Source organism: Aquimarina sp. EL_43, assembly GCF_943422735.1.
Taxonomy (GTDB): Bacteria; Bacteroidota; Bacteroidia; order Flavobacteriales; family Flavobacteriaceae; genus Aquimarina; species Aquimarina megaterium.
The window spans coordinates 5709476-5767146 of sequence record NZ_CALSBR010000001.1; the positions used below are offsets into that span (position 1 = coordinate 5709476).

The following is a 57671-nucleotide window of genomic DNA, read 5'->3' on the forward strand; positions in this document are numbered from 1 at the left end:
ACAACATATAAAAAAGACAGTACCGCAAATGCTTTTTTCATATACGAAAAAGGGTTTAGCAGAGTAGAAAATGGTGGTGGTTATAATCTGTTAACAGATTATGAAGCAAAGGTCAAAATATTAAATGAGCAAGGGTTTGATCATGCTACGGTAAAAGTTCTTTTATACAGAAATAAAAACAATAAAGAATCTCTTAATAACCTAGTAGCATATACTTATAACCTAGAACAAGGTAAGGTTATTAAAACTAAAGTAGAAAAAGACCAAATTTATTATGAAAAACATGATCAAAACTTCACTTCTGTAAAATTTACATTTTCTAATATAAAACCAGGATCTGTACTTACTTATAAATACCAGTTAGAATCCCCTTTTATGTATAATTTTAATGGATGGGAATTTCAAGATGACATCCCAAAAATGTATAGTGAGTTTATAGCTGATCTACCTGGCAATTATGTCTACAATATAAAACTCGTAGGAACTCTAAAACTAAACACCAGTGAATCTACTATTAAAAAAAACTGTCTTCAGGCATCAGGTTTAGGATCTGCCGATTGTTCTCATAACACATATATCATGAAAGATATTCCTGCTTTCAAAGAAGAAAAATATATGACGGCAAAGAGTAATTATTTTTCTCGTATTGAGTATGAATTAAAAGAATTTAAAGGATTTGATGGAGTCAATAATAAATATACCGAAACATGGAAAAATGTTGATATCAAATTAAAAAAAGAAGCAGCTATTGGAGTACAACTTAAAAAAACGGGAATCACTAAAGATATTCTTCCCGACACAATACAATCAATGCCTAATGACGTGATCAAAGCAAAAGCAATATATCGTTATATCGCTAATCATTATAAATGGAACAAAAAGAACGACATTTTTAAAGGTAATTCTATTTCTGAAGTAATTAACTCTAAATCAGGTAATGTCTCTGGTATAAATATTTTATTACATAACACACTGAAACAACAACAATTTAAAGTTTATCCTGTATTACTATCGACAAGGAGTAATGGCTACGCTACAACTATACATCCTGTAATTTCTGATTTTAATTACTTAATTACACAATTAACTATCGAAGATGAGACATTTCTTCTAGATGCTACAGAAAATAATTTAGCGTTCGGAGAAGTACCTTTTAGATGCTTAAATGTACATGGTAGGTTATTAGATTTTAAAAATGGTAGTTCCTGGATAGATATAAAACCCGCAAAGCGTTCCTTAATTTTTTATAAAGAAGAATTAAAACTAAATGAAAAATTAGAATTAGACGGTAAAGCAAAACATGTTTTCGCTGGTTACCATGGATACTATAAGCGAAAAGAACTGGATCAGGTAAACAAACAAAGTTATTTAGACTTAAGGAAAAAGAAAAACTCTGAAGTAAAAATAACCAACATTAATATTAAAGATGAGAAGGATTATGAAAAACCATTTGAAGAAGAATTTCAATTCACAAGGAATACCGAAACAATAGATAACACGATTTACATAAAACCATTTACCCTACCTTTTTTCAAAGAAACTCCTTTCAAACTTAATCAAAGAACATATCCTGTTGATTTTGGCTATCCAGATTCATACACATACTTAGTTTCTATCGAGTTGCCCGAAAATTATGAATTTGTCGATATCCCAAATAATTCTTTGTATACTATTCCTAATCATCTAGGTCAGGTAGGTGTCAATTTTCAGAAAAATGAAAAAAAATTAATTATTACTCATAGAATAACATTTAATTCTTCATATTATCCTGTAGAATACTATAAAACACTTAAAGAATTTTTTAATCTTATTATTGAAATAGAAAATGATACTCTTATAGCCGTTAGAAGGGTACATTAGTTTTTTTAGTATTTTTATTCAAAATCAAGAAATTTGGACAATAATTCATCTCATAAGAACTGGAAAAACCAATTACACGACATCATTTATGAAGCCGATACTCCTATAGGAAAAATATTTGATGTAACTCTACTTATTTTAATAGTATTGAGCATCATTTTCGTAATGCTCGAAAGTGTAAAAGGACTATCTGCTGAAACCTATACGTTTTTATATTATGCAGAATGGATCATCACTATATTCTTTACTTTTGAATATATAGCCCGTATTATTTCTATAAAAAAACCAGCTTCCTATATTTTTAGTTTTTATGGGATCATCGATCTTTTATCTACTTTACCATTATACCTATCATTTTTTATAACAGGCACCAGTGCATTGTTGGCTGTTAGAGCGTTAAGATTACTTCGGGTTTTTAGAATTTTAAAAATCTCGAGATATATTGGTGAATCCAACAGACTAGCCAAAGCTATAAAAGATAGTAGAGCCAAAATACTGGTATTTCTATTTGCTGTATTAGTGTTATGCATAATTATGGGTACGGTAATGTATATCGTAGAAGGAGAAGAAAGTGGTTTTAAAAGCATCCCCATAAGCGTATATTGGTGTATTGTTACACTAACAACAGTTGGTTATGGTGATATTGCTCCTGTTACTCCGCTAGGACAATTTATTGCAGCCATTATTATGATCATGGGTTATGGTATTATTGCTGTTCCTACGGGTATTGTTAGTGCCGAATACACACATCATCAAGCTAGTAAAGTACATCTAAATACTCAATCCTGTAGTCATTGTAGTGAGAATGAGCATCGCGATAACGCTAAATTCTGCCATAAATGCGGAGAAGACTTACATCATGACCAAGAATAAAAATCTAATTGTGGTTGTTGGCCCAACTGCTATAGGCAAAACCAGCTTAAGTATTGCACTTGCAAAACATTTTAATTGTGAAATTGTTTCTGCAGACAGCAGGCAGTTTTATAAAGAAATGAGCATTGGTACTGCAGCTCCTTCTCTTGATGAATTAAAACAAGCTAAACATCATTTCATTCAACACATAAGTATTAAGAATGAATACAGTGTAGGTGATTTTGAAAAAGATGCTTTAGATAAACTTAATGAATTATTCAAAAGCAATGACTATGCTATTCTAGTTGGAGGTTCTGGGCTCTATATCGATGCGGTAACCAAGGGGTTGGATCGTTTTCCTGAAATAGATATAAAGATTAGACAAGAACTTCAAAAAGAATATAACGACAAAGGAATCGAAAATTTGCAGCAACAATTAAAAATTTTGGATCCATTGTATTATGAAAAGGTAGATCTAAACAATACACATAGAGTTATGAGGGCTCTAGAAGTATGTATTGGCAGTGGAGAACCTTATTCATCATTTCTTACTAAACCACGAAAGAAACGACCTTTTAACACTATTAAAATTGGGGTTACTGCAGAAAGACAAACTATTTATGACAGAATAAACCAACGCGTAGAATTAATGGTTGAAGCGGGTTTACTAGATGAAGTAAAAAGCCTTTACTCTTATAAATCTTTAAATGCATTGAACACTGTTGGGTATAAAGAAATATTTAAATACCTGGATGAAGAATGGGATTTGAATTTTGCTCTTTCTGAAATCAAAAAAAACACCAGACGTTTTGCCAAAAGACAGCTTACCTGGTTTAAAAAAGATTTAGAAATTAGTTGGTATGACTACAAAGAAGATATTAAATCTATTATAATGCATATAAAAAAAAGCTCACTATGATAATTGCACATAGTGAACTTTTTTTAGAAGTTAGTTACCGTTACTATTCCTACGATTCTTCGTTTCTTACAACTAGTCTAAATCCTTCTCCATGAATATTAAGAATTTCGACATTTTCGTCTTTCTTCAAATATTTTCTAAGTTTGGCTATATATACATCCATACTACGAGAGGTAAAATAATTATCATCCCTCCATATTTTTGTCAATGCTAATTCTCTAGGCATTAAATCATTAAGATGTAACGCTAGTAAGCGAAGTAATTCATTCTCTTTTGGAGAAAGTTTAATTGGATCTTCTTCTTTAAACGTTAAAAAGCGAAGTTTCGAATTAAGATGAAAGCCTCCAACGTTAAACTCAAACTGTTTACTATCGGCAACAGATTCTGTGCTTTTACGCTGCATAATAGCTTGTATTTTCATTAACAACACTTCGCTATCAAAAGGCTTATTAAGGTAATCATCTGCCCCTACTTTGTATCCTTTCAATACATCTTCTTTCATTGCTTTTGCAGTTAAAAAGATGATTGGTATTTCTTCATTTTTTTCTCTAATCTCCTTTGCTAATGTAAATCCATCTTTATAAGGCATCATGACATCAAGAATACACATATCATAATCATCCTTTTTGAATTTTTCGAAGCCTTCCATACCATTTTTAGCATGCACAACATCATAATCGTTCATTACAAGATAATCCTTTAATACTGTTCCGAAGTTTGGATCATCTTCTACAAGCAAAATCTTTTTGTTTTCTGTTTCCATATTTTAAGATATTAACGGTAATTTAATTATAAATGTGGAGCCTTTTCCCCTTTCACTCTCCACCCATATCTGACCATGATGATCATCTATAATTCTCTTTACGTATGTTAGCCCTAATCCGTGTCCTTTTACATTATGAAGATCTCCGGTATGTTCTCTAAAGAACTTTTCAAAAATCTTTTTCTGTGCAACTTTACTCATTCCAATTCCTTGATCACGAACTTTAAGAACAATACTATTTTTTACATTTTCTGTATACACATCTATTTTGGGCTCATTTTCTGAATATTTTATTGCATTATCCAGAATATTCACAATTACATTAGTCAAATGACTATCATTAGCTAATACTGTTGTTTTAAGCGCTCCTAAATGCATTTTCACATACCCTTCTCTATTTTCTACAAGTAGAGACACATGAGTAATTGCATCTTCAATAATATCGTGCAACTCTTGTCTTTCTTTTTTAATGTTAAGTTCATTTTTCTCTAACTGAGATATTCTTAACACATTTTCTACTTGGGCATGCATTCTTTTATTCTCTTCACGTATCATACTCATATAACGCTGTACTTTCTCTGGATCTCCTCCTATTTTAGGGTTCTTTATAGAATCTAATGCCAAATTAATAGTAGCAATAGGAGTCTTAAGCTCATGCGTCATATTATTAATAAAATCTGTTTTAATTTGTGATATCTGCCGTTGCTGCATCAATTGTGATAAAGCACTGGAATATGCAACTACAATAATTAACGTAAATATTATAGATAATATGGCCATTCCCTTGATAGAAGAAAGTACATATTGTTTTTTTCCAGTAAAGTTAACATATAACTGATACTCACTTACGCCTTCATCATTTACAAAAAGTGGTATTGCATATGTTGTTGGATAATCCAAACTAAAATCATCAGAACGTACTTTGGTTGCTAAAGCATTACTATAAATAGCATATTCAAAGTCTACTTTTATATCTCTCTCTTCCAGTTCTTTCTTTAATAGATAATCTATTTCTCTTTTTTGAACTCTTCTATGTATTGGTATAAAACTGGCAATTTCGCTTATTACTATTTCATAATCCATTCTTTGGAGATCTGTTAACCCACGTATTCTCTCTAGTTTGGATTTAGAATTTTGCTTTACAAAATCACTTTTATCATTTTGCGTAGCAACATCGGCATTACGATTTAAAATATTTTTTAACCGAACCGTATCAATATTTAAATTTATAAAAGACGAAAACAACTTATAGTCTTCTTCTAAAATACCATCTGTATGTGTAAACGACTTTGTCGTATTATCAATACTAATATTTAGAAGTTGACGTATAGTTTTGTTATCAGGCTCTTCTATGCTATCCAGAATCTCTTGTAATGGAAAAAACATCTCTTCAAACTCTCTGTATTGAATTCTATTAGATACAGATATCAATATTTGTTTCGCATTAAAAGAAAACTGCTCTTCATTATTCTCTACAGTGTTGTTAATCCAATATCCCTGAACAAAAATAATCCCAATTAACGATAAACTCATCAGGATTATCAGCAACACGAATAACCTTTTATTCATAACTCAAAAGTAAGACTTTAACATTTAGCTACTTTAGGGTTTAACCAAATGTTAACAAAATGAAAGATTCGGATTACAAACATTTTATAAAGATATTTCCCTATGAACCTTATGTACTTGATTTTCAGTATCTTCTATATTTTTATTATATATTACAAAATCGGCTAATGGGATTTTTCGAGCATCTTCCCACTGATTATTCATCCTAGAAAGGATATCTTCTCTTGTAGTTTTATCTCTTTTTAGGACTCGTTCAATTCTTGTTTCTATTGGTGCCGATACCAGAATAGTATAATCACATTGTTTATGACCTTCATTTTCAAAAAGTATAGCCGCTTCTTTTACTACATAATTCCCTTTTTGTTTACTTTTCCAACAATCAAAATGGTTTGCCACAGCAGGGTGAACAATTGCATTTAACTGAAGTAGTTTTGAAGAATCGTTAAACACTACATTTGCTATATATGATCTGTTTAACTCTTCGTTTATATACGAATCATTTCCTAATAAATCGATAATTTGCTTTTTTACTAATGCATCCTCATTCATAAGCCTTTTAGCCTCGATATCGGCTATATAAACTGCAACCCCTAGTTGTTCAAACATTTTGGCCACTGTAGATTTTCCACTACCTATACCACCTGTTAGACCTACTACTTTCATACTCTAACTTATTTCAAAACTACAAATTGAACTTGTTTTACCTGTAACCGTACATCATGAATGTAATCTGGTTTATTCACCAACTCTAAAGTTAAAAACGAACTTTCTTCAGATGCTTTGGCATAATCAGCTACTACCATAAAATCTCTGGGGCTTATTTCATTATATTTATCTAATCCTACCCTGTATACTACAGAAATTTCTTTAGGAAAAATCTTAATTTCTGTACCTTCTGGTATATTATTTAATGTTATAGGAATTTTTTGATCTCCCTCTGTAAATTTACTCACCAAAACGTTAGCCTGTACTTGAGCAGGAGTAACAGTAATGGTAGTTGGTAATTCTTCAATATTAATATCTAATTCTGAAGTATAGTTAACGTTTAACCCTTCTAAATTTAGATTTTCTGTTGTTATATATTGTATGGTATCTATTATTTGTGAAGGACCACTAATTGTTATAGAATCAGGAGAAACTACTAACCCCTTATCACTACCATATCCAATAGCATACTGAATCTTCTCGGCGATTTTAACCGGGATCTTTTTTTTCAGATTATGATCTAATTTTAATCGTATGGTATCTTTTTGCACAGATAAAACTCTTCCTTTAAAGTCCAATTTATTTTTTAAAACCGAAGATTCTTTATCAACACGAAAATAATATCGATCTCCACTATTAATAACTGCATCCTCTACATTAAATTGTAATGTTGGTCTGCTCCAATTATGATTCATCAATCTAAAACCATTCCCATTAAGAACCATTCTTAATGTTTGGTCACTCTGCTCATTAAAAATTTTGTCTTGTGGTATATTAGTATATTGTATAGCTACTTCTACTTCTTGGGTATAATTTTTAGAGAATTGTATAAATAACCACAAGATCGAAGTGAATATTAGAAAAAACAAAAAGGTTTTTACATTATTCCTTTTTAAGGAAAATCTATTCTTTTTTCTAGCTGACATACAAATTACTTTGAAAAAAACAATTTCTTAAATTGTTTTTCGGGTACTTTTTTCAATAGATGAATATAATAATAAGATTTCAGGAATCCTTTTCCGTATCCATAAAATTGTATCAAAACTGCTAAAATAGATTGTACGCCTATAGACAGATTTTTATATTCTAGCGTAGCGCCTAGAAAAATAACCCCTAAATACACACCTAAAATAGCAACAAAGTACCACCATCCCAAAAGTGCAGTCACTATAGAAAATACAATATATAGCAAGAATAAGGTAGGGAACCAATATGTAATTTTGGCTGTATCTGGATGCCATCGATTTAAAATAGGTCGTACCAATCCAAACTTATTTACCTGTATATAGAATTTTTTCCAGGAAATTCTTCTTTTATGAAACACTTTGGCATCAGGGATTAATGTAGTGTCATATCCTAATTTCCATAATCTTATGGTAAGATCCGGGTCTTCTCCGGGGTGTATATTTCCGAAACCACCCGAAGCCTCAAAAGCTTCTTTTGACAATCCCATATTAAAACTACGGGGCTGAAATTTTCCTAATGTATTTTTACGTCCTCTAATTCCGCCAGTAGTTAAATACGAAGTCATACTATAACTTATTGCTTTCTGAAGGTTAGAAAAGCTTTGATGAGCGTCATCGGGACCTCCGTAACAATGCACAAAAGTATTGGATAAAAAACGTTCTGCTTTAGACAAATACTCTCTTGGTAATAGCACATCACTATCTAGAATAACAAAGTAGTTACCTTTTGCCTTACGCATACCATAGTTACGAGAATCTCCCGGGCCAGTATTTGGCTTTTGGTAATAACTTATAGATAACCTATCTTCAAAAGTCGCTATAACCTCCTTTGATGTTTCAGACGATCCATCTTCGACAATTACAATCTCATATGGCTTGGTATAATCCATATCCACCATGCTATCCAGTAGCTCTTTAATCTCATTTGGCCTGTTATAAACTGGCACAATAAAGGAGAAATATATTTCCATATTGCAAAGGTAAGTGGTCTAAATAAAAAATCCCATACCAATTAAGAATGGGATTTTTTATTAATCTTATAGTAGTTTTTTTTTAGAAAATCTTTATTCTTCTCCTACAAATTTATCCATCACTAACTGGCTTACTCCCATATTAGAAAAACCTCCATCGTGGTATAAATTCTGAAGAGTTACTTTTTTGGTTAAATCAGAGAATAGTGTAATGGTATAATCGGCACATTCTGCTGCCGTGGCATTACCTAAAGGAGACATTTTATTTGCATATTCTATAAATCCATCAAACCCTTTCACTCCTTTTCCTGCAGTTGTTGGGGTTGGAGATTGAGAAATTGTATTCACTCGCACATTACTATCTCTACCAAAGAAATATCCAAAACTACGAGCAATAGATTCTAAATATGCTTTATTATCTGCCATATCATTATAATCAGGAAACACGCGCTGTGCAGCCATATATGTCAATCCAACTATACTTCCCCAGTCATTCATTGCCTTTTTCTTATATAAGGTTTGCATTGTTTTATGAAAAGAAAGAGCAGATACATCTAATCCTTTTTGTGTCCAGTCATAGTTCTGATCTGTATAATGACGTCCTTTACGCACATTTATTGACATCCCTATAGAATGTAAAACAAAATCAAGTTTACCGCCCAAAATTTCTACTGCTTTATCTACAAGATTTTCTAAATCTTCTAACGAAGTAGCGTCTGCAGGTATAACTTGAGTATTGGTTTTTTCTGCAAGAGTATTTATAGCACCCATTCGCATTGCGACAGGAGCATTAGTAAGAACAAAACTTCCTCCTTCTTCATAAACACGTTCTGCAGTTTTCCAAGCGATTGAATTTTCGTCAAGTGCCCCAAAAATAATTCCTCTTTTACCTTTTAATAAATTGTATGACATTTAATTATAAATTAAAGTATGGTTATACGAGTGGTAAAGATAATAAAACGACCCAAACCACAACCAATCGAAATAGAATTTAGTTAAGTATGTAAAAAAAATAATTAGCCACACATGGTGATAAAATATTAATCAAACCTCTATATGATAAACTAATAATGTTTCTATCTCTATAAGAAATAGAAACCTATGATTGCGATAACTTATAAATAACGTTGAGAGTTTTAAAAAAACTGACTTTTAAAATCTAATTAAAAATTAATCTATGATCAGTTGATTTTTATCAACATATACCTTATATTTGACATATAATTTTGATTGAGTATTGTTTTCAAAATATCATTGATTTGATATATAAGATTATGATACGAAATACCCCCCATAATGTATATTATTTCTCCCCTTAGAAAAAATATACTATTTCATCCCCCCCTTAGTATTGAAATAATTATAGAGTTATTTCTATAACAGAATTTTTAGTTACATAAAGATGATGTACCTATTTCTGAAAAAGTTTGTTTTCATTAATACAAGTAGGTAACTAATTCTTAGTACTATAAAATACAGTCGATTTATCTGTTGAAATAATTCTTTATATAAAAAATTAACCATTATTAAGAATATACGTTATGGAAAAAAATTACCAAGTTACCAATTATCATTGTCAGATGTTTTCATTTTTTGATTTTTAAAACACTAAAAAAACAGGGGCTTTTTTCTTAGAATAAATTAATAAAACGGGGCATATGAAAATTATTACGTTAACTCTCTTACATAAGAGAATCACCACTCTTATTTGTCTTTTTGCACTAGTATTCTCTTCGACTTGTGCTTATGCACATTATCCTCATGAATACAAGTACACTTCTTTGACCTTAAAGGATACTACTACAATTAATACCAAATATACCAATCCATTAAATCTTACTATACTTAAAATACAGGATGCCACAACTACAGGAATATGTTGTGATGGCAAAGCCAAAGCAATCGCTTCTGGTGGAAAACCTGGCTACACATATCAATGGAGCGCTTCTGCCAACAATCAAACTACAGCAACGGCAAGTCTTCTTACCAATCGTACCCACAGTGTTACAGTAACCGATGCCGATGGAACTCAAGTAACAAAAAGTATTGTCATTAAATGTCTAAATACTTGCGATATTAAAGCTACAAATACTATAACTCATGTATCTTGTAATGGCGATGCTACAGGATCTGTTAATCTAACAGTCGAAAACGGTACTCCTCCATTTACTTTTGCATGGAGCAATGGTTCTTCTAATGAAGATTTAACTAATGTAGTTGCCGGAACATATTCGGTAACGATCACCGATGCTTTAAATTGCACTACCACAAGCTCAGCCACCATAACCGAACCCAGCAAAGCAGTATCTGCTTCCGTAAAGGAATTAACTCATATTAGCTGTAACGGTTCGGGCCAAATTACTGTAGAAGGAATCGGCGGAGTACCACCTTATACATATTCTATCGATAATGGAGCCAATTATCAAACCAGCGAAACATTTCTAGATCTCGCACCAGGACGTTATACTATAAAGATACGTGATGCTAATTGTTGTACTTCTATAGTTTGCACAACAATTTTATTTAATTGCACAGACGCTGTGACAGACATTAACAACACTTTTATTAATACACCCGTTTCTGGTAATGTATTAACCAACGATGAAGATCTCGAAGGAGATACACAAACAGTAACTACTACTACTGTAACTACCATAGAAGGGGTTAATGTTAATATAGAGCCTAATACAGGTGTTTATACTTATACTCCTCCTACCGGCTTTACAGGAGAGGATTCTTTTGAATATACCATATGTGATGATGGCAATCCAATTGCTTGTGACACGGCTACTGTATATATCGAAGTACTCCCTATTAGCGATCCAAAAAATGAAGCACCCATTGCAAATCCAGATACTGCAATTACCGAAATAAATACTCCTGTAAACGGTAATGTATTAGTTAATGATTTTGATCCCGATGGAGACCCTATTATAGTAACAACCCCTACTGTAACCACCACAGAAGGAATTACCGTAGCTATAGATCCCAATACGGGCATATATAGCTATACACCTCCTCTTGATTTTACTGGTGATGATACTTTTGAGTATACTATATGTGACAATGGTAATCCTGCTCTATGCGATACCACTATTGTAGTAATTACCGTTATAAAAAACCAGAACAACAGCACTTTTGCTAATGATGATGCATATTTTACTGCCTGTAAAAATATTCAAGGAAATGTACTGGATAATGACTTTGATCCAGAAGGAGACACACAAACCATAAACATAGCCCCTGTAGATGATGTAGATAACGGAACCCTTACTCTTAACACCAATGGTTCTTTTACTTATATCCCTAATTCTGGGTATACAGGCACAGATAGTTTTATTTACACAGTATGTGATAATGGCTCTCCGATCGTTGCTTGTGATCGAGCCACTGTATACATTACCATCTCTGCTATAGTGCCACCCAATATCACTAATTGTAATGTAACAGACGAAACTATAGAATGTAATGGAACAACTAATGAAACCATAGCCAACACCTGGAACGCCAATAATATTGCAGAATTAGAATCCTGCGCTTCTGACACTTGTAATACAGATTTTACTGGTCAAATAACTTCAAATTATGATTTTAATAATTTAGTAAGTTCTTGCGGATTAGGCGGAGCTATAGAAGTTACATACACTATTACAAGTGATAATGGAGATACAACAACTCTTACTGCTACTCTTACCTTACATGATTCTACACCTCCAGACCTAACAAGCTGTACAATTACTGATTTAACCTTAGAGTGCTCTACAACTAATATTGAAGAAATTGCTAACCAATGGAATAGTGATAATATTGCACTACTGGAAACTTGTGCTACAGATAATTGCAACGTGAGTACAACTGCATTGGTAACTTCGGATTATGACTTTAACAATATAACAGATGGAATCCTGATAGTAGAATACACTATCACAGATGATTGTAACAACGCAACTACAGTGCAAGCTACAATAACATTCGAAAACAATTCTGTAACCGCAAATGATACTACATTATGTGCTCTGGATGAAATAGAATCGCAAATTTTTGATTTGTTTGATCTATTAGAAGGCGAGTATCGTACTGGCGGAACATGGGAAGTTATATCAGGAAATGCATCTATAGTTGATGATCATTTTTTTGATCCACTAAGCATAGAATTATTTGGCGAAGACGCTTCTGAAGAGATCGCATTTAGTTACACAGAAAACAACCTGGCTTGCCCAATATATCTCGAAACAACAATAGAAGTGCATAATAGATGTGCAGTATTCTCTTGTGGAGAAGACACTATCAAAATTTCAAAGGTAATTACACCAAATGGAGATCCGTACAATGAATATTTTGCAGTGAATGGTGTAGAAAATTGTGGTTACGTTGTAGATGTTAAAATTATTAATCGTTGGGGGGCGATTATATACAAATCAAGTGATTATCAAAATGATTGGAATGGCACAGCACATCAATCATCTTTAGGGTCAGCAAACCAAGTACCTAGTGGCACATATTATTGTATTGTAACGATCAACAATAGTGGTTTAAAACCCATTAGTACCCCATTATATATTGGAACAAAATAAAAAAACAACTAATGGGCATCACAAAAAATAAAATAACAGTACTACTAATACTTTACATTAACACCATCGGGTATGCACAACAATTGCCGCAGTTTACGCAATATATGTTTAATACCATCTCTATAAATCCAGCCTATGCAGGTAGCAGAGAAGCATTAAGTATTGTAGGTTTACATAGAAGTCAATGGACAGGAATACAAGGCGGTCCTCAAACTCAGACATTATCTGCTCATTCTCCATTGCGAAACGAAAAAGTAGGACTTGGATTATCTGTAATACGAGACACCCCTGGTTTTGAAAACTACTTATATATTTATGGTGATTTCTCATATTCTATTAATATTACGGATAATTCGAAATTAGCTTTTGGGGTTAAAGCTGGGGCTACTAATTATCATCTAGATCGGGAATTTTTGAATGACCCTGAAGTAACGCAAGATCCTTTCTTTGGAAATTACTCAAACCGTTGGAATCCCAATATTGGCGCCGGACTATATCTGCACTCAGACAGGTGGTATCTTGGGCTATCATCACCAAGAATATTAAATACCGATAATAATCGTACCGCCGAAACATCTACCGTAGAATATGTAGCCCTAGAACGTGTTAGTTATTACCTTACAGGAGGGTATGTGTTTGATCTCAGCACAAACACAAAATTAAAACCGTCAGCTCTTCTTAAAGCTACTAATGGCGCGCCAATTTCTGTTGATCTAAATGCTAATTTCCTATTCTATGAAAAATTTTGGCTCGGAGGCTCATATAGATATAATGAGCACACCGCTTCAATTGGAGCCTTAGCAGATTTTCAAGTAACAAAGCAAATTAGGGTTGGCTATGCCTATGAACATTTTATTTCAGACATACGTCCCTATATTGGTGGCACTCATGAAATTTTACTGATGTACGAATTATTTAATGAAAAGCGTGTCAGGTCTCCCAGGTACTTTTAATAGCATACGTATGAAAAATAGAATATTTCTAATTTTAGCACTCCTGTTCAGCACCTTTATTTATGCGCAAAAAATAAAGGTAGCAGATAAATATTTTAGAGATTTCGCATACTTAAAAGCTATTGAATTATACAAAGAAGCATTAAAAAGAGAAGATAGTAGTAAACATATTCTATCTAGAATAGGAGATTGCTATTATAACAATTCTAACTCAGAACAAGCATATTTTTGGTATAACAAAGCAGTTAACAAATACAAAAAGATACACCCTCAATACATCTACAAATATATTCAAACCTTACGAAGCTTAGGTAAATATGACGAAGCCAATCAGTGGCTTAAAAAATTTAAAGCACTTCAAAAAAATGGTAAATACACCAAAGATTTTGAAAGCATAAGTCTTGAAAAATTTCAAGAATTATCTACTCCGAAAGATATTCATGTTCGTGTAATAAACCTAAACTCTAATAGCAAATACTCTGATTTTGGCGGGTTTGAACAAAATGGAAACTTATATTTTTCATCTTCTAGAGCAGATGACAATGCCAAAGGCAAAAAGAAAATTTATAAATGGAATGGAGAACCTTATTTAAACATTTATCAATCTACAATTGATCGAATTGATTCGACCATTGTAGTAAACAACATTGCTCCTATTTCTTCAGACGCAGTAAATTTAAAGAATGAACACGAAGGTACATTAACAATCACTAAAGATGGTAAAACACTCTTTTTTACCAGAAACAACATTAACAAAAGAAAAAGAACATCTTATGATAAAGAAGGTAATTCTAATCTAAAATTATATAGAGCCAAGCTTAAAGGCAATCAATGGACAGCCATTGAAGAATTACCATTTAATGACAAAACTTTTTCTACGGGGCATCCAGCGTTAAGCCCTGATGAAAAGACCTTATATTTTGTATCAGACAGAGAAGGAGGATACGGACAATCAGACATATACAAAGTAGCTATTAATGACGATGGTTCTTTTGGAACTGTAAAAAATTTAGGAAACAAAATTAATACCGAAGGCCGGGAAGTTTTTCCTTTTGTAGCAAAAGATTCTACATTATATTTTTCATCAGACAGCCATATAAATCTTGGGTTTTTAGACATTTACAAATCTAACATACTTAAAAAAAGAACCAATGAGGAGGTCGAAATTAAAAACCTGGGAGCCCCATACAATAGTGGCTATGATGATTTTGCTTTCTTTTTAAATACAGATGGTGATTCTGGGTATTTTTCTTCTAACAGAATTGGAGGTAAAGGTAGCGATGACATCTATATATTTGACAAATACGAATGTAAGCAAGTTTTGACCGGAGTAACATACGACAAACTCACCTTAAAACCACTTGCAGAAGCTACTGTTAAAATCATTGATGAAACAGGTAAAATTATCAATACTACCCTATCTGATAATAACGGCAACTATCTTTTTGAAGAGATATCATGTGGAAAAACATATTCTATTCTTGCCTCCAAGGCAAATTACAAGCCAGATTCTAAACAATTTTCTACAACTACAACTAATGGCAGTGAAATCAAACTAGATCTATACCTAATTCCCTTAATCATAAAAAAAGAAATTGTAGTAAATCCTATTTTCTTTGATTTTGACAAATATGATATTCGTGCAGACGCTGCATATGAATTAGAAAATATCGTTAATGTGATGCGAGCAAACCCAAAAATGATTATAAAGATTGAGTCTCATACAGATAACCGTGGTAGTGCCAAGTATAATATGAAACTTTCTTACAAACGGGCTAATGCTACAAGAGATTATATTTTATCAAGAGGGATTGCCGCAGATAGAATCCCGAGTGCGATAGGTTATGGTGAATCACGATTATTAAACAAGTGTGGGATAGATAACAAACCTCCTTGTACTGAAAAAGATCATGATGAAAACAGACGTTCAGCTTTTTTGATACTCAATGACTATGAATAATCGAAGTCATTAAGAAGATTATCTTTTAATAAAAATATTAGTACAGTACATCACACCATCTTCATCTTGCTCTATAGAAATATCAAAATCTGTAAAATCACCTTCTATGGTACTTCTATGACTATCACTTTTTATCCATGCATTAACAATAGATTCTGCCGAGGAATAACCATATCCTACGTTTTCGGCTACTTTACTTGCTCCTGCATTTGCAACAAGATATGATTTACGCTCATAAAAATAATCGTGAGATATATTATTTTGCTTAATCATGTAATCGGTATGACTATAGGCTTGTGATTTTATAATATCTAGAGATTCAAGAGTATTTAAATTTTTAGAAACCCTATAGCTATTTATAAGATCTAAAATTTCAATTTCTATTGATTTTACTTCTGGAACAATAAATTCCTTGTTAGAAGAATCTAAATTTTCTTCAACATTTTCTGCAGAACAGGAATATAACAACATTGCCATACAAGCAATATAGATTACTTTAATAGGTAATTTCATAATTTGGGGGCGTAGGTTTGGGGCTACTTGCACAAACTACAAAATAAAAGAAAACAAATTAGGGTTAAAAATGTTAAAATCGATGAAAAACACCCTTTAAACGTATTATATTGCAAATAATCGATAAAATACACAGATTTAGCACTTTAACACTTGTTTTCAACTATTAAATCAAAGGAAGTAAAAGTCTACTTATTTATGATAGATTTACAACTTTGCCCTATTTAATTTAAGGCTGAATTTAATAATGATTTTGCATGGGTTAATGCCGAATCAGAAATGTTTTTGCCACCAATCATTTCGGCAATTTCTTTAATTCGCTCTTCCTCACTTAGCAATTTAAGCTGAGTAATAGTAGTATTTTGTATATCTTCTTTATATACTTTATAATGGTTTTGACCATTAGCAGCGATCTGTGGCAAGTGTGTAATACTGAAAACCTGTAGGTTCTTACTCATATTCATCATTAAATCTGCCATTTTATGAGCAACTTCACCCGATACACCAGTATCTATTTCATCAAAAATAATTGTAGGTAGTTGTGTATATCTAGATAAAATAGATTTAATCGCAATCATGATTCTTGATAGCTCTCCTCCTGAAGCCACTTTTTTAAGTTGCCCAAAAGATCCTCCTTTATTGGCAGAGAACAGAAATGTTAATACTTCTTTTCCGTTAGACAGATATTTTTCCTGTAACTCTAAAGAGGCTTGAAATGTAGCATTTGGCATCCCCAGTGCTTTAAGAATATCCTCTAGCTCCTTTATAAGTATAGGAAGTGCCTTATTTCGTTTCTTATGAATCTTTCCTGCAACTTCATCTAATTGAGATTGGATAGTAACTATTTCTTTTTTAAGCCTCTCTATATCTTCTGACAGCGATTCTGTTTTAGAAACTTTTTCTCGTAATGTATCTGCTATTACGATCAATTCTTTTACATCTGATACCGCATGTTTTACCTGTAGATTATGTAATAATTGCAAACGCTGGCTAATTTGCTCTAGTCGTTCAGGGTCTGCTTCCAGTTTTTCTAATTCATCAAGTAAAGAGCTACTTATATCATCTAACTCTATATATACGCTCTGAATTCTTTGAGAAAGTTCTTGTAAAGGTCCAGAATACGATTCTATTTTAGAGAGATTATTTTTGATTGTATTTAATTGATCAGATACCCCAACTTCTTCTGAAGACATTATAGCAACAGATCCCGATAATCGTTCCTGAATTTCTTCTATATTATTAAGTTGATCGTATTGCTCTTCTAATTCTTGTAGTTCACCTGGTTTAAGCTTTGCTTCTTCTAATTCATTTAAAAGAAAAGCATTATAATCATATTCTTTTGTAAAATTTTCTTGATCAGTTACAAGAACACCTACTTCTTTTTCTTTTTGTTTTAAAAGCTCTAAACCTCTTTTGTAAGATTTTATTTCTCGATCTGCATCAGCCAATGCATCTAATACCTCAAACTGAAAATCATTTGTAGTTACCTCTAATGTTTGATGTTGACTATGGATATCTATTAATCTACTTCCAAGAGACGCCAATGATTGTAAAGTGACCGGCGTATCATTTATAAAAGCTCTAGATTTACCCGATGGCAAAATTTCTCGTCTGATTATAGTTTGATCTTCATAATCCAATCCTTCTTTTTCAAAAAAAGAGGTAAGCCCATATTTTTTTACATCAAAAACTCCTTCTATTACACATTTTTGAGTATTATCTTTAACACTACTAAGATCTGCTCTTTTTCCTAATAACAATCCCAAAGCACCAAGTAATAAAGATTTACCCGCTCCAGTTTCTCCTGTAATCGTTATTAAACCAGAATCAAAAGCTACTTGTAGCTGTTCTATTAAGGCGAAGTTTTTTATAGAAAGACCTCTTAGCAAAGGATAGAAAAATTTTTGTTGTTTTTAAAAAAGTAAAGATACTATTTACAATAATTAAAAATAAAGTATTGTTTAAAACTTTATAGTTTTCCAGCTTTCAGAATATGTAGGTGCTACTTTATTAAGTATTTCAACGGTTTCTGCAATGTTAACTGAAGGTCCTCCAGAAAGAACACTTGAAATTTCATCTGCTTTGGCATCAAAAAACACTCTCATTATATAAGAATTAGGTCTGGTATTATGCATTTCCTCAAGCGATTTCATAGATTCAGTAATTGTTTCTTTCCCTTGTTTTACATTATTATACATAACATCTAACCCTTCTCTATGATAGGTATACATCGTTTTTCTATACCCTTCATATGTTCCTGAAAGAAGATCATCATTAAGTCTAAACCTATTAGGGTTTTGTTCTCTGGCCCAACCAAGTGTATTACTTCCTTGAGCATTACTAACAATATTTTTGGCTTCCTGATAATAGCTGGTTCCACTATTTAACTCAAAAGTATCTGCATCTATACCTAAAATGGTATACAAATAAAATGCAACTACAGAGATTAAATTTGACTCAAAGCTATTTGGATTATAATTTAAAGGTTGAAACTCTAAGTAGTTAAAATTAAACTGCTTATCATTTATATTAAAGATTGTAGTACTATAACTAGACCCATATACCGGACGGGATGCTTGCACTTGTACTGTAGCAGAAAAAAGATCATTATCGTAACTATTTATAGTAACAAAAAAACTACAATTGATTCTTTCTTCTGTTCGATAATCTATAGAGGTCCACTTCGAGTTATTAATAAATTCGGTTAATGCACGCTCTAAGGTTTTAAAGACTTGTAAATTAGGATTACCTGTTTGCTCTGCATTAACAGCTACAGTAGCATTAAACTCCTGGGCATTAACTCCTAAGCTAACTATAAATACGATAACAAGTAACAACCTATTCATTGTTCAATGTATTAATTTCATTAAATATATCTTGTGCAACTTCTGACTTTGTCTTTAAGTCAAACGCTTTAATCTCTAATTTATGATTAATCAATGTTACTTTATTCGTTTGTCCTTTAAAACCTGCTCCTTTATCATTAAGAGAGTTAAGAACAATTAAATCTAAGTTCTTATTTTTTAATTTATTCTTCGCATTCTCCTCTTCATTTTCTGTTTCTAAAGCAAACCCAACGAGAAATTGGTTTTTCTTCTCTGCTCCCATCCATTTAAGAATATCGGTTGTTCGCTCTAATTTAATAGAAAATTCTGTATCTGCCTTTTTTATTTTTTGATCTGATATCACCTTAGGTCTATAATCTGCAACTGCTGCAGATGCAATTGCAATATCACAATCATTATACACAGAAACTACAGCTTCATACATATCTTTGGCACTAATCACATTAATCACGCGAATAAGACCATGATTAACTTTAAGAGCAGAAGGTCCTAAAACAAGAGTTACTTGTGCTCCTAAATTAGCAGCGGTTTTAGCAAGTTCAATCCCCATTCTGCCGCTAGAGTGATTACCTATAAATCTTACAGGATCAATTGCTTCATATGTAGGACCTGCAGTGATCAGAACCTGCTTATCTTTTAACGGAAGTTTCCCTAAAATATCTTTTTCTACAAATTCGATAATAGTAGAAGGTTCTGCCATACGTCCCTGACCGATCAACCCACTTGCCAATTCTCCTGATTCTGCAGGGATCATGATATTACCAAATTCTTGTAATTTTTTAAATGTTTGATGTGTAGAAGGGTGGTTATACATATCCAAATCCATCGCTGGAGCAAAATAAACAGGGCATTTTGCAGATAAATAGGTAGCTAATAGCAAGTTATCGCTATTACCTGTTGCCATTTTGGATAATGTATTAGCAGTAGCTGGTGCTATGATCATAAAATCTGCCCATAATCCCAAATCTACATGATTATTCCAAATTGCATTTTCATCTTCATCATCGAAAAAAGAGGAATGAACAGGATTTTTTGAGAGTGTAGATAATGTAAGCGGAGTTACAAAATCCTTTGCAGCAGGGGTCATTATTACTTTTACCTCTGCTCCTGATTTAATAAATAAGCGCACTAAGCTTGCTGCCTTATAAGCAGCAATACCAGCGGTGACACCAATTAAAATCTTTTTACCGCTTATTATAGACATAAATTTATAGAGACCCCGAGTCTGCTTTTGTATTTCTGTGATAAATCTTACCTTCTAACCATTCTTGTACTGCCAAAGCATGTGGTTTTGGTAATCTTTCATAGAATTTAGAAACTTCTATTTGTTCTTTATTTTCAAAAATCTCTTCTAAACTATCATTATAAGTAGCAAACTCATCTAATTTTTCAAGAAGTTCTTTCTTGATATCGGTATTGATTTGAGTTGCTCTTTTTGATATTATCGAAATTGCCTCATAGATATTATCTGTTGGCTGATCGATACGATTTTTATCAATAGTAGTTGTATTTACCGGCGCATTACTTTTTTTCAAATCCATCTTCTACTTTATTTTCTATTTATATTGTTCTAATCTTGTCTTTATATCTTCTCCTAATTCTTCTGCTTTTTCTAGATACTCTCCTTCTGTTTTATAATACTTTTTATAACTATTATAATATCCCTGAGCAGTTTCTAAACGCTCTTTTACCAAAATTTCATAACTACCGATTGCTAAAAGATATTCTGATTCTAATTTGTAATATAATACTTTTTCTCTATAAGGAGATCCAGGATGATCTATAAGGAAGTTATCAAAAGCTGAAATAGCAACTTTATAATTCTCCCTATGATGATATTGTTTAGCTACTTCATAAGTCTTTCTTTCTTTCTTTTCTCTAAGTTCTGCAACTAACTTATTTGCTTCTTTTAGATTCTCACTTTCTGGATATGCATTAATATACGCCTGAAGTTTTTCGAGTGCTTTATCTGTATCTTCCTGATCCAAGCTATATCTTGGAGACAAATTATAATAACTTTTAGCTCCTTTATAAAATGCTTCTTCTCTTTTTTGACTTTTTGGGTAAGATTTAGTAAATCTTTCAAATTGGTATCCTGCAAGATAATAATCTTCTAACTGATAATAAGTATCGGCGTAATAGAACATTATTCTTTCTGCTTGTGGCTTCCCTCTATATTGAGGTACAATCTGTTCAAAAAGCTTTAAAGCCTTTTTGTACTTCTCTTCTTTGTACAAGTTCTCTGCAGCTTTATATTTAGCAGCCAAATCTTCGCCTCTTAGTACCTTTTGGTATTCACTACAAGATCCTAAAAATAACACACAAACAAGTAAATACAATAATCTCTTCATATCTTAAAAAAACATCTGGCAAAAGTATATATTTCTGCCGTATTACAAAAACTTTAATTCATCTATTCACCTGCTACTCTCTATTGTTTCTACAATTAAGCAGGCAGAATTGGCTAATAAACATTTCTGTCTATATCATTTTATTGATTTTAGCTCATTTCAATAACTATATAATTACAGGTATGTTGCAGGATTAATAGTATTTAACATCCTAAAATATTTTTACAAATTAGGTAGAACTATGCGGTAAGGTCTTATCTAGATTATCATGATCCAGAATTGTATAGCCTTCTTCATCATAATAAAATGCTGGAATAAAACTTTGATCTTGTTTTAAATTCTTTAATACATAAGAATGAACCTGATGAACTTCTTGAGCAAAAGATTCATCATAATAACTAGCTAATATTAAAATTTCTCCGTTTAATTTTTGCAACTGCTCTTTACTAAATTCTTTTAACGGACTCAATTCATCAATAGGGTGTACAATAGTCCAGGTAGTAGGTAAGTATGTAATCGAATTTCTTTCCAGCTTTAGGCTGTAAAAATTATTGATGTATTTTTTGCCTTTACTTTCCTGAGACAAAGAGAGCGTAGCTTCAATTTTAGGTCGAATCATTACATTAGCACTTCTACTCATTAATCTAAACATAATACAATCTACTCCATTATGTTTTCTAAATACCATACTGCTACTAAACCTAATATTTGCTCTTGGCCTAGAAAACCTACCATATAACAACCCTGTGATAAACGAAAAACTCAATAATCCTATAAGAGCTTCAAAAGAAGAAATGATTCCAAAAACAAGTCCTTTTGGTGCCATCGCTCCATACCCTACAGTTGTAATAGTCTGAGCCGAAAAAAAGAAGGCATTAAGAAAATCTTTTAAAACACTCCCTGTAGATTCTGTAATATTTGATATCCCTAAAAACGTATAGATCATAGCAAATAGCGCATTGATCAAAGTATATCCCAATACAACCCATAGGAAAAACTTGGTCCAACTAATACTAATCAAGTAGTTATAGCTCTCTGATAAAGAGCTTGGTCTATTGATATGTTTTATATTAAAAGAGCCATCTGGATTGATAAATCGTTTAGCGTATTTATTAGAGGACTTACCTATACCAGGATCTTTTATTTTTTTAGCCATCACTTCATTTTTGAAAACGATTAATCTTCAACAAACTCTTCTATTCTTTTTGCTAAACCTTCTGAAACGGGTATTAATGGTAAACGAAGATTGTCTTCGCACACCCCTTTTACTTTCAGGATATTTTTTATCCCAGCAGGATTTCCTTCTTCAAAAGCATAATCTATTGCTGGTAATAATGTATATAGTTTCTCAAATGCTTTTTTTGTTTCTCCTGATAATCCTAATCGTATCATTTCTGAAAATGATGCAGGAAACCCTTGACCAACTACACTTATCACTCCGTCTCCGCCTGCTACTACAGCCGGCAATGCTAATGCATCATCACCAGAAATCACAAGAAAATCAGAAGGTTTATTTTTGATAATTTGTAAAACCTGAGTAAAATCTCCCACTGCTTCTTTAATTCCGATTATTTTATCTAATTGAGCAAGACGCAAAGTTGTTTCTGCTGTCATATTAGTTGCTGTCCTAGATGGAACATTATACAATATAACAGGTAAAGTCGTACTATCATTTATGGCTTTATAATGTCTATAAATGCCTTCTTGACTAGGCCTATTATACATAGGGACAACAGAGAGAATAGCATCAAAATCAGATGAGTTGATTTCTTTAATTTCATCAACAACCGCCGATGTATTATTTCCTCCCACCCCAATTACCAAAGGGAGTCTTTTATTATTTACTTCTACTATATGCGCTGTTAAATTCTTCTTTTCTTCTTTAGAGAGCGTAGCTGACTCTGCAGTAGTTCCTAATACAACCAAATATTCTACGTTCCCTTCTATGCAAAAATTAACTAATGATGTAACACCATCATAATCTATCGATCCATCTTTATTAAAAGGAGTAGCTAATGCTATACCTGTTCCTCTTAGAAAATCATTCATACTATATAATCTGTAAAATTTTTAAATATTTCTTAAGCTCTGATATAAAAAGATTGGTGTCATTTGTGGTTGATCCAATAATCAAATCGTTAATTCGATTATCTACTTCTGCAAAACCAACTTTAAACTTAGCTTTAGAAGCTGCTGCTACATAGTTTAGCTCTACAGAATTTTTTTCATAAAAATTGATCAAAACATCAAAATCTTTATCTACAAAATCTTGTAAAGACTTACTTTTTATTGCACCGTTTACTCCAAAACTCTTATCATTATAATAAGCCGCATCTTTATCATCTATAATTTCTTTCTGATCTTCTTTATAGCCTATTACTTTTAGTTCTTCTGATTTCACTCCTAATTCATTAGCCAGTTTCAATAATGAAACGATATTAATCGATTGAGTTGCATCAATAAGAACTGCAAGGGTTTTTAAATTAGAAATGTTTTGAGATCTGGTTTCTCTTTCTTTGAGATATGCTTCAGCACTTTTCTTTATTGCATTTCTTTTAAGACCTTTTAAAATCATTTATTAAAAAAATTAATAAGCCACAAATGTAGCCATTTTACAAATTAAAATCATCTGGTATACTTCGAGAAAAAACAAAAACTCCTCAATTAACACAACTTAGTGATTTTTGTTAAATCTATAAATATTTATCTTCTAAACGCTTCTTTTTAACAAGTTTTGTTTCCACAAAAAAAATAGTAAAAAAGTATAACCCTGCAATTTCTACAATATTGATCATTGTAGTAAATAACCTACTATAATAATACAATTCATTTATCGCAAGGAACGCATCTACAAATAAAGTACAGCACGAAGCTATAAAAAGATAAATTGATTTCTCGTATCGATTAGCAACATAAATAAAAAAACAAACTGTAACAAATAAAAGAAGACTTACTATGATCAATATTACTGATCCTATAGAATTTATGATTTTGGGCAAAACCAATCTAGTAATAGAAAAAATAAGATACCCTATCAAAAATACACTAACTATAACCTGAAGAGATATTAATTTATTTAGTTTTATTTCCTTTATCGATATGAAATTCTTTAACAAAAGCAAACACAAAGTATAGAATAAAGCAATTAGTATTGCAATAATTGAAAAATACTTCGCAAAGTCTAAATACACAAAAACATCGGTTGCTGCAATTACAAGCATACTTAAAGGAAATAGAATACTGGTTTTTTTCACAAACCTTTGATACAAAACTATTAATGATATAGAAACAATTGGTTTAATATATACCAACACCCATTTATCAAAAAAGATAGCTACACATATAACGATCAAAAAAGCAAAATAGGTTAATAGATATGTAATATTTATTGTTTTCAAAGATTTTTTTAGAAGATTACAAGATTCATATATAGTAATTAATTTAGGTAATATGGTATTTCTATTTTCAACAGTTAGCGTTTCGTTATTTAAAATCAAAACCCTTCGAACTCTTCAGACTTAAGAACTAACGATTTAGTTATCATATAGTTTACCAAAAAAAGAAGAGCAATCGGGCTGCATATTAGCATAAGAACATTAAGCTCTTTAGATCGTAGATAAAATCTATCGATTAAAAACATAAAGTCACTAAATGCAAAATTTAACATAGATAAAAAAAACCATAAAGATTTTTCTGATCGTATGTTTATATAATGCATCGCTCCTACAATTAGTAAAACATAAATTAGTAACAAATAAAGAAACCCTAATACTTGCATTTCTTCCATAGGGTCTTTAAGCTCCAGGTAAGCCATAAAAAATATAATTGTAAACAGAGAGCTGCCTAATACCAATGTAAAAACATCTCTACTATTATACACAAATGACTTATGATTATAATACAAGAAATAAAACAACAGGATATAGGCCACTATATGTGCCTCTATCTGAAATTTCACAATATTATCAATAGTATAAAATACACCTAACTCTTTTATTAAGAAAACCAGAAGAACAATAACTTTAAATGTTCTTATTTGTTTAGAATTTACAAAATAAAGTGCGGTTATCAATACAACAAGAATCAAACTAGTATACGTGTTTAAAAAATCATTTTGAAACACATATCCTAATACTTGTATAATAATTAAAAAAGAAATTAAAAGCTTTAGTAGTTTTTCTCCATTCATTAATTTTAATTTGCATCCCAAAAAAATCAATATAATTCTCTATAGAACACTTCGTTACACAATCATAAAATTTTTCCCTTACACAAGATACTAAATTTTGAGACAACTCAAAATGGTCACAAAAAATGCTCTTTACAATTTATTTAATTTTAAAGAAGTCGAACTAGATATCTTAAACTGTACAAGAAAAAAAACAGCCAATAATTGGTAAATAGAATTAATAATTTCAAATTCGATTGAAGACACATAAAACCTGTTTAATGCAAAACAAGAATCACTAATGACAAAATTTAACACCGCAATCAAAAACCATAACGACTTGGTTGACCTAACATTTACATAATGAAAAACGGCTCCAATAAACAAAAAGTATAAGATCAGTAAATACACCAATCCATAGTATTTAATATCCCCCATTCCTACATGTATTGCGTCATAAATCTCATAAACAATTAGAGACCATACCACAAAGAAAATTGACACATAGGCGATATCTGTACCATCATAATCTATAGGCTTATGATTCTTATATAAGAAATAGAATAATAACAAATAACAAATACCATAACTTAGCAATACATATATAAAACTATGCTGAAAATCTGTAAGCAAAAATATATCTCCCAGAAAACAAAGTAATAAAACCAGTAAAAACGGAATACTTATACGTTTTGTATTAAACCAATACAACATAAAAAACAAAGGTACAGTGGTTGGCTTTATATACAACTCTAAATCAGGCCAGTTCATAGCAGTACTCAATACACAAAGTCCCCCCGTAATGAGCAATAACACCTTAATAAGAGTTCTTATTTTCATGCTATTTTACTAAGAAATTCGTCTTCACTAATAATAGGAATCTCTAGTGCTTTTGCTTTTTCTAACTTACTAGGTCCCATATTAGCGCCTGCTACAATAAAAGAGGTTTTAGAAGAAATAGAACTAGATATTTTACCTCCATTATCTTCTATCATTTTTTTAAGTTCATTACGTGAAACTTTTTCAAAAACTCCTGAAACCACAAATGTCTGTCCTTGCAGAGTATCTGTTTGATTTGCTAGTTTTTCTGCAGAAATTTCTAACTGAACTCCGTATTGTTTTAACCTGTTGATTAAATTTTTATTTTCTTCTGAAGCAAAAAACTCTACAACACTTTGAGCTATCTTTATTCCTATCTCATCTACATTTACCAGTTCTTCTTCTGAAGCTTCGATAATAGCATCAATAAACTTATAATGTTTTGCGAGTTTCTTTGCTACTGTTTCTCCCACATATCGAATTCCTAATGCAAATAAAACACGCTCAAAAGGGATTTCTTTAGATTTTTCTATTCCGGCAATAAGGTTTTCTGCACTTTTTTCTGCCATCCTTTCTAAAGGAACAACTTGCTCTTTTTTTAATTCATAAAGATCTGCATAGTTTATGATCAGGTTTTCATTAACCAACAATGCCACGGTTTCTCCTCCCAGCCCATCGATATCCATCGCTTTACGAGAAATGTAATGCTGTATGCGTCCAATTATCTGAGGTGGACACCCTTGGTAATTAGGGCAATAATGCTGAGCCTCTCCTTCTTTGCGTATAAGATCGGTATGACATTCTGGGCACTGTGTTATATATACTGTTGGTTGCGAATTGTTGTCTCTTTTTTGAAAATCAACTGCTATTATTTTTGGAATAATCTCCCCTCCTTTTTCGACAAAAACCGTATCTCCAACACGTATATCCAATTTCTCAATCTGGTCGGCATTATGCAAAGAAGCTCTTTTTACTGTAGTTCCTGCAAGCAATACTGGTTCGAGATTAGCTACCGGCGTAATTGCCCCCGTTCTACCTACCTGATATGTAATTTCATGAAGGGTTGTAAAAACCTGCTCGGCTTTAAATTTATAAGCCATAGCCCACCGGGGAGCTTTGGCTGTAAAACCCAGTTCTTCTTGCTGCTGAAGATTATTTACCTTAATCACCACACCATCTGTTTCATATGGTAAATTATGGCGATGCTCATCCCAGTATATTACAAAATCCAGTACCTCATCGATCGAATGTACCAATTTAGATTCTACAGGAACTTTAAACCCCCATTCTCTGGCCTTTTCTAAACTTTCAAATTGAGTTACAATTCCTAATCTATTTCCTACAATACTATATAACAAACAATCTAGTGGTCGCTTAGCTGTTTCACTACTGTCTTGTAATTTCAAACTACCAGAAGCTGTATTTCGGGGATTAGCATAAGGGTCTTCTCCTGCTGCTATTCGTTCTTCATTCATTTTTTCAAAACCTTCATAAGGTAAAATAATTTCTCCCCGAATATCAAATTTTGGAGGAAAACCATCTTTCAGCTTTAATGGCACAGAGTTAATGGTTTTTACATTTGTCGTAACATTATCTCCTTGAATACCATCTCCTCTGGTTACTGCCTTTACCAATACCCCATCTTCATAAGTAAGACTTATGGATGCTCCATCATACTTAAGTTCGCAGGTATAACTAACCTCTCCATCAACCAACTTTTTGATACGTTTTTCCCAATCTAATAAATCTTCCTTTGAATATGAATTATCCAGAGAATACATTCGATGCTCATGAACTACCGTTTCAAAATTCTTGGTTACTTCGCCCCCAACCCTAAGTGTTGGAGAATTAGGATCGTAATATTCTGGGTGTTTTTCTTCTAACTCCTGTAGTGTTTTGAGCTTCATATCAAACTCATAATCACTTATTACTGCAGCATCCAGTACGTAGTAGTTATAATTATGCTGCCTTAGTTCTTCCCTTAATTGATTGATGTGTTGTTCTGTATTCATTGGTACTTATATGTCTTGTTTTTTAATGGTCAGACAAAATACCTACCATGTATCGGCAGGTTTAATGGTTAAGACAATTATTCTTTATTGTTTTTTAATGTTGTTATAAATCGTTTCGTTTTCATTTGGTTAATGAATATCATGTCCTCTCTGGCTTTAACCATTTTGGTACTTGTGCCGGCTTGAAGGCTCTCATTTTTCCTAATAACCTATCTATATCATCATCAACAAGGAGCAATTCATAATTTTCCATTTTTAAAAAACCTCTTTTCACCATATTTTCTAACAAAGCTAACAGGTCATTATAAAATCCTCCGGTATTTAAAAGTCCAATTGGTTTTTGATGTAAACCTAACTGAGACCATGTTATAATTTCGAACAATTCTTCTAATGTCCCAAATCCCCCTGGTAATGTAATAAAACCATCACTAAGCTCTTGCATTTTCATCTTTCGCTCGTGCATATTAGCAGTAGTAACTAGTTCATATAATCCCTGATGCACTACTTCTTTTCGTTTTAAAAATTCTGGGATCACTCCTATCACCTTCCCTTTTTGCTGCATCACTCCCTGGGCAACCTTTCCCATTATCCCAATTTTTGCAGCACCATACACCAGAGTGATTTTTTGTTCTGCTAGTTTTTCCCCTAGCAACAATGCCTCGGCAATAACCCTGGTATCATTCCCCTCGCTGCTTCCACAAAATACACAAATTGAATTCAGACTGTTCATAGTAATAGATTTTTAATTTAAACGAGCTCTTATCATACGTTCATTATCATATATATCCTTACGCACTTCTACAGATTTAAATCCTTTGCTCTCGATCATACTTTTGGTTTCTATACCCAGGTATTGATTAATTTCAAAATACAAACTACCATTTTCTCTTAATTTTCCCTTAGTCAAATCTGTGATTTTCTCATAAAAGAGTAAAGGTTCATTATCAGAAACAAACAAAGCTTGTTCTGGTTCATTATCAAGCACATTAGATTTCATTTCTTTCTTCTCTAACTCTCGTACATAAGGCGGATTAGAAACTATGATATCAAAATCTTGAAATAGATCTTCGATTTCCAGAACATCTGCGTTAATGAACGTGACCTCTACATGGTTTTTCCTGGCATTTTCTTTGGCCACCTGTATGGCTTTTTCTGATATATCTATTGCATATACTTTGGCTTCAGGTATTTTTTTTGCTAAAGAAATAGCTATACAACCACTTCCTGTACCAATATCCAGTATTGTTATTGATTGTTTCTCTTTTTTTTGATCTTTTAAAATCCAATCTACTAACTCTTCGGTTTCTGGTCTCGGAATCAATACATGTTCATTAACTATAAATGGTATTCCAAAAAAATAGGTCTCCCCAATTATATATTGAATAGGCTCTTGTTTTTCGAGTCGTTTTATAGCATTATCAAAATTCGTTTTTTCATTAACAGTGAGTGTTTTATCGAGACACATAGCAACATCTACTCTTTTAAGTCCTAAAATCTCTTCAGAAAGTATATAAAAAAAAGACAATATTTCTTCAGAATCGTAGATCCCCGATAAAGAATTTGTAAAATTAGCCCTAAGGTCTTTTATCTTCAATTTGAAGTTTATTTTTAGATTATAGATCTTTTATCATCCATGCCTGACAACTATAATGTCCGGTATCTCCAATCGGCTCTTCCAAAGGGATAAAGCCTACTTTTTTGTATAATTTCCTGGCAGATTCCATGTAAGGCATTGTTTCCAAATAACATTTGGCATACCCTTGTTCTTTTGCAAAATCAAGACATTTATTTATCATTGCATATCCAACTCCTTTGCCTCTTGCCTGTGGTAAGAAATACATTTTTTGCAACTCGCAAATATCTCTAACAACTTCTCCCTCTAATGGGGCAATACCTGCACCACCAATGATTCTACCTTCTTCTTCGACTACGTAATACTTCATTCTCGAATAGTTATAAGTTTCATGCATACTATCCAAAGACTTATCTTCATAAGCAGTACCCACCTTAGGCACTCCCATTTCTATTAAGACTTCTCGTATTACCGAGGCAATTACTTTATTATCTTTTGGCTGTATTGCTCGTATTTTTATATCATTCATTATTTTTAAAATACTATTTTTGTGGTATCACCAGAAGATTCTTCTAATCTTCGTTTTACTAAAAAATTAACTTCTTAAAAGGTATTGAAATATACGTTAAATCTAACAAGGAATCAATGAATAAGTTTCTATTATTATCAACATTACTTATAGGTATTACCAGTTGTTCTATTTCTAAAAAACCTGAATTTAAATATGTCGATAATATCGAGGTTAAAAATGTCAGTATGCGCAATATAACACTTAAAGCAGATGCTGTTTTTAATAATCCAAATCACATAAAAGGAAAACTTTCTATAGACAGCATACACATTTTTGTTGATAACATGGATGTAGGAGCACTCTCTTCACAAGAGTTCGATGTTCCTTCAAAAAATGAATTCGCTATTCCATTAGAAGGAACTTTTTCACTTTCTAAAGTCTATAAAAAAAATAAAAATAGTATTCTTGGCAGTGTATTAAAAGTAATTCAGAGTGATTCGCTTGACATACAATACAAAGGGGTAATTCGATATTATTTTGGAAATTTTTCTTATCCTTATACAATTGATAAACAACAAAAGGTAAGATTAAAATAAAAACAACAATTCTACACAACATGATTTGGTGGTTTTTCACTGAAAACAGGGATTCTAGACCTATATCAAGTAACTATATTTGTGCTACACGTTCAATATTCTTAAACGCAGTTTCTTTCTTGACAATTGCACTATCATAAACCGAAATCTATCAAATTCCATATTAATTAATCTTGAAAATAAAATGATTAAGCAGATTAAAAACTTTATTTTAATTGTAATTTTTTTTCCAGTTACAAACTCTTTTAGCCAAACTCAGAATACATCTGAAGTTATTGAAATCACCCCAATAAAAACAGAATCATTTAAATATTATCAACTCGAAGCCAAAACAACTGAAGGCGTAGCAGGCAAAATTTATTTAAATGGTAAAAAATTACATGAATTTGAAAAATCAGCAAGCCAGGTAAGTAACAATAAAGCTCAAAAGCTTATAAAAAATGGCACCAATGAGATTGTACTCAAAATATCTTCAATTGATAAAGGTGTAGAAAAAGGCTATTTTTCTAAATGTGTTGTTTTTATAGCCATACATGGTGTTAATGAAAAAATCTTCCCTTCTAAAGAAACTCAAATAATTCATATTAAATGGAATCCTAAGAAAGATCAAAAAAAAGGTGTTATCAAGTATGTGTTTGAACTAAAAAGATAATTAATCAATACTACAAGCCTACAACACCATATAAAACACATAGTTTTACTTACTTTTGTTATTTGCAAAAGTGAAAACACACGAGAAATACATAAAACGCTGCATACAGCTTGCCAAAAACGGACTAGGAACGACCTACTCAAACCCTTTGGTAGGTAGTGTAATTGTGCATAACGACAGTATCATTGGTGAAGGATGGCATTATCAATCGGGCAAACCTCATGCCGAAGTAAATGCTATTGCTTCGGTAAAAGATCACTCTCTTTTAAAAGACGCTACCATCTATGTTAGCCTTGAACCTTGTAGTCATTTTGGAAAAACACCTCCTTGTGGCGACCTCATTATCCAAAAAGGAATCAAAAAGGTAGTTATCGGTACAATAGATACTTTTGCAAAAGTATCGGGCGCAGGAATTCAAAAATTAATGAATGCTGGCTGTGATGTAATTGTTGGGGTTTTAGAAAATGAATGCTTAGCATTAAACAAAAGGTTTTTTACTTTTCATAACAAAAAACGGCCATATATCATCCTAAAATGGGCAGAAACTGCAGATGGTTATATTGCACCGGTTACTACAAACAAAAGAGAACCTGTTTGGATTACAAATACATATTCTAGGCAAATTGTACATAAATGGCGAGCAGAAGAACAAGCCATTTTGGTTGGCAGTCAAACCGTTATTAAGGATAACCCCAAACTTACCATCAGAGATTGGTCTAGCCAACATCATCCCATAAGAGTTGTGATTAACAGATCAGGAAAAATACCTAAAGATTCTGCCGTATTAGATCAATCGGTAAAGACAATTGTGATTACTTCAGAAAAATTCAAACAAGAAAACAGCAATACTCTTATTTATGAGGTTGTCGACACGCAAGAGAACCTTGCCAAAGAAATATGCAACATTCTTTATAAACACAACATCCAATCAGTGATCATAGAAGGAGGTTCTTATACAACACAATCTTTTATTGATAAAAACCTATGGGATGAAGCTAGGGTTTTTGAAGGAAATATTACTTTTGGAACCGGAATAAAAGCACCTACACAAAATGGAAATCTAATTTCTGAACAAAAAATCATGACAGACACCCTAAAGACATATCAAAATGATTAAAACTATAATTTTTGATTTTGGAGACGTCTTTCTTAATTTAGACAAGTCCGCAACAGAAAGAGAATTATACAACCTTAAAAACGAAAAGCTTACTACAGAATTACGAGAGCTTAACATCTTGTATGAAGCAGGTAAAATTACTACGAAAGAACTTATAGAAAATTTTCAGAAGCATATTCCAAAAGCTTCAGAAAAGCAACTTGTCTATGCATGGAATGCTCTTTTACAGGATTTCCCTAAACATCGTCTAGAATTTATTCAGAAACTAGCTTCAGAACAACGTTACCAGTTGATCTTGCTTAGTAATAATAATGAATTACATATTAATTGGATTAAGGAACATATTAGCTTTTTCCCTGCATTCAAATCATGTTTTGATGCTTTTTACCTCTCTCACGAAATCAACTTACGAAAGCCAGAACCTTATATTTTTGAATTTGTTCTAGAACAACACCAATTAAACCCAAGTGAAACACTTTTTATTGATGATACAAAGGATAATACAGACACTGCTGCTGCACTGGGAATGCACATCTGGAACAACAACCCTGTAACCGAAGATGTTACAGATTTATTTACCATAAAATCTGATTTATTTTGATCTATTTAGTTTTAAGTGTCTTAGCGTCTACTCTGATTTTTATCATCTTTAAGTTATTTTCTAAATACCATGTAGATACGCTACAGGCAATTGTTGTAAACTATATAGTAGCTTCTATTTCAGGAATCATAGCATACTCAGAGCCAATAGATTTACCCTCTATCTCTGGGAAAGAGTGGTTTTATGGAGCAATGATCCTGGGGATAATATTCATATCTGTATTTAACCTAATGGCAATTACTACACAGAGAAATGGACTATCTGTAGCTGCAGTAGCTACCAAAATGAGTTTGGTGATCCCCATTGTATTTGGAATTATAGTATATCAAGAAAGTACTGGTATCACAAAAATTGTAGGCATTCTAATTGCACTTATCGCGGTTTACCTCACTTCGATTAAAACCACCGGAGGAATCCCAATAACAAAAAAGAATTTAATTTTTCCATTACTGGTTTTTATCGGAAGTGGGATTATCGACACCAGTATTAAGTTTTTAGAAACACATTATGTGGCTAAAAATGATATTCCGGTTTTTTCTGCTACCGTTTTTGGATTTGCTGCCATTGTTGGAATTATCACACTAGCATCTAAAGCTATAACCGGAACATTAAAAATTGCATTTAAAAATATTATTGCAGGGATTATATTAGGAGTTCCAAATTATTTTTCGATCTATTTCCTCATTCAAGCATTACGCCATGATAGTATGGACAGCTCTACAGTATTCACTATTAATAATGTAGCTATACTTTTGGTTTCAACTCTTGCAGGAATTCTTTTTTTTAAAGAAAAATTAATCCCTAAAAACTGGATAGGCATCATCCTGGCTATTATTAGCATTATCTTAGTGGCCTTTTCTATATAGCATATATTCATTGGAAACAAAAGACACATATAAAACAATCAATATCCCTGGAGAGGAAGCTCTTTTTAAAGATAGAAATAGCAAGTTTTTTGGATACACATTCCCTATTACTACAGAAGAGGAGGCCAAACATATTATTGCCGATCTTAAAAAGAAACATCATGCCGCACGACATTGGTGTTATGCATGGAAAATAGGGACAGAACCTGCCACATACCGTATTAATGATGATGGCGAACCTTCTAACTCTGCAGGCCAACCCATCTATGGTCAGATTCTATCTTTTGATGTTACTTATATACTAATTGTTGTAGTGCGTTATTTTGGAGGCGTCAAATTAGGAGTTGGCGGATTAATTAATGCCTATAGAACTGCTGCTCAATTAGCACTTGAAACTTCAGATATAGTCGAAAAAACAATTAATATTGATTTTGTACTTATTTTTGAATATAAAGACATGAATAAAGTGATGAGAATTATTAAAGAGCATAATCTAAAAATCACTAAACAAGATCACGAATTGAATTGTAAAATTCACATTTCGGTAAGAAAAAAGTTTGCAGATAAAATAAAAGATGTTTTTTCCCCGTTGTATGGTATAGAAATTAGAAAAACACAGGGTTAATAGTTTTTTATTTTTTCAAGCAAGTAAGAGGGACATGGAATAGGCTTTCTTGTTTTACTATCAACAAAGACTAAAGTTGTAGATGCTGTTGTTAGTAATTCATTATTTTTATTAAAAATCTCAAAATCGAAAACGATTTTTGCTGTAGGAATTTTCGTCAACGAAGTTTTAACAATTAATTCATCGTCGAAAAAGGCAGATTTCTTAAATTTAAAGTCTAATGTAAACACAGGAAGCATAACGCCATTTTCTTCCATTGATTTATATGAAACCCCTAATCGGGATAACCAATCAATTCGTGCCAATTCTAAATACTGCGCGTAGTTACCATGATATACTACACCCATCTGATCGGTTTCAGAGTATCGCACCTTTAGTAAAGTTTCTGAAGTGATTAGCATATTTTAAAAATAAGGGGTTATTTAGTTAAATTAAAAAGTAGTGTTGTCAAATTATGCAAAAAAAATAATTAATATTCAACCCCTAAATCGTTTTTTTTTTACATTTTTTGTTCACATATTTGTCATGCAAAAACAGTAAGGAGTTTTTCAGCAATTTCTTTTTAGTACCTTAATATAACAAAAAAGTAAACCTGACCACAAGAATGAATGTAACCGCGCAATCAGTTTGGGATAGTTGTTTGTCTTTCATAGAAGACAATATTACACCTCAAGCTTTTAAAACATGGTTTGAACCAATCAAAGCTGTAAAGCTTACGGATAGCGCTCTCAGTATTCAGGTTCCTAGTAAATTTTTTTATGAGTGGCTAGAAGAACATTACGTAAATCTACTTAAAGTATCTTTAACTCGAGAATTAGGAGAAGGCGCTAAGTTAGTTTATGTTATTAAAATGGAAAACACATATGGCAACAAAAAGCCATTTACTGAAAAAATTCCAAGTTCTAACCGAACTCCTGTTAACTCACAAGAAGTTGACGTTCCTATTAAAAGTAAAAATCCCGAGTTAAAAAACCCATTCGTTATTCCTGGAATACGAAATGTAAAAATAGAATCTCAATTAAACCCAAGTTATAATTTTGAAAATTTCTTAGAAGGAGACTCTAACCGATTAGCTCGTTCCGCAGGTATGGCCGTAGCCAACAAACCTGGAGGCACCTCTTTTAACCCTTTACTTATTTTTGGAGGAGTTGGCTTAGGAAAAACACACCTGGCTCATGCAATCGGTGTTAACATAAAAGACAATTACCCAGAAAAAACGGTTTTATATATTTCTGCCGAAAAATTTACACAGCAATATATAGAATCTGTAAAAAAGAATAACAGAAACGATTTTATTCATTTTTATCAGATTATCGATGTTTTGATTGTCGATGACATTCAACTATTATCTGGTAAAGCAGGAACTCAAGATGTATTCTTTCATATTTTCAACCATTTACACCAAAACGGAAAGCAAGTAATTCTAACAAGTGATAAAGCTCCTGTAGATATGCAGGATATAGAACAACGATTACTTTCTCGTTTTAAATGGGGATTATCTGCAGAATTACATCAACCTGATTTCGAAACCAGAATTTCGATCATCAAAAACAAACTATATCGTGATGGCGTAGAAATGCCTGAAGAAATAGTTGAGTTTCTAGCAAATAATATTAAAACCAATATCCGAGAGTTAGAAGGCGCAATTATATCATTAATAGCTCATTCTTCTTTTAACAAAAAAGATATCACAATAGACCTTGCCAAAGCCATAGTAGATAACTATGTTAAAAATACAAAACGCGAGGTATCTATTGATTACATCCAAAAGGTGGTAAGTGATTATTTCCAAATGGATGTAGAAACGCTACAATCAAAGACCAGAAAGCGTCATATTGTACAAGCAAGACAACTAGCTATGTTTTTTGCCAAAAAACTAACCAAAGCCTCTTTAGCCAGTATCGGTACACAAATAGGAAAAAGAGATCATGCTACTGTCCTACACGCCTGCAAAACAGTAGATAACCTATCATCTACCGACAAGCAATTTAGAAAATATGTAGAAGATTTAGGAAAGAAGCTTACATTATAACTTTACATTGTTTATAAACAGATCAATACTAATAATTCAATTACATTATTAGTAAAAACATATACCACATCTAAAACAACAAAACAAACTACATGAAAGTTAAAATTCTAATGGTATGTTTAGGCAATATATGCAGATCCCCCTTAGCAGAAGGTATTTTAAAATCTAAACTCGACTCACGTTTTTATAGCGTAGCATCTTGCGGAACCAGCAGTTATCATATCGGCAGCAAACCCGATCAACGCTCTATCGATATTGCAAAACAATATGATATTGACATCACAGATCAAAGAGCTGCTCAATTTAAAATTAGCGACTTTACAACATACGACTACATATACGCTATGGATGGTTCTAATTATCAAAACATAATTAATCTAGCCAGCAATGATCATGAAAAAAATAAAGTGAAACGTATCTTAAACGAATCACACCCCAATAGTGATCTTGATGTTCCTGACCCATATTATGGAGGTGACCAAGGTTTTGAAGACGTATTTCAAATGCTTGACAAAGCATGCAACAATATCGCTACAAAACTCAAAGATTCTAATCATTCATAAGGTGCAACAATAACCAAACAACGCGGTTAGCATCAATATCATTCCATCACCATATACTATCATCACAAATAATAGCGTTACAATAGATAGCAATAAAAAAAATAATACTATTTTAGTATACACCCTACCAAGGGCATAAAAACGTTCTTAAACCTTAAAGATTAATTAATTTATTGATAATTCACAAAATGCAGATACACATCACAACAACACTATCAATAAAAAGGTCTTTAAAAAACCAGTTATAAAACAACCTATGGAATTTAAACCCCTAGATCCCAAAGGAAAATTATACCTAATCCCAACACGATTAGGAGATGATGTCCCTTTAGAAGTACTTCCTATATCTATTAAAAAGGTATTAGAGCAAGTAAATCACTATATTGTAGAAAACGAAAAACCCGCAAGACGATTTATAAAAAAGGTAAGCCCCAGCAAGTCTCAACGTTCTATTGTTATACACACTGTTAACAAATACACAGACATCTCGGAGATACCAAGCTATCTTACACCTTGCCTTAATGGGGAATCTATCGGTTTATTATCTGATGCTGGATGTCCCGGAATTGCAGATCCTGGAGCAGAAGTTGTTAAAATAGCTCACGAAAAAGGAATACCAGTAACACCACTTGTAGGACCATCATCGATACTATTAGCTATGATGAGCAGCGGAATGAATGGTCAAAACTTCACTTTTAACGGCTATCTCCCCATCGATAAAAACGAAAGAAAGTCAACCATAAAACACCTGGAAAAAATCTCTTTAGAAAAAAATCAAGCACAGATATTTATTGAGACCCCATATCGAAATGACAAAATGTTTTCTGACCTCAAAACCATACTAAATACCAATACTAGACTATGTATTGCATGTGACATCACACTAACTACCGAATTTATCACCACCAAAACGGTTGAAGAATGGAAAAAAGAAGAAATAGATCTTCATAAAAGGCCAACCATATACATTATACAAAGAGATTAAGCCTAAGAAAAAGGAACTAGATTGCTTTTGCTTTTTTGTTAGGAACAACAAAAGAAGTATCGTACCCTCCAAATCGTTTCATATAATAACGAATTGTAGTACCAAAAGCATCTGCAAACCCTTCTACTCCACCGCTACGTAAATATTTTTTTACCGCACCTGGCCCAGATAAGTGAGCTGCAGCCAGAATCCCTGATTCTGTTACTTCTACCCCATTTATCCTTCTACCAACATACCACTTTATATCCCTACGCAGTACCCACTTATTTCTAGACAGATTAGCATAAAATGCTTTTTCCTGAAGAGCAGGATTATTAAGAAATTTATTTCTTTTTACATTTTTGACACCTATCAAATCAAGTGTTCCTTTACCAAATTGATATTTTCCCAAATAACCAAATTGATTAACCACACCATAATCTCCACGAGACTCTTTAAAAGCAACAGCCTCTTTAAACCCTATATAAGATTTACCAAGCTCTGGAGAGATAAATGTATTATCGTCTTCTATTTCACTAAAATTTGGTGCAATGTAATACAGATCCAAACCTTCTGTACTATAAGAACTAAGATCTATACTTTCTTTTGTTTTAAAACTTAGCAAGAGTATTCCCCCAATTGTAAGTAATACAGATAATCCTACTATCTTCTTTATCATATAAAAAATTTCTAAGTAGCCATCATAAATGACGTCCCCCACTACTTAAATTTTTGCCGTGCAAATATACAACTTTTTTGAAAAATAAAAAGAATCAAGTGTTAAAATAATTATAATACTGAAAAACAGTGATTTACAGCAAAAAACAGGCTTAAAAACGGTTAAATCTTCCATAAAAAACCTTAAAAATGACACTTAAACGTCAAACCTAGTGTTTTAGTCGATAAAAAATGTATCCTCCTATTTGTAAGTAATTCACAAAAAAGGATGCACTTTTGTTAATAAATTCGTGTTATTTTTTATTCAAAAAGAAGAAATCACTGTTTTTTTCCTACAAAAAAACAAGTCGACAATCATCGTCTTACCCCCTGCTTATTAATCCAATCAATATATTGTTTTTTATTACGATTATGCTGGCTAATGGTCTTGGCAAATTTATGATATCCAAAATTTTCTACATTAGCTACAAAAAAGTAATATTCATGCTTTTCATAGTTAAGAACCGCATCTATTGACGAAATATCAGGCATCGCTATTGGTCCTGGAGGTAACGAAGCATATTTATAAGTATTATAAGGGCTATCCAGCTCTAAATCTTTATATAATACGCGCTTTATTATTACATCCCAGTCATTGCGATGTTTTTTAATTGCATAAATTACGGTCGGGTCTGCACCTAATTTCCAATTATTATTATACCTATTCATATAAACTCCTGCTACTCTTGGACGCTCATCAACTTTTGCAGTTTCTTTTTGCACAATAGAAGCAATAGTAATCACCTGATTTTGGGTTAACCCAATTTGCTTTGCTTTTGATACTCGGGATTCGTTCCAAAATCGCTTATACTCTTTCAACATTCTTTGTCTAAACTGTTCTGCAGAAGTATTCCAAAAGAACTCATACTTATTAGGAATATACATCGCTAAAGCAGTTTCTAAAGAAAAATCATTTGCTTCTAAAAAAGATTCTTCTTTAAATGCTTTTAATAAAGAAATACTATCCGGTTCGATTTGCGAAGCAATTCTACCCGCAAGGTTCTCCAACCTTTCTTGATTATTAAAGCTTACGTGTATAGGTGAATTTTTACTTCGTAAAACATTTATAATATCGTTATTATTAAGGTCTTTGTGCAAAACATATCGCCCCGCCTTAATGTTATCAATATATCCTTTCCTTCTTGCAATCCTATCAAAACTGTAAATATCGTTAACCACAGGACTAATCGTCTCAATAAGTTCTGTATAGGTAGCTCCCGTAGGAATATAGATGGTTGCTGTTTCAGTTTCAAAATTCGTATTGGGAGAAAAAACTGCTTGATATACATAATACGCAAAAATTCCTCCTGCAATTAAACCTAATAATGCAATAACTAATAGTATTTTTTTAATGTACATATACTAATTGATATAAAAATTCGTCTTTATAAATATCTTTTACTCGATTCCACTCTTTCTTTACCCCAACTTTATTAAACCCTCTATTTTCGAATAATTTAATACTAGTCTCATTATCTTCAGAAATATTTGCATACAATTGATGCAAACGCAAGTGAGTAAAACCATAGTTTACAATAAGTTCTAAAGCTTCTGCTCCATAACCCTTGCCTCTATTTTCTTTTTCTGCTATCAAAACACCTACTCCCGCTCTATTATGCATAGGATTGAAATCAAACAAATCTATCAAACCCAGTGTAGCATGATCATTAGAACAAATAACCAATCGCAACTGTTTTACCTCATAAATATCTTTATGTGAATTCTCTAAATACTCTTTAATCAAAAATCGAGAGTATGGAGTCTGGGTAGAGCTCATTTCCCAAATCTGTTCATCATTTTCTACAATATAAACAAAATCAAGATCTTCGGGCTCAAGAGCCCGCAAATAAATATTTTTCCCTTTTAATGTTACCATGTAATCTCCCCTTTAAAAACCTGTTCTGCAGGTCCTATCAAAAAGATATTCTTATATCCATTTCCATTTTTTTGAAAAGTAACTTTTAGTCTTCCTCCTTGGGTATGAATATCAATTTCCTGATCATTTGTTAATTTGGTCGCATGCATAGAAAGAGCCACTGCAGTAACTCCCGTACCACAAGATAGCGTTTCATTTTCTACTCCCCTTTCATAAGTACGTACAGCAAATTCGTTCTCGTTTTTCTTTTCTACAAAATTCACATTACTACCAGTTTCAAAATAAGGAGCTCCTTTTCGTATCGCTCTTCCTTTATTTTCTACATCATAATTCGTTAAATCTTTAACCATTGCAACATGATGAGGAGAACCCGTGTCTAAAAATAAATGTGTATCATACTTCTCTATCTCAGACACATTTTGCATTTGCAAATACACCAGATCATCTTTTATTTCAGCATTATGCTTACCATCAATTGCAGTAAAGGTAGCCTTATCTTTTATTACACCGAGAAAAGCTGCAAAAGCAACCAGGCATCTCCCTCCATTACCACACATTGAACTTTCGTTTCCATCTGCATTAAAATAAACCATTGTAAAGTCATCCTCTTTATCCTGAGGAAGCTCTAACAGCATTAAACCATCGGCTCCAACACCAAATTTTCTGTCACAAAGTCTGGCAAACAATTTGGTATCATTTTTGGAGAGTATAGAATCTCTATTATCAATAATTACAAAATCATTCCCGGTACCCTGGTATTTATAAAACGTAAGAGTCATTATTCTTTCAATTATAAGGGCAAAGGTACAAAGAATGTTATCAAAAAACCGTTGTTAATTGTGAGTTAAATTTCATAAAAAAAGTATACTATAATTGTAATTTTAAGAGTTAATACAAGTCTATTAGATTAGTATTACATAAATCAAACAAAAAAAAGAGAAGAAAATGAAAAGATTTTTGAGTTTACTGGTTGTAGCTATCCTAGCAGGTATATTTACTTTAGGCGCATATAAAATGTTTTTAGAGCCTGAAGCCATTGTTGTTAATGAAAGTGAAGCCAAACCAAATCTAACCCCTGTAAATTATACCCTAACTAATACTAATGCTTCTGTTTCTGGTATTGATTTCACCACTGCTGCAGAAAAAACAGTGAATGCAGTAGTTCATGTTAAACAATATGGGATTACGCGTACACCAAGAAATTTAATGGAATTTTTTAGAAATGGTGGAGCGCAGGAAAGAAGAATTCAAGGTGCTGGATCAGGAGTTATTATTACAGAAGATGGATATATTGTTACTAATAATCATGTAATTGACGGAGCTACTGATTTAGAAATTACACTAAATAACAATAAATCTTATAAAGCCAAAGTAGTTGGTACTGCTCCACAGTCTGATATAGCACTCATCAAGATCGATGCTGAAGAAAAATTATCCTACATCCCATTTGGTGATTCTAATTCGGCTAAAATCGGAGAATGGGTACTTGCTGTAGGAAATCCGTTTAATCTTACTTCTACTGTTACTGCCGGTATTATTAGTGCAAAATCAAGAGATTTGGATGAATCTGATGGTAAAGCTCAATCTTTTATACAAACAGACGCCGCTATCAATCCCGGAAATAGTGGTGGTGCATTAGTAAATGTAAGAGGAGAATTAATCGGGATAAATACAGCCATAACTTCACAAACCGGAAGTTATGTAGGATATGCCTTTGCTGTACCTTCAAATAATGCTAAGAAAATAATCGACGATATTATAGAATTTGGCGGCGTACAAAGAGGTATATTAGGAATTACAGGAGGAACTATAAATCCAAAAGCTATGGAAGCTTATGGTATCTCTACCACCCAAGGAGTAGTTGTAGCATCTGTTGCCGATGACAGTGGAGCAAAAAAAGCAGGGCTTTTAGAAGGAGATGTCATAAAAGAAATAGATGGGTTACCAATAAGAAAATTTTCAGATTTAACAGGGTATGTAAACAGCAAGAGACCTAAAGATGTTATTAATGTACGTGTGTTAAGAAAAAATAAAGAACTTATTTTACCGGTTACCTTATCAAAATACGAAATTCAAAAATATAATATAAACGATGTTGGTGTAGAAGTTATGAATCCTCCTAAAGGATATTTAAACAACTTTAAACTTGATCATGGAGTTGTAATTAGCAAAGCACTAAGTTCGAGAATGAAAAGATATAATTTGGAAGGTCTTATTATTAGCGAAATAGACGGAAAAAAAGTGAAGAATGTTATTGAAGTAAAAGAAATAATCGAAAGTAAATATAAAGATGAAGATATCACCATTAGCCTGGTAGACAGAAATGGTCAGAAAAGAGAATTTGTATTTCAATAAGCATCACAAAACACAATTATAATAGCACCTCCCATTACTTTTATAAAGTAATGGGATTTTTTTTCATAAAAGGTTTCACGAAAACGTTTGAAATATATACTTTTGCACGAAATTTCAAGACTTTAAAACACAACACATTATGAGCTCTAACGAAGTTTATGAAAAAGAATTAGCCTTTCAGGCAGACAGACGTCGCGCTACAGTAGCATTTATAAAGACTGTAAGTGATCTTTGGTACGACAATTCTATCGAGTTGGTACTTTTCCGCAATCAGTTAATTGATAAAAACGTAAGTGAAATTATCAATCTGCACGAATATGCTGGCGAGTTTGTACAAAAACCTATTTCAATTTTTGATTCTGTAGAAATTGCGCAAGCTATCAAATTAATGAATTTACCTCCATCAAAATTAGACATAGGTAAACTTACGTATGAGTATCATTTGGCAAGTGATGAATACAGCTCGATAAATAGCTTTGTACAAAATAAGCTAAAAGATGCAAAAACATTCAAACCAATTTCTCCAAAAAACGTAGTCCTTTATGGATTTGGACGAATCGGTCGTTTGGTAGCCAGAGAATTAATGACCATTACAGGTAAAGGAAGCCAATTAAGACTTAGAGCTATAGTAACGAGAGGAGCTATCACTCAAGAAGTATTAGAAAAAAGAGCCTCATTACTTCGTAGTGATTCTGTACATGGAGACTTTGCTGGTACCGTAGAAACAGACTTAGCTAATAGTGCTTTAATCATAAATGGTACCACTGTAAAAATTATTAGCGCCAATAATCCAGAAGATATAGATTACACTTCTTACGGAATTCAGGATGCTCTAATAATAGATAACACAGGTGCTTTTAGAGATAAAGAAGCACTAAGCAGACACCTGGTAGCAAAAGGAGCTAGTAAAGTATTACTTACCGCTCCCGGAAAAGGAGTTCCTAATATTGTACACGGAGTTAATCATAAAGAACATGATCCAGACAAAGTAGATATTTTTTCTGCTGCTTCTTGTACTACCAATGCAATTACTCCAATACTACAAGCTGTAGACGAAAGTTTTGGCGTTGTTAATGGTCACCTAGAAACAATACATGCATATACTAATGACCAAAACCTGGTAGATAATATGCATAAAAAATACAGAAGAGGTCGTGCTGCTGCTCTAAACATGGTAATCACAGAAACAGGAGCAGGAAAAGCAGTTTCTAAAGCGCTTCCAAGTTTTGAAGGGAAATTAACATCAAATGCCATACGAGTTCCTGTACCAAATGGATCATTAGCAATTCTTAATCTTAATTTAGAAAAAGAAACTTCTAAAGAAAGTATGAATACAGTACTTAAAAAATATGCATTAGAAGGAGATCTGGTAGAGCAAATAAAATATTCATTAGATAACGAATTAGTATCTAGCGATATTATTGGTTCTTCTGCACCCTCTATCTATGATAGCAATGCTACTATTGTTGATGCAAAAGGAAATAATGCTGTTTTATACGTGTGGTATGATAACGAGTATGGATATAGTCATCAAGTAATTAGGCTATCAAAATATATTGCCAAAGTAAGACGTTTTACTTATTATTAGTAGCCGTTTTTACTAAAATTTATAAAGTCGTTATTTATATAAATAACGACTTTTTTTATTGCCATTCTTCAAAAAGAAAAAGTGTCATTTCTAAAACCTGTTTTAAAAAGATGTAAGATTTTAACTATCAACAATCTAGATTCAAAATCATCTCTATGTGAATTCTTGCAAAAAAAACTTTATAATTACTTACAATATCGTACATTTATTACCGTTACAGAAGAAATTAATAACCGAAAAGAAACGACATATAAATATTCCCTATACCACAAAGTCATTAGTTATTTTATTCTCTAACTACTCTACATTATAGGGATATCGTATCTAACCATTAAAAATTAAGAATAACAATATGAAATTACCACAGTATCTACTAGTTTTAATACTACTTCTATCTTTTTTTGAAACTACCTATGCACAAGAAGAAAATGCAACTGTTGCTGATGCTTTAAGGCAGGAAAAGATCGAAGGGCAATTTGATATGGTGATAAAAAAATCCGGGAAATTTCAAGAATACAAAGTAGTAAAGCTAGTTTGGCTAAACAAACTTAAAAGCAACACTATAGATACACTTAAAACATTAGAATCAAAATTAAACACTACCAATCTTAAGATTGATGAGCAAAAATCTACAATAACCGGACTCGAAGAATCACTTGCCAAAACAAATGGAGACCTTACTGCTGTTACTAAAGAAAAAAACAGCATTAACTTTTTTGGAGCAGCACTAACCAAATCCAGTTACAAAACCATTATGTGGGTTATTATTGGTGTGCTCATCGCCTTGCTTAGCTTCTTTATATATAAATTCAAAAACAGTAATGCAATAACGTTACAAGCCAAAAAGTCTTTAGCCGAAACTGAAGCAGAGTTTGAGGATCACAGACGAAGAGCCCTGGAACGAGAGCAAAAAGTAATGCGTAAGCTTCAGGACGAAATCAATAAACAACGTAAAGCTGGCGCTAAGTAGTTTTAATTTCTAGATTTTCATCATATTCTTTTGCATCTTTGCACCCACAAATGAATTAGATAAAGATGCGCATAGATATCATCACCGTAGTACCCGATATACTAAAAAGTCCTTTTGAGGCCTCTATAATGAAGCGATCAATAGAAAAAGGATTGGTCGAAGTACAATTTCATAATCTTAGAGATTATACCGATACAAATTATAAACAAGTTGATGATTATCAATTTGGTGGTGGTGCTGGTATGGTTATGATGATAGAGCCTATCGACAAATGTATTTCTAAATTAAAATCAGAAAGGGATTATGATGAAGTCATCTATATGACTCCGGATGGCGAAACTTTAAACCAAGGAATTGCAAACCAATTATCATTAAAAGGAAATCTAATTATTCTTTGTGGTCATTACAAAGGAGTAGATCAACGCGTAAGAGATCATTTCATTACCAAAGAAATATCTGTAGGAGATTATGTACTATCTGGCGGAGAACTAGGTGCACTAATATTATGCGATACAATCATTAGACTTATTCCGGGAGTACTAGGTAACGAAACTTCTGCATTAACCGATTCTTTTCAGGATAACTTATTAGCCCCTCCTATTTACACAAGACCCGCAGAATATAAAGGCTGGAAAGTACCAGAAGTTCTAACCTCTGGTAATTTTCCTAAAATAGAAACATGGCGAGAAGAACAAGCATATCAAAGAACAAAAGACAGAAGACCTGATCTGTTAGACGAATAAAACAAAGCCTCGTCATCATCATAATTAGCTATTCACAACAATTTAAAGTCAATTAAGCTTTCTCTAATAGTCAGACATTGAGAAAGGTAAATCAATAGCAAACTAATAATAATTGCAAAACACTTGCAAATCATCAAATAATACTTATTTTTGCACCCTGATTAGATCAACCTCTGGCGAAAATCGTGAATGTTGCTTTAATAAAATCAAGAAACTATATCAAAAATGGAAGATTTAGTAAAATTCGTACAAGACGAATTTGTTGCAAAAAAAGAAATCCCTGACTTCTCTGCAGGTGATACCATCACTGTTTATTACGAAATTAAGGAAGGAAACAAAACACGTACGCAGTTCTTTAGAGGAGTTGTAATCCAAAGAAGAGGTTCTGGATCTACTGAAACATTTACAATCAGAAAGATGTCGGGAACTATTGGTGTAGAACGTATTTTTCCAGTAAACTTACCAGCACTTCAAAAAATCGAAGTGAATAAAAGAGGTAAAGTTCGTAGAGCTCGTATATTCTACTTTAGAGGACTTACCGGTAAAAAAGCACGTATTAAAGAAAAAAGAAATTAATTCTTATTTCTTTAACAAATCAAAAAGACCGTTAATTTACGGTCTTTTTTTTATGAACAAAAGTTAATAACACAAGTTCATAAACTGTTGATAATTAATATAATAAGAATTAACAGACCGCAAATCAATTTTCCTTATATTTATAATTAGAATATATATAGTACATGATGACACAAGGATTCTTGACTATATATCTAAACAAACGTTCTCTGAACATACTAAGACCAGTTTAGAATTAAAATAAATATAGAACGAAAGTTATTTTTTTGAATACATCCTTGAAATCACTTTAAGGGCTTTACTTTAGGATCATTTCAAAATGAAATTCAGAAGAAAAAATTAAGTTTTGACACCTTTTTAATTGTAAATGGCATTTGACTATCCGGGTGAAAAACTGAAAAATTACAAAAGTAATTTAGAAACACAAACACACGTATTAGTCGTAAGAGTAGAAATAAATTATACAAATCCTTATTTGACAAATTTAAATCTGCTCAAAATTGAAAATAAGTACTAATGTAATAAATAACGAAAGTTTTTATTTAATAGCGGGTAAAACAGCTAACATTATGATTATTTTCGATGAAGCCATATCAAAATATTCGTATTCTTGATATGGCTTTTTATTTTGAGAATACCTCTAAAAACAGATCAAAATTTCAACATCTTACATTTTTTTCACCATAATATTCAATAAACTACAATTCAATTCTCTCTAATTCAAAACTAACAACACACAGGTTGCATTTAGGTGACTAGATTTGTATCTTCGCGCTCGGAAATCTATGACTACAAATATTGTAAATTCTAATAGTATCAATCCTAAAAAGATCAACCAATATTGTTTGTCTAAGAAAAATTAAACGACTAATTATTTCCTTACATAAATAGTATAATAAAATTAGGGTGTCTACTACTTTTCAGGTATTAAAAAAACCTCTGGATCCCTAAATAAAAAAACCAAAAATATGGGAGTTGATAACTCAAAAATAGTGTACACCAAAACAGATGAAGCACCAGCTTTAGCTACCTATTCTTTTTTACCTATAGTTCAAAAATTTACTAAAGCAGCAAATATTAATATTGAAACAAAAGATATATCTCTTGCTGCGCGAATTTTATCTAGTTTTCCCGAAAAATTAACCGATAAGCAAAAACAACCTGATGCATTAGCAGAATTAGGGTTGCTTGCTCAGACACCAGAAGCAAACATTATTAAACTACCAAACATAAGTGCTTCTGTACCGCAATTAAAAGCTGCTATTGCAGAATTACAACTTCAAGGATTTGATCTTCCAAGCTACCCTGAAGAGCCTGAGAACGATGCAGAAAAAGAAATTAAAAGTCGATACGATAAAATAAAAGGTAGTGCAGTAAATCCTGTTCTAAGAGAAGGAAACTCTGATCGTAGAGCGCCAAAACCAGTAAAACAATATGCTAGAAAAAACCCACACACTATGGGGGCATGGAGTGCTGATTCTAAAACTCATGTAGCCACCATGTCTAGCGGAGACTTTTGTTCAAACGAAAAATCAGTTACTGTTGATAAAGCTGGAGATGTAAAAATTGAATTTGTAGATCAAAATGGAAGCACAACAACTCTAAAAGAAAAAACAACGTTACTCGAAGGAGAAGTTATAGATGCTTCGGTAATGAGTAAAAAGTCACTTATTGCTTTTCTAAAAGAACAGATAGCCGATGCCAAAGAAAAAAATGTATTGTTTTCTTTACATATGAAAGCAACAATGATGAAAGTTTCTGATCCTATCATATTTGGTCATGCTGTAGAAGTTTTTTTTAAGGATGTATTCGAAAAACATGCTGCTACTCTTGAAGAAATTGGTGTTGAAGTAAACAATGGTTTTGGAGATCTTATCAATAAATTAAAAAAATTACCGGATACCAAAAAAACAGAAATAGAAGCTGATATACAAGCATGTTACGAAAAAGGGCCAAAACTAGCAATGGTAAATTCTGATCAGGGAATTACTAATCTACACGTACCAAGTGATGTGATTATCGATGCCTCTATGCCTGCAATGATACGTAATTCTGGTCAGATGTGGGATGCACAAGGAAACACACAAGATACCAAAGCAGTTATCCCAGATAGTAGTTATGCTGGCATATACCAGGAAACTATAGATTTTTGTAAAAAACACGGAGCCTTTGACCCCACCACTATGGGAACCGTTCCTAATGTTGGACTTATGGCCAAAAAAGCCGAAGAGTACGGTTCTCATGATAAAACATTCGAAATTCAAGGTAACGGTACGGTTCGTGTTATCGATACTTCTGGAAATATACTAATAGAACACCCAGTAGAACAAGGTGATATCTGGAGAATGTGTCAAACCAAAGATGCCCCGATAAAAGATTGGGTAAAGCTTGCTGTAAACAGAGCAAAAGCAACAGCTACTCCTGCAATCTTTTGGTTAGATAAAAATAGAGCTCATGATGCCGAGTTGATCAAAAAAGTAAACACATATTTACCAGAACATGATACTACTGGATTAGATATTAGAATCATGTCTCCTATTGAAGCAACTCGCTTTTCTTTAGAAAGAATTAAAGATGGTAAAGACACTATTTCGGTAACAGGTAATGTTTTACGTGATTATAATACCGATCTCTTCCCTATTCTAGAATTAGGTACAAGTGCAAAGATGTTATCTATTGTTCCTTTAATGAATGGTGGTGGTTTATTCGAAACCGGTGCAGGAGGTTCTGCTCCAAAACATGTGCAACAATTTAATAAAGAAGGTCACTTAAGATGGGATTCTTTAGGAGAGTTTCTGGCTCTTGCAGTATCTCTAGAACATCTGGGAGAAACCAATAACAATACCAAAGCTTTGGTTATTGCAGAAGCACTTGATCAAGCTACTATCAAATTTCTTGAGAATAAGAAATCTCCTTCTCGTAAAGTAAATGAACTAGATAACCGAGGAAGTCATTTTTATCTGGCACTATACTGGGCACAAGAACTTGCAGAACAAACTCAGGACAAAGAATTACAAAACGAGTTTGCCATAGTTGCCAAACAACTTGCAGATAATGAAAATAAAATTATCAACGAGTTAAATGATGCACAGGGTAATACTGTTGATATGGGAGGGTATTATTGGCCAAATACAGATAAAATTTCTACTGCAATGCGTCCAAGCGAGACACTTAATGCTATTATTGAAAAATAATATAAGTAGACTATACCAATCAAAAAAAGCCTGTGAAATACTAATTTCACAGGCTTTTTTGTAATACCCACCTATTTCTTTATCAAAATATTTATATTAATTTCTTATTACGTGCAACCCTTTGGTTTTTAAATTGTCAATGATAATAACCAAAAGAAAAGTACTTTTAAAGAAATTTACAATCAAGTAAAACTAATTGGAAACCAATATTCTTTATACGCATAAAGATCTTGTAGAAAAAAGCAAGTCTGGTGATAGGAATTCGCAATACCGATTATATGAGCTCTATGTAGATGCTATGTATAATGTAAGTATGCGCATGCTAAGCATAAAAGAAGATGCAGAAGATGTCGTACAGGATAGTTTTGTAGAGGCTTTCAAAAATTTAAAATCTTTTAGATACGAAAGTACTTTTGGTTCCTGGTTAAAGAGAATAGTAATTAATAAAAGTTTAAATCATTTAAAATTAAAAAAAATACCAGTTACACCTCTTGACCAACATGAATATCATATTAGTGAAGAAATAATTGATCCTGTTAAACCTAAAGATATTAACAAAATAAAAAAGGGGATCAAAATACTTCCAGATGGATATAGACAGATCTTAAGCCTTTATTTAATCGAAGGGTATGATCATATAGAAATTGCTGAGATACTAGGTATTACTATTTCGACTTCGAAATCACAGTATCACAGAGCAAAGAAAAAATTAATTGAAATTGTAAATACACTATAGTACAATGGATGATTTTGAAAAATATATAGCAGAAAATAAGCATTTATTTGATGAGCATAAAGCAGATAAATCAAAAATCTGGAATGAAATTGAGTCTAATTTAGACACTTCAAAAACAATTCGCCTGTGGAGGTCTCCTCTAATAAAAATAGCTGCGAGTATTTTGATCCTTATAGGAACTTTCTCAGTAGTAAACTTAGTCGTATCAGGATTTAATAATAACACCCAAAATAATATTGTACATCAAGAATTACGAGATATTGACACCTATTATAAGGATCTGGTATCTTTTCAGGTACAACTTGTCAAAAACAATTCAAAATTACAACCTGAAGACAAAAAGAAATTCTTGTCTTTTATGGATGAATTGGATGAAGAATACAATGCTCTTAAAACCGAAATGGCAAAAAACTTGAACAATGAATACATTTTAGAAGCCATTGTTAATAACTATAAAAAAAGAATCGAATTGATCGAAAACCTGTTGAAACAGATCAATGATTCTAAAAAATCGAATGAAAATGAAGGCTATATCTTATAAATATCTTTTACTGATGCCCATACTGCTATTTTTTGCAAATGGTATATGGGCGCAGGAAAAAGTATCAAAGAAAATTGAAAAAACGTTTCCGTTAACCAATGCAGGAGAATTACATTTAGAAAATAAATACGGAAATATAACTATTCAAGGATGGGAGAAAAAAATAATAAAAATCGATATTGACATACAGGTTGTTAAAAAGAAAAAAGAAGATGCACAAGAATTGTTAAAACGTATTAATCCTACAATTAATAATACCGAAGATTTTGTAAGTATTTCTTCTGTAATTGAAGAAAAGAATACAAGTATGATTTCTAGATTCTTAAACAAAGAACTCTTCAACAAAACAAGTTTCTTTGATTTTGACAAAGGTAATATTCAGATAGATTACACTGTCTATTTGCCTTTTAATGCCGAAGTTAATATTATAAATAAATTTGGAGATATCATTATAAGTGAATGGAACGGAAAGCTAAAAGCCAATGTACAGCATGGCGATATGTGGGTAAATAAAGATCTTAATAACGCAAGTATAGAAATGAAATTTGGAAAGCTAAAAACCAAATCTATTACTTATGGAAACATCCGATTTAAAAATGGAGAAATCGACATAGAGTCATCTAATGATCTTAAAATAAATAGTAGCGGTACAATTGTAAAAATTGAAAATGTAGAATCACTAGAAATACACTCAAGTAAGGATCAGGTTACCATTCAAAAACTTGGAAGTATTCAAGGTAAACTTATGTTTAGCACTATGAATATAGATGCCGTACACGAAAACATTAATCTGGTTACAGAAGTAGCAGATGTTTGGGTATCCAAAATTCAAAAAACCAATGCTAATGTAACCATCGATCAGGAATCTTCAGAACTAAGTATCAATGTCTCAGGAATGTCCATAGATTTTAATGCTTCTCTCGAACAAGGACTGCTAAGAATTCCTAAATCGTTTACAAATATAAAAACCGATGTGATTGATAAACGAAGAAAAATCAGAGAAATTAGCGCCACTTATGGTAATAGTGGTTTAAAAGGACAGTTCCATATCACAGGTAGAAAGGGAGTGGTTGTATTAAAAGAATGAGTACACACCTCTTTTTTAATTGCTCTAGCAATCATTGATTATGATAAATTTAACAGTATAGAAACGAATTACATGCAACTATTATAAATTTAACTTGTCAATGATATAACAAATCAAGTATAATGAGACACGTAAAAACTATATTACTTTTTGCATTAACCAGCTATATTTGTCCGAGTATAGCCCAAGAATCACAGAATTATATAGAATTCAATGACCGAAAAAATATTGTACATGGTGTTTACCTGGGGATACATGCAGGTTATGGAGAAATTGAAGGCAAAGAAACCTATATTGCCGGACTTAAGATCGCCTATGTTGCTAATCAGAAATTTGAAATTGGTTTTGTAACAAAAGGCCTCTTTTCTAATCAAAACATTCCAGGAATTTTCTCTCCAGAGATTGCAGATCTGGGAGCAGTTTATTCAGGTCTTCATTTAGAACCAATATTATTTAGTAAAGCCAAAATTAATCTTTCTTTTCCGGTATTAATAGGTGGTGGTGCAATGGGATATATTAATACTAACTGGAGTGATGAAGAAGAAGCTGAACGATACCAAGAAGATCAATGGGATGCAATATTTGTTGTAGAACCAGGAGTTAATATTTTGTATAATATTTCGAGATACGTTCAGTTAGAAATGGGAGTTAAGTACAGGTTCTCTAGTAAAGCAGAACTATCACCAGATACAATTACCAGAATCAATGGTTTCTCGGCTGGATTCGGTGTAAAAATGGGAGTATTCAATCTTGGAAGAAATCGCTATAAAAAAAACATACCAAATCATGAATGAATTAAAAACAAACCACAAAAAAAGCATGAACGTTGTATATGTCTTTTCAGAAAACGACAAGGTTTATGTTAAAAACAGTACATGTTCTGAACCATCTAATCAAACTTCAATAATCTATGAAGAATGGTTTCCCATTAATTTTCAATGGAAATCATTAATGGATTTAAGAAAAAATATGAGACTTCAAAATGCAGACGAAAACTATTAATTAAAGAATACTTTCTTATATAGTTTCCCTGTAACACCTACCCCTACAAAAATACAAATAACTAATAATCAGATTTTTAAATAAATCCGACATGATATCTATTGCCTAATAATTTAATTCTAATGCTTTAAACATTTTAATTATCATTTTAAAACCTAAAAAACAAATGAAAAAGGTAATCTCTTTACTGCTTCTTTTTGTAATTTTCTCTTGCGGAATAGATGATGATATTCTTCATACTCATATAGAATTGCAAAAATTATATGACGAATCAGAATTAGCAGGGCTTTCTGTAGCAATAGTTAATAATAGAAAAGTACTCTATAAGAATTCTTTTGGATATTCAGATATCAATAAAAATAGAAGGTACACAAATCATACAATTCAAAATATTGGATCTATATCCAAAACTTTTATTGCACTGGCGGTAATGAAAGCTGTAGAACAAGGTAAATTGGATTTGGACACCAACATTAATACATATTTACCATTTGATGTAATACATCCATTTCATCCCGAAAAACCAATTACCGTTCGACATCTGGCAACTCATACTTCTGGGATTACAGATAGAGAAGTATATTATAAAAGCTATGTATTTGAAAATCCTGCTCAGGTAGATGTATCTATTTATCCCGAAGATTATCAACCTATTGTAGAATTAATTAAAACGAATGTAAAAATTGATGAATCCGTCTTTTTTGAAAATGTATTGTCTACATCGGGCCCATGGTATTCTCAGGGTAGTTTTACAGAAAATGCTCCCGGAGAGAAATATGATTATAGCAATATTGCTGCAGCTCTAGCAGCTTTTGTTGTAGAAAATGCTACTGGTATCTCTTATGAAAACTATACTCATAAATACATTTTTGACCCACTACATATGGATGCCACAGGATGGAGCTTTAGCGACGTAAATATGCAGAATCACGCTACACTGTATTATGCAAAAGATTTTGAAGTTCCCAGATATTCCCTGGTTACTAAAGCAGATGGTGGACTAATAACCAGTACTTCAGATTTTAGTAAATACTTGATAGAAATGATGAGAGGCTATAAAGGGAAAGGAAAATTATTATCAGCAGAGTCCTATGAAGAAATGTTTCGACTTCAATCAAAATATAATGAAATCAAAGAAGCAATGGGTGGTATTTTTTGGGGTATCAATAACAATAATACAATAGAACACACTGGTGGTGACCCAGGTATAATTACAGCATGCATGTTTGATCCCATAAAAAACAGAGGGTATTACTTAATGACAAACACAAGTGAAGAATTTAATATTAATATCGAAAGATCAATAGAAAAAATCTGGAATACATTAATTAATGAAAATCCTAATCGTAACTATTAAATCAATAATTAGCCTCTAATTATATAGTAAGATTTCATCACGAAGTTTTACTATATAATTAAGGTTAACACAACAAGACCAATTAAACTTTAAAACAAGTATAATTCAAAACACAAGAAAAAATTAGTACTAAAAGCGATAATTAACAATAAATTAATTGTAGAACTCGTAACATATTTCTTCCTTTACGGTTTACATTATTAGTACTAATTGATAAAATACTTTCTTTTGAAAAAACACATATTATCTGGTCTCATATTAGTATTCTTATCATCATTCTCAATTCAAAGTCAGGAAAAATTTACATTAAGCGGAGTTATTTCAGAAAAATCCAGTAACGAAACCCTTATCGGAGTCAATGTTATATTTCCAGAAATAGCAAAAGGTATAGTTACCAATGAATATGGTTTTTACTCCATCACCTTACCTCAGGGAAAATATAAACTACAAGTTAGTTATTTAGGATTCACAGATCGTATACTCGAAATTGATCTTAATGAAGATAAAAAACTTAATGTTCAACTTACAGAATCTTCAGAGGTTCTCGATGAAGTAATCATTACAGACAAGACAGAAAAACTAAGCATTAAAAACCCCCAAATGAGTATTAATAAACTCACTGCAGGAACTATTAAACAAATCCCTGTTGTTCTGGGAGAAGCCGATGTGATCAAATCAATTATCCTTTTACCAGGAGTAACTAGTGGTGGCGAAGGAGCGGCAGGATTTAATGTACGAGGAGGGTCAACCGATCAAAATCTTATTTTATTAGATGAAGCTACTATTTTTAATTCTTCTCATCTTTTTGGTTTTTTCTCTGTTTTTAATCCAGATGCAATAAAAGATATCAAGCTTTACAAAGGGGGTATCCCTGCTAAATATGGCGGTCGCGTATCATCTGTATTAGACATTTATCAAAAAGAAGGAAATAGCAAAAAATACAGAGTTAATGGTGGTCTTGGGGCAGTAGCAAGTAGATTACTGGCAGAAGGCCCTATTGTAAAAGATCGAGGTGCATTTTTGATAGGAGGTAGAGCTTCTTATGCTCATCTTTTTTTGCCTCTTTTTGATAATGACAATGTTGCATATTTCTATGACCTCAATACAAAACTAAATTATAAAATTAATGACAATAATAACTTATACCTGTCTGGTTACTTTGGTCGAGATGTATTTGCTATAGATGGAGTTTTTAAAAATACGTACGGTAACACGGTGCTCAACCTAAGGTGGAATCATCTGTTTTCAGATAAACTATTTTCTAATCTATCCCTTATATATTCTGATTATTTCTATGGATTAGAACTCGATTTTGTAGGCTTCGAATGGGATTCTGGAATCAGAAATTTTAATCTGAAATATGACCTTAAACATTATATTAGTGATAATTTTCAGCTTAATTATGGTATTAACAATATCTATTTTAGATTTAATCCTGGTGAAATAAAACCCAATAGTGCAGATTCTGGAATTAATAGAGAAAAACTTATCGATAAATATGCAAATGAATTTGGTGCCTATATCGATGCAGAACACAAAATCTCTAATAACCTAACCCTTCAATATGGGCTTAGGCTAAGCAATTTTGTTAGACTAGGGCAAAATGAGCTTAATATCTATGAAAATGACAACCCTCTTTTATTTAATGAAGAATTGCAGATTTATGAAGATGCAAAACCAATAAGTACAGAAAATTTTAGCAGAAGTGATCAAATAAAAACATTTACCAATTTAGAACCCAGAGTAGCTCTGGCATATGCTTTTAACGATAATACTTCAATAAAAGCTAGTTATAACAGAATGGCGCAATACCTTCATTTATTATCAAATACCAGCTCCCCTACTCCTTTAGATGTATGGACTCCTAGTGGTAAATACATAAAACCACAATTGCTGAATCAATATGCTCTAGGGTATTTTAAAAGTATTAATGATGATAACTACTCTCTAGAAACAGAAGTTTTTTATAAGGATATAAAAAATCGTATCGATTATATCGATGGTGCAGATCTAATTGCTAATAATGCTA

54 protein-coding genes (2 of these 54 running past the window's edge) are annotated in these 57671 nt (G+C 32.1%); 28 read left to right on the forward strand and 26 right to left on the reverse strand.

The features are described 5' to 3' along the window. The 3 genes in view from NNL09_RS24340 to miaA are tightly spaced (at most 33 nt apart) and all read left to right on the forward strand, a layout consistent with a single transcriptional unit that may run on beyond the window. Positions 1-1860, forward strand: the 3' portion of a protein-coding gene (locus tag NNL09_RS24340; RefSeq protein WP_196911424.1) for a DUF3857 domain-containing protein. 111 nt of this gene lie to the left of the window's left edge; the window shows 1860 of its 1971 coding nt (coding positions 112-1971); the start codon falls outside the window, past its left edge; its stop codon occupies positions 1858-1860. Positions 1861-1893: 33 nt separating this feature from the next. Further along, on the forward strand, positions 1894-2733 hold the full coding sequence (locus NNL09_RS24345; protein WP_025664009.1) for an ion transporter: 840 nt from the start codon (positions 1894-1896) through the stop codon (positions 2731-2733). Continuing rightward, entirely contained in the window at positions 2720-3631 is a 912-nt protein-coding gene (gene miaA, locus NNL09_RS24350) for a tRNA (adenosine(37)-N6)-dimethylallyltransferase MiaA (protein ID WP_196911423.1), read from the forward strand. The genes NNL09_RS24345 and miaA overlap by 14 nt, the downstream gene beginning before the upstream one ends. Positions 3632-3680: 49 nt before the next feature. On the opposite strand, the gene NNL09_RS24355 is transcribed toward miaA, so the two are convergent. The 6 genes from NNL09_RS24355 to NNL09_RS24380 all read right to left on the reverse strand — a co-directional run bounded on the left by NNL09_RS24355 (position 3681) and on the right by NNL09_RS24380 (position 9516). Then, positions 3681-4394, reverse strand: coding sequence for a response regulator transcription factor (locus NNL09_RS24355; protein ID WP_025664007.1), 714 nt, complete (start codon positions 4392-4394; stop codon positions 3681-3683). 3 nt (positions 4395-4397) lie between these two features. Next, positions 4398-5963 carry a sensor histidine kinase KdpD gene (locus tag NNL09_RS24360; RefSeq protein ID WP_025664006.1) on the reverse strand — a complete coding sequence of 522 codons (1566 nt, stop codon included), beginning with the start codon at positions 5961-5963 and terminating at the stop codon, positions 4398-4400. A gap of 84 nt (positions 5964-6047) precedes the next feature. Continuing rightward, entirely contained in the window at positions 6048-6626 is a 579-nt protein-coding gene (coaE, locus tag NNL09_RS24365; RefSeq protein WP_196911422.1) for a dephospho-CoA kinase, read from the reverse strand. An 8-nt stretch (positions 6627-6634) separates the two neighbouring features. Continuing rightward, the gene (locus NNL09_RS24370) at positions 6635-7594 is read right to left on the reverse strand and encodes a YbbR-like domain-containing protein (protein ID WP_196911421.1); all 960 of its coding nucleotides are present in this window, start codon (positions 7592-7594) and stop codon (positions 6635-6637) included. A 5-nt stretch (positions 7595-7599) separates the two neighbouring features. Continuing rightward, positions 7600-8604: a glycosyltransferase family 2 protein gene (locus NNL09_RS24375; protein WP_196911420.1), complete on the reverse strand. Its 1005-nt coding sequence runs from the start codon at positions 8602-8604 to the stop codon at positions 7600-7602. A gap of 93 nt (positions 8605-8697) precedes the next feature. Then, positions 8698-9516 (reverse strand): enoyl-ACP reductase, encoded by an 819-nt coding sequence (locus NNL09_RS24380; RefSeq protein ID WP_025664002.1) that lies wholly within the window; start codon positions 9514-9516, stop codon positions 8698-8700. A 746-nt stretch (positions 9517-10262) separates the two neighbouring features. Here NNL09_RS24380 and NNL09_RS24385 point away from each other — a divergent pair. Genes NNL09_RS24385 through NNL09_RS24395 form a run of 3 tightly spaced genes read left to right on the forward strand, consistent with a single transcriptional unit; the run spans position 10263 to position 16091 of the window. Further along, positions 10263-13178, forward strand: a complete 2916-nt coding sequence (locus tag NNL09_RS24385; RefSeq protein WP_196911419.1) for an Ig-like domain-containing protein — start codon at positions 10263-10265, stop codon at positions 13176-13178. 11 nt (positions 13179-13189) lie between these two features. Then, complete coding sequence (locus NNL09_RS24390) at positions 13190-14131, forward strand: type IX secretion system membrane protein PorP/SprF (RefSeq protein ID WP_025664000.1); 942 nt, start codon at positions 13190-13192, stop codon at positions 14129-14131. Between the two features lie 10 nt (positions 14132-14141). Further along, a complete protein-coding gene (locus NNL09_RS24395) occupies positions 14142-16091 on the forward strand; it encodes an OmpA family protein (RefSeq protein WP_196911418.1) in 1950 nt (649 codons plus the stop codon). A gap of 18 nt (positions 16092-16109) precedes the next feature. On the opposite strand, the gene NNL09_RS24400 is transcribed toward NNL09_RS24395, so the two are convergent. From NNL09_RS24400 to NNL09_RS24470, 15 genes are all read right to left on the reverse strand, one after another. Beyond that, positions 16110-16604 carry a CAP domain-containing protein gene (locus NNL09_RS24400; RefSeq protein WP_025663998.1) on the reverse strand — a complete coding sequence of 165 codons (495 nt, stop codon included), beginning with the start codon at positions 16602-16604 and terminating at the stop codon, positions 16110-16112. A 224-nt stretch (positions 16605-16828) separates the two neighbouring features. Further along, positions 16829-18493, reverse strand: coding sequence for a DNA repair protein RecN (gene recN, locus NNL09_RS24405; RefSeq protein WP_196911417.1), 1665 nt, complete (start codon positions 18491-18493; stop codon positions 16829-16831). A gap of 72 nt (positions 18494-18565) precedes the next feature. After that, positions 18566-19450, reverse strand: coding sequence for a DUF4835 family protein (locus NNL09_RS24410; protein WP_196911416.1), 885 nt, complete (start codon positions 19448-19450; stop codon positions 18566-18568). After that, positions 19443-20654, reverse strand: a complete 1212-nt coding sequence (gene coaBC / locus NNL09_RS24415; RefSeq protein WP_025663995.1) for a bifunctional phosphopantothenoylcysteine decarboxylase/phosphopantothenate--cysteine ligase CoaBC — start codon at positions 20652-20654, stop codon at positions 19443-19445. The genes NNL09_RS24410 and coaBC overlap by 8 nt, the downstream gene beginning before the upstream one ends. Positions 20655-20658: 4 nt before the next feature. Continuing rightward, complete coding sequence (locus NNL09_RS24420; protein ID WP_025663994.1) at positions 20659-20991, reverse strand: DNA-directed RNA polymerase subunit omega; 333 nt, start codon at positions 20989-20991, stop codon at positions 20659-20661. Positions 20992-21006: 15 nt separating this feature from the next. After that, positions 21007-21801, reverse strand: coding sequence for an outer membrane protein assembly factor BamD (locus NNL09_RS24425; RefSeq protein WP_025663993.1), 795 nt, complete (start codon positions 21799-21801; stop codon positions 21007-21009). A 229-nt stretch (positions 21802-22030) separates the two neighbouring features. After that, positions 22031-22957 carry an ion channel gene (locus NNL09_RS24430; protein ID WP_025663992.1) on the reverse strand — a complete coding sequence of 309 codons (927 nt, stop codon included), beginning with the start codon at positions 22955-22957 and terminating at the stop codon, positions 22031-22033. Positions 22958-22977: 20 nt separating this feature from the next. Then, complete coding sequence (gene dapA, locus NNL09_RS24435; RefSeq protein WP_196911415.1) at positions 22978-23850, reverse strand: 4-hydroxy-tetrahydrodipicolinate synthase; 873 nt, start codon at positions 23848-23850, stop codon at positions 22978-22980. A 1-nt stretch (position 23851) separates the two neighbouring features. After that, on the reverse strand, positions 23852-24376 hold the full coding sequence (locus NNL09_RS24440; protein ID WP_231389225.1) for a hypothetical protein: 525 nt from the start codon (positions 24374-24376) through the stop codon (positions 23852-23854). 918 nt (positions 24377-25294) lie between these two features. Next, positions 25295-25990: a hypothetical protein gene (locus NNL09_RS24445; RefSeq protein ID WP_025663988.1), complete on the reverse strand. Its 696-nt coding sequence runs from the start codon at positions 25988-25990 to the stop codon at positions 25295-25297. Between the two features lie 132 nt (positions 25991-26122). Continuing rightward, positions 26123-26809 carry a lysoplasmalogenase family protein gene (locus NNL09_RS24450; protein ID WP_025663987.1) on the reverse strand — a complete coding sequence of 229 codons (687 nt, stop codon included), beginning with the start codon at positions 26807-26809 and terminating at the stop codon, positions 26123-26125. Beyond that, a complete protein-coding gene (ligA, locus tag NNL09_RS24455) occupies positions 26806-28800 on the reverse strand; it encodes an NAD-dependent DNA ligase LigA (RefSeq protein ID WP_025663986.1) in 1995 nt (664 codons plus the stop codon). Before ligA ends, NNL09_RS24450 begins: the two co-directional genes overlap by 4 nt. A gap of 139 nt (positions 28801-28939) precedes the next feature. Continuing rightward, positions 28940-29530, reverse strand: a complete 591-nt coding sequence (locus tag NNL09_RS24460) for a TIGR00730 family Rossman fold protein (protein WP_025663985.1) — start codon at positions 29528-29530, stop codon at positions 28940-28942. A 12-nt stretch (positions 29531-29542) separates the two neighbouring features. Then, complete coding sequence (gene prmC / locus NNL09_RS24465) at positions 29543-30394, reverse strand: peptide chain release factor N(5)-glutamine methyltransferase (protein ID WP_025663984.1); 852 nt, start codon at positions 30392-30394, stop codon at positions 29543-29545. 19 nt (positions 30395-30413) lie between these two features. Then, complete coding sequence (locus NNL09_RS24470) at positions 30414-30902, reverse strand: GNAT family N-acetyltransferase (protein WP_025663983.1); 489 nt, start codon at positions 30900-30902, stop codon at positions 30414-30416. Positions 30903-31018: 116 nt separating this feature from the next. Here NNL09_RS24470 and NNL09_RS24475 point away from each other — a divergent pair, with 116 nt between their 5' ends. From NNL09_RS24475 to NNL09_RS24500, 6 genes are all read left to right on the forward strand, one after another. Next, the gene (locus NNL09_RS24475) at positions 31019-31480 is read left to right on the forward strand and encodes a hypothetical protein (RefSeq protein WP_025663982.1); all 462 of its coding nucleotides are present in this window, start codon (positions 31019-31021) and stop codon (positions 31478-31480) included. Between the two features lie 184 nt (positions 31481-31664). Next, positions 31665-32132: a hypothetical protein gene (locus NNL09_RS24480; protein ID WP_196911414.1), complete on the forward strand. Its 468-nt coding sequence runs from the start codon at positions 31665-31667 to the stop codon at positions 32130-32132. Between the two features lie 70 nt (positions 32133-32202). Next, entirely contained in the window at positions 32203-33249 is a 1047-nt protein-coding gene (gene ribD / locus NNL09_RS24485) for a bifunctional diaminohydroxyphosphoribosylaminopyrimidine deaminase/5-amino-6-(5-phosphoribosylamino)uracil reductase RibD (RefSeq protein ID WP_196911413.1), read from the forward strand. Then, positions 33242-33850: an HAD family phosphatase gene (locus NNL09_RS24490; RefSeq protein WP_025663979.1), complete on the forward strand. Its 609-nt coding sequence runs from the start codon at positions 33242-33244 to the stop codon at positions 33848-33850. Before ribD ends, NNL09_RS24490 begins: the two co-directional genes overlap by 8 nt. Then, a complete protein-coding gene (locus NNL09_RS24495; RefSeq protein ID WP_196911412.1) occupies positions 33847-34716 on the forward strand; it encodes an EamA family transporter in 870 nt (289 codons plus the stop codon). The genes NNL09_RS24490 and NNL09_RS24495 overlap by 4 nt, the downstream gene beginning before the upstream one ends. A 10-nt stretch (positions 34717-34726) precedes the next feature. Further along, positions 34727-35341, forward strand: a complete 615-nt coding sequence (locus tag NNL09_RS24500; RefSeq protein ID WP_025663977.1) for a YigZ family protein — start codon at positions 34727-34729, stop codon at positions 35339-35341. Here NNL09_RS24500 and NNL09_RS24505 read toward each other — a convergent pair. Beyond that, positions 35338-35742: a thioesterase family protein gene (locus NNL09_RS24505; RefSeq protein ID WP_025663976.1), complete on the reverse strand. Its 405-nt coding sequence runs from the start codon at positions 35740-35742 to the stop codon at positions 35338-35340. The genes NNL09_RS24500 and NNL09_RS24505 overlap by 4 nt on opposite strands. A gap of 203 nt (positions 35743-35945) precedes the next feature. Between NNL09_RS24505 and dnaA the strand changes: the two genes are divergently transcribed. The 3 genes from dnaA to NNL09_RS24520 all read left to right on the forward strand — a co-directional run bounded on the left by dnaA (position 35946) and on the right by NNL09_RS24520 (position 38921). After that, a complete protein-coding gene (dnaA, locus tag NNL09_RS24510; protein ID WP_025663975.1) occupies positions 35946-37373 on the forward strand; it encodes a chromosomal replication initiator protein DnaA in 1428 nt (475 codons plus the stop codon). Between the two features lie 92 nt (positions 37374-37465). Further along, a complete protein-coding gene (locus NNL09_RS24515; protein ID WP_196911411.1) occupies positions 37466-37936 on the forward strand; it encodes a low molecular weight protein-tyrosine-phosphatase in 471 nt (156 codons plus the stop codon). A gap of 256 nt (positions 37937-38192) precedes the next feature. Next, the gene (locus NNL09_RS24520) at positions 38193-38921 is read left to right on the forward strand and encodes an SAM-dependent methyltransferase (protein WP_196911410.1); all 729 of its coding nucleotides are present in this window, start codon (positions 38193-38195) and stop codon (positions 38919-38921) included. 16 nt (positions 38922-38937) lie between these two features. Here NNL09_RS24520 and NNL09_RS24525 read toward each other — a convergent pair whose 3' ends face one another. The 4 genes from NNL09_RS24525 to dapF all read right to left on the reverse strand — a co-directional run bounded on the left by NNL09_RS24525 (position 38938) and on the right by dapF (position 42272). Continuing rightward, positions 38938-39579, reverse strand: a complete 642-nt coding sequence (locus NNL09_RS24525) for a hypothetical protein (RefSeq protein WP_025663972.1) — start codon at positions 39577-39579, stop codon at positions 38938-38940. A gap of 353 nt (positions 39580-39932) precedes the next feature. Next, the gene (gene mltG / locus NNL09_RS24530; protein WP_196911409.1) at positions 39933-40976 is read right to left on the reverse strand and encodes an endolytic transglycosylase MltG; all 1044 of its coding nucleotides are present in this window, start codon (positions 40974-40976) and stop codon (positions 39933-39935) included. Continuing rightward, on the reverse strand, positions 40966-41493 hold the full coding sequence (locus tag NNL09_RS24535) for a GNAT family N-acetyltransferase (protein WP_025663970.1): 528 nt from the start codon (positions 41491-41493) through the stop codon (positions 40966-40968). Before NNL09_RS24535 ends, mltG begins: the two co-directional genes overlap by 11 nt. Continuing rightward, the gene (dapF, locus tag NNL09_RS24540; protein ID WP_196911408.1) at positions 41487-42272 is read right to left on the reverse strand and encodes a diaminopimelate epimerase; all 786 of its coding nucleotides are present in this window, start codon (positions 42270-42272) and stop codon (positions 41487-41489) included. The genes NNL09_RS24535 and dapF overlap by 7 nt, the downstream gene beginning before the upstream one ends. Before the next feature lie 166 nt (positions 42273-42438). On the opposite strand from dapF, the gene NNL09_RS24545 reads away from it, so the two are divergent. The 13 genes from NNL09_RS24545 to NNL09_RS24605 form a co-directional block, all read left to right on the forward strand. Then, positions 42439-43848 (forward strand): trypsin-like peptidase domain-containing protein, encoded by a 1410-nt coding sequence (locus NNL09_RS24545; RefSeq protein WP_025663968.1) that lies wholly within the window; start codon positions 42439-42441, stop codon positions 43846-43848. Positions 43849-43987: 139 nt separating this feature from the next. After that, positions 43988-45436, forward strand: a complete 1449-nt coding sequence (locus NNL09_RS24550) for a glyceraldehyde-3-phosphate dehydrogenase (protein WP_025663967.1) — start codon at positions 43988-43990, stop codon at positions 45434-45436. A gap of 352 nt (positions 45437-45788) precedes the next feature. Continuing rightward, the gene (locus tag NNL09_RS24555; protein ID WP_025663966.1) at positions 45789-46406 is read left to right on the forward strand and encodes a hypothetical protein; all 618 of its coding nucleotides are present in this window, start codon (positions 45789-45791) and stop codon (positions 46404-46406) included. A 65-nt stretch (positions 46407-46471) separates the two neighbouring features. Further along, entirely contained in the window at positions 46472-47149 is a 678-nt protein-coding gene (gene trmD, locus NNL09_RS24560) for a tRNA (guanosine(37)-N1)-methyltransferase TrmD (RefSeq protein WP_025663965.1), read from the forward strand. Positions 47150-47374: 225 nt separating this feature from the next. Continuing rightward, complete coding sequence (rplS, locus tag NNL09_RS24565; RefSeq protein WP_025663964.1) at positions 47375-47725, forward strand: 50S ribosomal protein L19; 351 nt, start codon at positions 47375-47377, stop codon at positions 47723-47725. 968 nt (positions 47726-48693) lie between these two features. Further along, entirely contained in the window at positions 48694-50919 is a 2226-nt protein-coding gene (locus NNL09_RS24570; protein ID WP_196911407.1) for an NADP-dependent isocitrate dehydrogenase, read from the forward strand. Positions 50920-51115: 196 nt separating this feature from the next. Continuing rightward, on the forward strand, positions 51116-51655 hold the full coding sequence (locus NNL09_RS24575; RefSeq protein WP_025663962.1) for an RNA polymerase sigma factor: 540 nt from the start codon (positions 51116-51118) through the stop codon (positions 51653-51655). Between the two features lie 4 nt (positions 51656-51659). Then, positions 51660-52196 (forward strand): hypothetical protein, encoded by a 537-nt coding sequence (locus NNL09_RS24580; protein WP_025663961.1) that lies wholly within the window; start codon positions 51660-51662, stop codon positions 52194-52196. After that, a complete protein-coding gene (locus tag NNL09_RS24585) occupies positions 52177-53283 on the forward strand; it encodes a hypothetical protein (protein ID WP_196911406.1) in 1107 nt (368 codons plus the stop codon). Before NNL09_RS24580 ends, NNL09_RS24585 begins: the two co-directional genes overlap by 20 nt. A 122-nt stretch (positions 53284-53405) precedes the next feature. Continuing rightward, positions 53406-54077 carry a hypothetical protein gene (locus NNL09_RS24590; protein ID WP_196911405.1) on the forward strand — a complete coding sequence of 224 codons (672 nt, stop codon included), beginning with the start codon at positions 53406-53408 and terminating at the stop codon, positions 54075-54077. A gap of 25 nt (positions 54078-54102) precedes the next feature. After that, positions 54103-54285, forward strand: a complete 183-nt coding sequence (locus tag NNL09_RS24595; protein WP_152538263.1) for a hypothetical protein — start codon at positions 54103-54105, stop codon at positions 54283-54285. Positions 54286-54451: 166 nt separating this feature from the next. After that, positions 54452-55642 (forward strand): serine hydrolase, encoded by a 1191-nt coding sequence (locus NNL09_RS24600; RefSeq protein ID WP_196911404.1) that lies wholly within the window; start codon positions 54452-54454, stop codon positions 55640-55642. Positions 55643-55870: 228 nt separating this feature from the next. After that, positions 55871-57671, forward strand: partial view of a TonB-dependent receptor gene (locus NNL09_RS24605; RefSeq protein WP_196911403.1) — the 5' portion only. 578 nt of this gene lie beyond the right edge of the window; 1801 of the gene's 2379 nt are visible here — the first part of the coding sequence; its start codon is at positions 55871-55873; its stop codon lies off the right edge, out of view.

Bases quoted from the DNA above. Each gene is read 5' to 3' on its own strand.
- NNL09_RS24395 (WP_196911418.1), top strand. From the start codon at position 14,142: ATGAAAAATAGAATATTTCTAATTTTAGCACTCCTGTTCAGCACCTTT.
- rplS (WP_025663964.1), top strand. From the start codon at position 47,375: ATGGAAGATTTAGTAAAATTCGTACAAGACGAATTTGTTGCAAAAAAA.
- NNL09_RS24400 (WP_025663998.1), bottom strand. From the start codon at position 16,604: ATGAAATTACCTATTAAAGTAATCTATATTGCTTGTATGGCAATGTTG.
- coaE (WP_196911422.1), bottom strand. From the start codon at position 6,626: ATGAAAGTAGTAGGTCTAACAGGTGGTATAGGTAGTGGAAAATCTACA.
- NNL09_RS24460 (WP_025663985.1), bottom strand. From the start codon at position 29,530: ATGAACAGTCTGAATTCAATTTGTGTATTTTGTGGAAGCAGCGAGGGG.
- NNL09_RS24600 (WP_196911404.1), top strand. From the start codon at position 54,452: ATGAAAAAGGTAATCTCTTTACTGCTTCTTTTTGTAATTTTCTCTTGC.
- mltG (WP_196911409.1), bottom strand. From the start codon at position 40,976: ATGTACATTAAAAAAATACTATTAGTTATTGCATTATTAGGTTTAATT.
- NNL09_RS24375 (WP_196911420.1), bottom strand. From the start codon at position 8,604: ATGGAAATATATTTCTCCTTTATTGTGCCAGTTTATAACAGGCCAAAT.
- NNL09_RS24385 (WP_196911419.1), top strand. From the start codon at position 10,263: ATGAAAATTATTACGTTAACTCTCTTACATAAGAGAATCACCACTCTT.
- NNL09_RS24440 (WP_231389225.1), bottom strand. From the start codon at position 24,376: ATGATTTTAAAAGGTCTTAAAAGAAATGCAATAAAGAAAAGTGCTGAA.
- NNL09_RS24590 (WP_196911405.1), top strand. From the start codon at position 53,406: ATGAGACACGTAAAAACTATATTACTTTTTGCATTAACCAGCTATATT.
- NNL09_RS24380 (WP_025664002.1), bottom strand. From the start codon at position 9,516: ATGTCATACAATTTATTAAAAGGTAAAAGAGGAATTATTTTTGGGGCA.
- coaBC (WP_025663995.1), bottom strand. From the start codon at position 20,654: ATGTCTATAATAAGCGGTAAAAAGATTTTAATTGGTGTCACCGCTGGT.
- miaA (WP_196911423.1), top strand. From the start codon at position 2,720: ATGACCAAGAATAAAAATCTAATTGTGGTTGTTGGCCCAACTGCTATA.
- NNL09_RS24525 (WP_025663972.1), bottom strand. From the start codon at position 39,579: ATGATAAAGAAGATAGTAGGATTATCTGTATTACTTACAATTGGGGGA.
- NNL09_RS24470 (WP_025663983.1), bottom strand. From the start codon at position 30,902: ATGAATGATATAAAAATACGAGCAATACAGCCAAAAGATAATAAAGTA.
- NNL09_RS24480 (WP_196911414.1), top strand. From the start codon at position 31,665: ATGATTAAGCAGATTAAAAACTTTATTTTAATTGTAATTTTTTTTCCA.
- NNL09_RS24550 (WP_025663967.1), top strand. From the start codon at position 43,988: ATGAGCTCTAACGAAGTTTATGAAAAAGAATTAGCCTTTCAGGCAGAC.
- NNL09_RS24475 (WP_025663982.1), top strand. From the start codon at position 31,019: ATGAATAAGTTTCTATTATTATCAACATTACTTATAGGTATTACCAGT.
- NNL09_RS24580 (WP_025663961.1), top strand. From the start codon at position 51,660: ATGGATGATTTTGAAAAATATATAGCAGAAAATAAGCATTTATTTGAT.
- NNL09_RS24535 (WP_025663970.1), bottom strand. From the start codon at position 41,493: ATGGTAACATTAAAAGGGAAAAATATTTATTTGCGGGCTCTTGAGCCC.
- NNL09_RS24430 (WP_025663992.1), bottom strand. From the start codon at position 22,957: ATGGCTAAAAAAATAAAAGATCCTGGTATAGGTAAGTCCTCTAATAAA.
- dapF (WP_196911408.1), bottom strand. From the start codon at position 42,272: ATGACTCTTACGTTTTATAAATACCAGGGTACCGGGAATGATTTTGTA.
- NNL09_RS24425 (WP_025663993.1), bottom strand. From the start codon at position 21,801: ATGAAGAGATTATTGTATTTACTTGTTTGTGTGTTATTTTTAGGATCT.
- NNL09_RS24370 (WP_196911421.1), bottom strand. From the start codon at position 7,594: ATGTCAGCTAGAAAAAAGAATAGATTTTCCTTAAAAAGGAATAATGTA.
- dapA (WP_196911415.1), bottom strand. From the start codon at position 23,850: ATGAATGATTTTCTAAGAGGAACAGGTATAGCATTAGCTACTCCTTTT.
- NNL09_RS24545 (WP_025663968.1), top strand. From the start codon at position 42,439: ATGAAAAGATTTTTGAGTTTACTGGTTGTAGCTATCCTAGCAGGTATA.
- dnaA (WP_025663975.1), top strand. From the start codon at position 35,946: ATGAATGTAACCGCGCAATCAGTTTGGGATAGTTGTTTGTCTTTCATA.
- NNL09_RS24585 (WP_196911406.1), top strand. From the start codon at position 52,177: ATGAAGGCTATATCTTATAAATATCTTTTACTGATGCCCATACTGCTA.
- ligA (WP_025663986.1), bottom strand. From the start codon at position 28,800: ATGAATACAGAACAACACATCAATCAATTAAGGGAAGAACTAAGGCAG.
- NNL09_RS24570 (WP_196911407.1), top strand. From the start codon at position 48,694: ATGGGAGTTGATAACTCAAAAATAGTGTACACCAAAACAGATGAAGCA.
- NNL09_RS24515 (WP_196911411.1), top strand. From the start codon at position 37,466: ATGAAAGTTAAAATTCTAATGGTATGTTTAGGCAATATATGCAGATCC.
- NNL09_RS24410 (WP_196911416.1), bottom strand. From the start codon at position 19,450: ATGAATAGGTTGTTACTTGTTATCGTATTTATAGTTAGCTTAGGAGTT.
- NNL09_RS24445 (WP_025663988.1), bottom strand. From the start codon at position 25,990: ATGAATGGAGAAAAACTACTAAAGCTTTTAATTTCTTTTTTAATTATT.
- NNL09_RS24390 (WP_025664000.1), top strand. From the start codon at position 13,190: ATGGGCATCACAAAAAATAAAATAACAGTACTACTAATACTTTACATT.
- NNL09_RS24355 (WP_025664007.1), bottom strand. From the start codon at position 4,394: ATGGAAACAGAAAACAAAAAGATTTTGCTTGTAGAAGATGATCCAAAC.
- NNL09_RS24420 (WP_025663994.1), bottom strand. From the start codon at position 20,991: ATGGATTTGAAAAAAAGTAATGCGCCGGTAAATACAACTACTATTGAT.
- NNL09_RS24520 (WP_196911410.1), top strand. From the start codon at position 38,193: ATGGAATTTAAACCCCTAGATCCCAAAGGAAAATTATACCTAATCCCA.
- NNL09_RS24555 (WP_025663966.1), top strand. From the start codon at position 45,789: ATGAAATTACCACAGTATCTACTAGTTTTAATACTACTTCTATCTTTT.
- NNL09_RS24595 (WP_152538263.1), top strand. From the start codon at position 54,103: ATGAACGTTGTATATGTCTTTTCAGAAAACGACAAGGTTTATGTTAAA.
- NNL09_RS24450 (WP_025663987.1), bottom strand. From the start codon at position 26,809: ATGAAAATAAGAACTCTTATTAAGGTGTTATTGCTCATTACGGGGGGA.
- NNL09_RS24490 (WP_025663979.1), top strand. From the start codon at position 33,242: ATGATTAAAACTATAATTTTTGATTTTGGAGACGTCTTTCTTAATTTA.
- trmD (WP_025663965.1), top strand. From the start codon at position 46,472: ATGCGCATAGATATCATCACCGTAGTACCCGATATACTAAAAAGTCCT.
- NNL09_RS24360 (WP_025664006.1), bottom strand. From the start codon at position 5,963: ATGAATAAAAGGTTATTCGTGTTGCTGATAATCCTGATGAGTTTATCG.
- NNL09_RS24505 (WP_025663976.1), bottom strand. From the start codon at position 35,742: ATGCTAATCACTTCAGAAACTTTACTAAAGGTGCGATACTCTGAAACC.